General features: G+C 63.2%; 55 protein-coding genes, 1 tRNA gene and 1 pseudogene (2 of these 57 running past the window's edge). 33 read left to right on the top strand and 24 right to left on the bottom strand.

All coding sequences use genetic code 11. The features are described 5' to 3' along the window. The 4 genes from HGI46_RS01665 to HGI46_RS01650 form a co-directional block, all read right to left on the bottom strand. A protein-coding gene (locus HGI46_RS01665; protein ID WP_168902838.1) for a TonB-dependent receptor crosses the window boundary here: on the bottom strand, positions 1–998 show its 5' portion. Its footprint begins 985 nt before the window's first position; 998 of the gene's 1,983 nt are visible here — the first part of the coding sequence; it begins with the start codon at positions 996–998; the stop codon falls past the left edge of the window. A 58-nt stretch (positions 999–1,056) separates the two neighbouring features. Next, the gene (locus HGI46_RS01660; protein ID WP_168902837.1) at positions 1,057–1,467 is read right to left on the bottom strand and encodes a hypothetical protein; all 411 of its coding nucleotides are present in this window, start codon (positions 1,465–1,467) and stop codon (positions 1,057–1,059) included. Between the two features lie 68 nt (positions 1,468–1,535). Beyond that, positions 1,536–4,088, bottom strand: a complete 2,553-nt coding sequence (locus HGI46_RS01655; RefSeq protein ID WP_168902836.1) for a DUF2309 domain-containing protein — start codon at positions 4,086–4,088, stop codon at positions 1,536–1,538. A 4-nt stretch (positions 4,089–4,092) separates the two neighbouring features. Continuing rightward, the gene (locus HGI46_RS01650; RefSeq protein ID WP_168902835.1) at positions 4,093–5,499 is read right to left on the bottom strand and encodes a proton-conducting transporter membrane subunit; all 1,407 of its coding nucleotides are present in this window, start codon (positions 5,497–5,499) and stop codon (positions 4,093–4,095) included. 100 nt (positions 5,500–5,599) lie between these two features. Here HGI46_RS01650 and HGI46_RS01645 point away from each other — a divergent pair, with 100 nt between their 5' ends. Continuing rightward, on the top strand, positions 5,600–6,466 hold the full coding sequence (locus HGI46_RS01645) for a LysR substrate-binding domain-containing protein (protein WP_168902834.1): 867 nt from the start codon (positions 5,600–5,602) through the stop codon (positions 6,464–6,466). A gap of 8 nt (positions 6,467–6,474) precedes the next feature. Here HGI46_RS01645 and HGI46_RS01640 read toward each other — a convergent pair whose 3' ends face one another. After that, positions 6,475–6,846, bottom strand: a complete 372-nt coding sequence (locus HGI46_RS01640) for a hypothetical protein (RefSeq protein WP_168902833.1) — start codon at positions 6,844–6,846, stop codon at positions 6,475–6,477. Between the two features lie 342 nt (positions 6,847–7,188). Here HGI46_RS01640 and HGI46_RS22005 point away from each other — a divergent pair. Both HGI46_RS22005 and HGI46_RS01635 read left to right on the top strand, forming a co-directional pair. Continuing rightward, positions 7,189–7,365 (top strand): annotated as a pseudogene (locus HGI46_RS22005) (LysR family transcriptional regulator); the annotation flags it as partial. 36 nt (positions 7,366–7,401) lie between these two features. Next, a complete protein-coding gene (locus tag HGI46_RS01635; RefSeq protein ID WP_346766665.1) occupies positions 7,402–8,091 on the top strand; it encodes a LysR substrate-binding domain-containing protein in 690 nt (229 codons plus the stop codon). Between the two features lie 2 nt (positions 8,092–8,093). Here HGI46_RS01635 and HGI46_RS01630 read toward each other — a convergent pair whose 3' ends face one another. Further along, positions 8,094–9,848, bottom strand: coding sequence for a cation:proton antiporter (locus tag HGI46_RS01630; RefSeq protein ID WP_118072294.1), 1,755 nt, complete (start codon positions 9,846–9,848; stop codon positions 8,094–8,096). Between the two features lie 102 nt (positions 9,849–9,950). Here HGI46_RS01630 and HGI46_RS01625 point away from each other — a divergent pair, with 102 nt between their 5' ends. The 3 genes from HGI46_RS01625 to HGI46_RS01615 are packed head-to-tail and all read left to right on the top strand — an operon-like array spanning position 9,951 to position 13,670. Continuing rightward, the gene (locus HGI46_RS01625; protein ID WP_168902831.1) at positions 9,951–11,414 is read left to right on the top strand and encodes a DUF4139 domain-containing protein; all 1,464 of its coding nucleotides are present in this window, start codon (positions 9,951–9,953) and stop codon (positions 11,412–11,414) included. 7 nt (positions 11,415–11,421) lie between these two features. Then, a complete protein-coding gene (locus HGI46_RS01620; protein ID WP_346766656.1) occupies positions 11,422–12,951 on the top strand; it encodes a hypothetical protein in 1,530 nt (509 codons plus the stop codon). Positions 12,952–13,001: 50 nt separating this feature from the next. Continuing rightward, positions 13,002–13,670 carry an SCO family protein gene (locus tag HGI46_RS01615; RefSeq protein WP_206065471.1) on the top strand — a complete coding sequence of 223 codons (669 nt, stop codon included), beginning with the start codon at positions 13,002–13,004 and terminating at the stop codon, positions 13,668–13,670. A gap of 75 nt (positions 13,671–13,745) precedes the next feature. Here HGI46_RS01615 and HGI46_RS01610 read toward each other — a convergent pair whose 3' ends face one another. Next, positions 13,746–14,777 (bottom strand): winged helix DNA-binding protein, encoded by a 1,032-nt coding sequence (locus HGI46_RS01610; RefSeq protein WP_240946522.1) that lies wholly within the window; start codon positions 14,775–14,777, stop codon positions 13,746–13,748. 334 nt (positions 14,778–15,111) lie between these two features. Between HGI46_RS01610 and HGI46_RS01605 the strand changes: the two genes are divergently transcribed. Together HGI46_RS01605 and HGI46_RS01595 are read left to right on the top strand one after the other, a co-directional pair. Beyond that, a complete protein-coding gene (locus HGI46_RS01605) occupies positions 15,112–16,323 on the top strand; it encodes a surface lipoprotein assembly modifier (protein WP_240946521.1) in 1,212 nt (403 codons plus the stop codon). A 393-nt stretch (positions 16,324–16,716) separates the two neighbouring features. Then, positions 16,717–19,011 (top strand): transferrin-binding protein-like solute binding protein, encoded by a 2,295-nt coding sequence (locus HGI46_RS01595; protein ID WP_168902631.1) that lies wholly within the window; start codon positions 16,717–16,719, stop codon positions 19,009–19,011. Between the two features lie 46 nt (positions 19,012–19,057). Here HGI46_RS01595 and HGI46_RS01590 read toward each other — a convergent pair whose 3' ends face one another. From HGI46_RS01590 to yghU, 3 genes are all read right to left on the bottom strand, one after another. Beyond that, positions 19,058–20,347 carry an adenylosuccinate synthase gene (locus HGI46_RS01590; protein ID WP_168902828.1) on the bottom strand — a complete coding sequence of 430 codons (1,290 nt, stop codon included), beginning with the start codon at positions 20,345–20,347 and terminating at the stop codon, positions 19,058–19,060. Positions 20,348–20,523: 176 nt separating this feature from the next. After that, positions 20,524–20,598 (bottom strand) — tRNA-Gln (locus HGI46_RS01585). Positions 20,599–20,688: 90 nt separating this feature from the next. Next, positions 20,689–21,555 (bottom strand): glutathione-dependent disulfide-bond oxidoreductase, encoded by an 867-nt coding sequence (yghU, locus tag HGI46_RS01580; RefSeq protein WP_168902827.1) that lies wholly within the window; start codon positions 21,553–21,555, stop codon positions 20,689–20,691. Between the two features lie 89 nt (positions 21,556–21,644). On the opposite strand from yghU, the gene HGI46_RS01575 reads away from it, so the two are divergent. Next, entirely contained in the window at positions 21,645–22,664 is a 1,020-nt protein-coding gene (locus tag HGI46_RS01575; protein ID WP_168902826.1) for a DNA topoisomerase IB, read from the top strand. A 3-nt stretch (positions 22,665–22,667) separates the two neighbouring features. On the opposite strand, the gene HGI46_RS01570 is transcribed toward HGI46_RS01575, so the two are convergent. Together HGI46_RS01570 and lptD are read right to left on the bottom strand one after the other, a co-directional pair. Continuing rightward, a complete protein-coding gene (locus tag HGI46_RS01570; RefSeq protein WP_168902825.1) occupies positions 22,668–24,026 on the bottom strand; it encodes a peptidylprolyl isomerase in 1,359 nt (452 codons plus the stop codon). Positions 24,027–24,152: 126 nt separating this feature from the next. Next, complete coding sequence (lptD, locus tag HGI46_RS01565) at positions 24,153–26,435, bottom strand: LPS assembly protein LptD (RefSeq protein WP_168902824.1); 2,283 nt, start codon at positions 26,433–26,435, stop codon at positions 24,153–24,155. 104 nt (positions 26,436–26,539) lie between these two features. Here lptD and HGI46_RS01560 point away from each other — a divergent pair, with 104 nt between their 5' ends. From HGI46_RS01560 to HGI46_RS01530, 7 genes are all read left to right on the top strand, one after another. Next, positions 26,540–27,997: a leucyl aminopeptidase gene (locus HGI46_RS01560; protein ID WP_168902823.1), complete on the top strand. Its 1,458-nt coding sequence runs from the start codon at positions 26,540–26,542 to the stop codon at positions 27,995–27,997. Positions 27,998–28,006: 9 nt separating this feature from the next. Further along, positions 28,007–28,162, top strand: coding sequence for a DUF2256 domain-containing protein (locus HGI46_RS01555; protein WP_168902822.1), 156 nt, complete (start codon positions 28,007–28,009; stop codon positions 28,160–28,162). After that, a complete protein-coding gene (locus tag HGI46_RS01550; protein WP_168902821.1) occupies positions 28,162–28,593 on the top strand; it encodes a DNA polymerase III subunit chi in 432 nt (143 codons plus the stop codon). The genes HGI46_RS01555 and HGI46_RS01550 overlap by 1 nt, the downstream gene beginning before the upstream one ends. Then, complete coding sequence (locus HGI46_RS01545; RefSeq protein WP_118072267.1) at positions 28,590–28,853, top strand: hypothetical protein; 264 nt, start codon at positions 28,590–28,592, stop codon at positions 28,851–28,853. Before HGI46_RS01550 ends, HGI46_RS01545 begins: the two co-directional genes overlap by 4 nt. A gap of 80 nt (positions 28,854–28,933) precedes the next feature. Further along, the gene (ndk, locus tag HGI46_RS01540; RefSeq protein WP_118072266.1) at positions 28,934–29,356 is read left to right on the top strand and encodes a nucleoside-diphosphate kinase; all 423 of its coding nucleotides are present in this window, start codon (positions 28,934–28,936) and stop codon (positions 29,354–29,356) included. Between the two features lie 226 nt (positions 29,357–29,582). Further along, on the top strand, positions 29,583–31,892 hold the full coding sequence (locus HGI46_RS01535; RefSeq protein WP_168902820.1) for a TonB-dependent receptor: 2,310 nt from the start codon (positions 29,583–29,585) through the stop codon (positions 31,890–31,892). Positions 31,893–31,979: 87 nt separating this feature from the next. Next, positions 31,980–32,225: a hypothetical protein gene (locus tag HGI46_RS01530; protein WP_168902819.1), complete on the top strand. Its 246-nt coding sequence runs from the start codon at positions 31,980–31,982 to the stop codon at positions 32,223–32,225. On the opposite strand, the gene HGI46_RS01525 is transcribed toward HGI46_RS01530, so the two are convergent. Genes HGI46_RS01525 through purM form a run of 3 tightly spaced genes read right to left on the bottom strand, consistent with a single transcriptional unit; the run spans position 32,222 to position 35,410 of the window. Next, on the bottom strand, positions 32,222–33,361 hold the full coding sequence (locus HGI46_RS01525) for an MFS transporter (RefSeq protein ID WP_168902818.1): 1,140 nt from the start codon (positions 33,359–33,361) through the stop codon (positions 32,222–32,224). The genes HGI46_RS01530 and HGI46_RS01525 overlap by 4 nt on opposite strands. A gap of 8 nt (positions 33,362–33,369) precedes the next feature. Beyond that, positions 33,370–34,311, bottom strand: coding sequence for a phosphoribosylglycinamide formyltransferase (gene purN, locus HGI46_RS01520; protein ID WP_168902817.1), 942 nt, complete (start codon positions 34,309–34,311; stop codon positions 33,370–33,372). Next, complete coding sequence (gene purM, locus HGI46_RS01515; protein WP_168902816.1) at positions 34,304–35,410, bottom strand: phosphoribosylformylglycinamidine cyclo-ligase; 1,107 nt, start codon at positions 35,408–35,410, stop codon at positions 34,304–34,306. Before purM ends, purN begins: the two co-directional genes overlap by 8 nt. A gap of 185 nt (positions 35,411–35,595) precedes the next feature. Here purM and HGI46_RS01510 point away from each other — a divergent pair, with 185 nt between their 5' ends. The 4 genes from HGI46_RS01510 to HGI46_RS01495 are packed head-to-tail and all read left to right on the top strand — an operon-like array spanning position 35,596 to position 38,580. Continuing rightward, positions 35,596–36,813 carry a heavy-metal-associated domain-containing protein gene (locus tag HGI46_RS01510; protein ID WP_240946520.1) on the top strand — a complete coding sequence of 406 codons (1,218 nt, stop codon included), beginning with the start codon at positions 35,596–35,598 and terminating at the stop codon, positions 36,811–36,813. 32 nt (positions 36,814–36,845) lie between these two features. Next, positions 36,846–37,460: an ATPase gene (locus HGI46_RS01505; RefSeq protein ID WP_168902814.1), complete on the top strand. Its 615-nt coding sequence runs from the start codon at positions 36,846–36,848 to the stop codon at positions 37,458–37,460. Between the two features lie 26 nt (positions 37,461–37,486). After that, positions 37,487–38,212, top strand: coding sequence for a serine O-acetyltransferase EpsC (gene epsC, locus HGI46_RS01500; protein WP_168902813.1), 726 nt, complete (start codon positions 37,487–37,489; stop codon positions 38,210–38,212). Positions 38,213–38,214: 2 nt separating this feature from the next. Beyond that, on the top strand, positions 38,215–38,580 hold the full coding sequence (locus HGI46_RS01495; RefSeq protein WP_240344757.1) for a DUF2794 domain-containing protein: 366 nt from the start codon (positions 38,215–38,217) through the stop codon (positions 38,578–38,580). Here the strand turns inward: HGI46_RS01495 and HGI46_RS01490 are convergent. From HGI46_RS01490 to pyrE, 9 genes are all read right to left on the bottom strand, one after another. Continuing rightward, positions 38,577–38,939, bottom strand: coding sequence for a PaaI family thioesterase (locus HGI46_RS01490; protein WP_168903102.1), 363 nt, complete (start codon positions 38,937–38,939; stop codon positions 38,577–38,579). The genes HGI46_RS01495 and HGI46_RS01490 overlap by 4 nt on opposite strands. Before the next feature lie 50 nt (positions 38,940–38,989). Next, positions 38,990–39,493 (bottom strand): PaaI family thioesterase, encoded by a 504-nt coding sequence (locus HGI46_RS01485; protein WP_206065470.1) that lies wholly within the window; start codon positions 39,491–39,493, stop codon positions 38,990–38,992. A 53-nt stretch (positions 39,494–39,546) separates the two neighbouring features. Beyond that, positions 39,547–40,044, bottom strand: a complete 498-nt coding sequence (ruvX, locus tag HGI46_RS01480; RefSeq protein WP_168902812.1) for a Holliday junction resolvase RuvX — start codon at positions 40,042–40,044, stop codon at positions 39,547–39,549. Beyond that, positions 40,011–41,117 (bottom strand): DUF3089 domain-containing protein, encoded by a 1,107-nt coding sequence (locus HGI46_RS01475; protein WP_346766655.1) that lies wholly within the window; start codon positions 41,115–41,117, stop codon positions 40,011–40,013. Before HGI46_RS01475 ends, ruvX begins: the two co-directional genes overlap by 34 nt. A gap of 53 nt (positions 41,118–41,170) precedes the next feature. Beyond that, positions 41,171–42,232: an AI-2E family transporter gene (locus HGI46_RS01470; RefSeq protein WP_118072254.1), complete on the bottom strand. Its 1,062-nt coding sequence runs from the start codon at positions 42,230–42,232 to the stop codon at positions 41,171–41,173. A gap of 5 nt (positions 42,233–42,237) precedes the next feature. Next, a complete protein-coding gene (gene lepB / locus HGI46_RS01465; RefSeq protein WP_240344756.1) occupies positions 42,238–43,083 on the bottom strand; it encodes a signal peptidase I in 846 nt (281 codons plus the stop codon). A 62-nt stretch (positions 43,084–43,145) separates the two neighbouring features. Further along, positions 43,146–43,565, bottom strand: coding sequence for a holo-ACP synthase (gene acpS / locus HGI46_RS01460; protein WP_168902810.1), 420 nt, complete (start codon positions 43,563–43,565; stop codon positions 43,146–43,148). Positions 43,566–43,575: 10 nt separating this feature from the next. Further along, positions 43,576–44,319: a pyridoxine 5'-phosphate synthase gene (locus HGI46_RS01455; protein ID WP_118072251.1), complete on the bottom strand. Its 744-nt coding sequence runs from the start codon at positions 44,317–44,319 to the stop codon at positions 43,576–43,578. Then, complete coding sequence (gene pyrE / locus HGI46_RS01450) at positions 44,316–44,900, bottom strand: orotate phosphoribosyltransferase (RefSeq protein WP_118072250.1); 585 nt, start codon at positions 44,898–44,900, stop codon at positions 44,316–44,318. The genes HGI46_RS01455 and pyrE overlap by 4 nt, the downstream gene beginning before the upstream one ends. Positions 44,901–45,196: 296 nt before the next feature. On the opposite strand from pyrE, the gene coxB reads away from it, so the two are divergent. The 13 genes from coxB to moaA all read left to right on the top strand — a co-directional run. Further along, the gene (gene coxB, locus HGI46_RS01445; RefSeq protein ID WP_240946518.1) at positions 45,197–46,168 is read left to right on the top strand and encodes a cytochrome c oxidase subunit II; all 972 of its coding nucleotides are present in this window, start codon (positions 45,197–45,199) and stop codon (positions 46,166–46,168) included. A gap of 30 nt (positions 46,169–46,198) precedes the next feature. Next, a complete protein-coding gene (gene ctaD / locus HGI46_RS01440; protein WP_118072249.1) occupies positions 46,199–47,890 on the top strand; it encodes a cytochrome c oxidase subunit I in 1,692 nt (563 codons plus the stop codon). Between the two features lie 154 nt (positions 47,891–48,044). Then, positions 48,045–48,971 (top strand): heme o synthase, encoded by a 927-nt coding sequence (locus HGI46_RS01435; RefSeq protein WP_168902808.1) that lies wholly within the window; start codon positions 48,045–48,047, stop codon positions 48,969–48,971. After that, positions 48,971–49,135, top strand: coding sequence for a hypothetical protein (locus HGI46_RS01430; protein ID WP_162895853.1), 165 nt, complete (start codon positions 48,971–48,973; stop codon positions 49,133–49,135). The genes HGI46_RS01435 and HGI46_RS01430 overlap by 1 nt, the downstream gene beginning before the upstream one ends. A 1-nt stretch (position 49,136) precedes the next feature. Continuing rightward, a complete protein-coding gene (locus tag HGI46_RS01425) occupies positions 49,137–49,778 on the top strand; it encodes a cytochrome c oxidase assembly protein (protein ID WP_118072247.1) in 642 nt (213 codons plus the stop codon). A gap of 81 nt (positions 49,779–49,859) precedes the next feature. Continuing rightward, positions 49,860–50,681: a cytochrome c oxidase subunit 3 gene (locus tag HGI46_RS01420; RefSeq protein WP_168902807.1), complete on the top strand. Its 822-nt coding sequence runs from the start codon at positions 49,860–49,862 to the stop codon at positions 50,679–50,681. Further along, entirely contained in the window at positions 50,681–51,064 is a 384-nt protein-coding gene (locus HGI46_RS01415; protein ID WP_168902806.1) for a DUF983 domain-containing protein, read from the top strand. The genes HGI46_RS01420 and HGI46_RS01415 overlap by 1 nt, the downstream gene beginning before the upstream one ends. Beyond that, a complete protein-coding gene (locus tag HGI46_RS01410; protein ID WP_168902805.1) occupies positions 51,064–51,648 on the top strand; it encodes an SURF1 family protein in 585 nt (194 codons plus the stop codon). Before HGI46_RS01415 ends, HGI46_RS01410 begins: the two co-directional genes overlap by 1 nt. A gap of 49 nt (positions 51,649–51,697) precedes the next feature. Continuing rightward, positions 51,698–53,104, top strand: coding sequence for a threonine synthase (gene thrC / locus HGI46_RS01405; RefSeq protein WP_168902804.1), 1,407 nt, complete (start codon positions 51,698–51,700; stop codon positions 53,102–53,104). Continuing rightward, positions 53,097–53,981: a class I SAM-dependent methyltransferase gene (locus HGI46_RS01400; RefSeq protein WP_168902803.1), complete on the top strand. Its 885-nt coding sequence runs from the start codon at positions 53,097–53,099 to the stop codon at positions 53,979–53,981. The genes thrC and HGI46_RS01400 overlap by 8 nt, the downstream gene beginning before the upstream one ends. A 53-nt stretch (positions 53,982–54,034) precedes the next feature. Then, positions 54,035–54,409 (top strand): dihydroneopterin aldolase, encoded by a 375-nt coding sequence (locus HGI46_RS01395; RefSeq protein ID WP_039332665.1) that lies wholly within the window; start codon positions 54,035–54,037, stop codon positions 54,407–54,409. After that, a complete protein-coding gene (locus HGI46_RS01390; protein WP_118072240.1) occupies positions 54,406–55,167 on the top strand; it encodes an SDR family oxidoreductase in 762 nt (253 codons plus the stop codon). Before HGI46_RS01395 ends, HGI46_RS01390 begins: the two co-directional genes overlap by 4 nt. Further along, a protein-coding gene (moaA, locus tag HGI46_RS01385) for a GTP 3',8-cyclase MoaA (RefSeq protein WP_118072239.1) crosses the window boundary here: on the top strand, positions 55,164–55,860 show its 5' portion. Its footprint extends 308 nt past the window's final position; only the first 697 of its 1,005 coding nucleotides appear in the window; it begins with the start codon at positions 55,164–55,166; its stop codon lies beyond the right edge, outside the window. The genes HGI46_RS01390 and moaA overlap by 4 nt, the downstream gene beginning before the upstream one ends.

Genomic DNA, 55,860 nt, shown 5'->3' with positions numbered 1-55,860 from the left:
AGCGAAACGATTCCCGCCTCCCATTCGGCACGGGCGAAGAGGCCCCGATCGTCCGACTTCTGGTCGATCACCATGAAGATCGGGTGATCGAGCTGCTTGATGTTGTAGAAGCCGCCAAAGGTGAGCTGCAGGGTTCCGAGGCTGATGGCGGTGCGGTTCTGCAGGCGCAGGGAATCGATGTTGCGTTCCTGATCGCCAGTGAAGTTGCCCTTCTGCGGCGTGGCCAGGGCATCGACGAAGGAGAGTGCGCCGGGCAGTTCTTGCCGGATATGGTTGGCGGTGACGTAAAAGCGGGTGCTGAGGTTTTCGGCCAGAGCCAGACCGACGTTGCCATTGAAGCGCAACGAGCGGCGATTGGCGTGCTGACGGTCACCATCGTGGCGTTCGGCGCTAATTCCGGCCCAGGCGTTTGCCGCGCTATCGCCGAAGCCTGCGGAAACGAGGCCGCGCGCAAGGCCGAACGAGCCTCCATCGACGCGGGCGTACAGCCCATGCGCCTTGTCGCCGCGCGGCGTGACACCATTGATTGCGCCGCCCAGGGTTCCCGAACCGAAGCGGAGAGCATTGGCGCCGCGATAGACCTCGAGATGATCGAGGAAGATCGGCTCAAGCTCCTGGAAATCGCCGTTGTCGTCGGCGAGATTTATCGGCACACCGTCCTGAAGCAGCGTCAGTCCGCGCATGTGGAAGCTGCGTGAAAGGCCCGATCCGCGGATGGAAATGCGGACCTCCTGCCCGAAGCGCGGCTGGGCGTAGACGCCGGGCGAAAAGGCCAGCGCATCGCGCAGGGAGACCACGGTGCGGTCGGCGAAGTCTTCGTAAGTGACGACATCGGTTCCGCCTGGGGTCTGCGTGGCCTGTTGTTCGGCGAGGGAGGCATCGTTCTGGCCGATGACGACGATCGCCGCGCCTTCGGCGGCGGCGTCTTCGGCGTGGGCAGGAGTGGCGAGCGAGAAGGCCATGGCCAGCGGGGCCACGGCAAGTATGCGGGTAGTCATGCGGAGAACGCTTTCGATCGCGTCTGGGTTCAGACGGCGGGCAGAGTGACCGGTTCGGTCAGGCTATCGAGGTGGCGATTTCCGAGGGCGGGCCGCACGGGGGCGGCAGGATGCGGCGCGATGGCGCAAGGCGCGGCATCGCGATGGCGAGGAAGCCCAGCCCCAGCACGAATGCCAGCGCAAGGGCGAGCTGGATCGGATCGGCTCCGCCTAGAAGAGCGGCACCGTGGCCAGCGAAAGTGCAGGGCTTGTGATCCTTGGCGGCGGTTTCCTTCGCGCCTTGCGGGACGGTGACCTGAACGGACGAGCGCGCACCGGTGCTGTCGGCACAGACCAGAATGGTAATCGCGCGCGAGGTGCCGCTGACCATGTAGCCTTGCGGGATCACGGCCTTCATGGCGAGCGCCAGCGCGACCAGCAGCACTGCCAGATGGCGATTATGCAGCAGGAATGTGCGCAGGCCCCTCATGGCGCCCGCCCCTAGGAGCAGAGGCGGGCGGTGTCATGGGTTTTCATCAAGTTTTCAGCAGCAGCCGATCAGCAGGGCCGAGGCGTCCATTCGCCGCGGACCCAGTGGTGGGCCTTGTGCTTCCACGGATCGATGACGACAAGATTGATCCAGCCGTTCTCGACCAGTCGGCCAACCACATCGTGCGCCAGGACGATATCCTGGACCCGCTGGAGCGGCGCTTCGATGACGACTGCGAGGCGGCGCGGGGTGTGGTAGGGCGTGCCATCGTCATGGAACAGCGACTGCCGGGGCAGGCCGACACAGAGATCGCCGCCGCTGCCCTGCACGACGCCAAAGCCCCCGACCACATTCTGCGTCGTCTTGTCGCCCGCGCCGAATACCTCGTTGTCGATGGTCGAGAACAGGTACTGGCAATTGATCCACTGGGCGACGATCATCGGCGCGGTCATGATGCCGGCCAGAGCGCTGCCGTCCTTGTCCCTCGTCCAGTCATAGCTGTGAAGAAAGGCGTTGCCGCCAAGGTCGATTTCCGCCGTCAGCGCGCGCGGGCCGACGATGAAGGCGGCGTTACCGGACAGGCCCCATTCCGGGCGCACTTCGCCCCAATGCATGGCGCCGGTCAGCAGATCGTCGGCAGAGCGGCCGAGGCGGGCGGCGCGCTCTTTGAGGCACTGCGCACCGGCGCTCTGCAGGGCCTGCTCGAACCTGGCGAGATCCGCCGCGTGGCTTGCCGGCACGAGCTGGCGATCGAAGATCTCGACCACGTCGCGGGTGGTGTCATGCTGCGCGGCGATGAACCAGCTGTCGTCCGGAATGGCAATGCCTTGATCGGCAAGGCCTGCGCGGACCTGACCATCGTTGAGAATGGCAGCCATGAGCCGTGCGTTCGGGCCGCCGGGATGGCCGCCGCAAGCGCCGCAATCGAGACTTGCCGCGAAGGCATTGTTGGTGGTGCAACCGCCGTGGCCAACAAGCGCAACGAGGCGCGCGGTATCGGGCGAAAGCCCGGTCAACGAGAACATGGTGCGGGCGTAGGCGATGCGCTGTTCCAGCGGGATCGCGTTGGTGCCGTGGCCTTGGCCATGATCGTTGCAGGCGGCGGGCGTGAGGACGTGTCCCCGCTCGCCCACCAGCCGTCTGCGGAAGGCATCAGTCAGGCGGGGGGCAAGCGTGCGCGCGAGCAGGGCCACCGCTGCCAGCGGACCAGCGGCTTCCGCCGTCGCAAAGCCTGTGGCGCCGCTCTTGTTCGTGTCTAGCATGGCTCGGGCATCAGCGAGGGCGGCATGACGCGCCAGCAGGGCGTTCGCCTCGGCCTCCTGCCCTTGCGCAGCGCGTTCGGCTACGACGTGGGAGGGCGAAAGCAGGACCGGCAACTGATTGCGTTCCGGTGCATCGCAGGCCGGAGAGATGGCGATCGGCAATCCGAAGAAGCCGGCGTAGCCCACCGTTTCGTAGCGACCCTGCGCTTCCAGCGCCCGGCGCATGGGTTCGGAGCGGACATCGATGCAGAACACGGCCTGGGCTTCCGCCGCCGGAGCCTTGACCTTTGCCGTCAGCCTGGCCGATGCGCCTTCGAGCTGGGGGGCGATCGTGCCGAGGAAGCTGGCCTCTGCCGCCTGCTGGAAGATCAGGCCCAGTTCGGCCAGCGACATCGCGGCGATCCGGTTGAGGCTGTCCCGCGCGGCGGGCGACCAGATCGCGGACGCTTCCATATCAAGGCCGAAATGGGCAAGCAGCGTCCGGCAGACATGGGCGTGCTGGCGGGAAGGTTCCGCGAGCGCCCTGGGACCGCTGCGGACGCTGCCTTCAACGAGCGCGACGAGAGCCATCAGTTCGATCATCGAGGCCGGGGCGGATGCACTCGCTGCGGGGCCGCCATGCTCGCTACGCCAGCGCAAGTGCGCGGCCCAACCCGGCAAGGCGGCGACGAGGCCGCGCAGCCAACCTAGACGCCGGTCGCGCGAGACGCCATCGCGGCGGGCGGCAAAGAGCAGCATCTCGAGAGGGTCGGCAGGTGCACTCGCAAGCCAGTGCGCGGCAGTTTCGTCGCCGGCCCGGGCAAGGCCCGGATCGTGCCGAAGCGCGGCGCTTACGCTGCTGTACAGGCCGTGCTGGCGACCGGGCAGGGTGAGCGTGGCGTTGCGGTCGAAGAAGGCCGCGAGGTACCGCGCAAGAACGGCGATCGGCGTGGTGAGTTCGCGCCTGGCAACCGGGGTGTCGTCCGCTGGCAGCTCGACAAGGCGCGCCACCAGAAGGTTATAGGCGTTGAGATCGGGGCCGAGCGGCGCGAATGCCGGCTCGAGACCGCCAAGCGCCGCGACCACGGCCTTGCGGAAGGCGATGTCTTCGATGCGGCCTTCTGCCTTGAGCGCGCGCCACTGCATCAGGGAGAGGGAGGGGCGGGCACCGAACAGCTCGGCAGCTTGCGGCAGGGCGTCTTCGAACGGGAGGTCTTCGAAACCCGACAGCGGATTGACGGCGATGGCGCTGTCCAGCGGCCAGAGCGGGGCAACAGTCTGACTGGCGATATCCACCAGGGCCTGGAGTTCGCGCCGTTCTTCCTGAAGGCTGGCTGGAACGCCGGTGTCGGGTGCGAGTGACGCGGTAGCAATGTTCATGGCTTCAGTCCTTCGCGATGGCGGGGGTGGCGGCGGGTGTGGAAGTGGTGAGGGCGTTGCCGGCGTGAAGCAGGCGCGCGAAGAGGGAGGGAGGCAGGGCCTGTTCGCCGCTCACGATGCGTTGCTGCCAGACCCATCCGGCCAGAAACAGCGAGAGAATGCCAAGCTGCCCGAAAGGCGAAAGCAAAGGCTGGGCGGCGTCGGGCTGGAGTGCGGTCATGAGGACAAGCACCGCAGCGTTGAGGGCAATCAGGGCAATCGGCATCAGGGCTACGACCGCGCCCATTGGACCACGCGGCAGGGACCGCACGGCAACTGCCATGGCGCTGAGCAGCGCGGTCAGGGCAAGGCAGACCGGCAGGAGTGCATCAGCCCGGCGCGCTTCGATCAGGAAGATCGCACCGATGATCGTCGCGAGCGCGATGAGCGCAGGCCACGGCTGGGCAAGACCCTTGGAACGTGTCGTCCTGGTGGAGATGGTACCGGCCGAACCCAGGAACAGCCAGGCCTTGAACAGTCCGTGAGCGACCATGTGCCAAAGGGCCGCAGCGTAGGCGCCGAGCGCGACGGTGAGCAGCATGAAGCCCATCTGCGCGATGGTCGATGCTGCGAGCGATCCCTTCACGTCGGCGCGCACGAGCATGATGGCACTGCCGACCAATGCCGCGACGACGCCGGAGGCAAAGAGCGCGTAACGCGCTTGCAGCGATGTTTCGAGGATCGGCGCAAACTGGATGAGCAGGAACCCACCGGCATTGACGAAGCCGGCATGCATCAACGCGGACACCGGGGTTGGCGCTGCCAGCGAGCGCATCAGCCAGTTCGAGAAGGGCGGAATGGCGCAGCGGGCCAGAGCGGCGACGACCAGGAGAAAGGCAGCGGCGGTTGTCGGGAGCGAGGAGGACCCTGCGGCTGATGACTTTATCGCGAGGATATTGCTCGATCCCGCGGCGATCGAAAGCAAGGCCACTGCGCCGATCAGCGCCACGTCGCCAATGGTGAAGGCAATGGTGGCGCGGCGCGCGGCATCGCGGGCTTCGCTCCATTCGCCGACATGGCCGATCAATCCTGCCATGAGACGGCCCGAGACGATCCAGGCGGCAGCGAGCAGCATGGCGTCGGTGGCAAGGCCCAGCAACACGGTCGCGATGGCGAGGCTCGTCGCGAGGCGTGCGAAGGAATCACTGCGCCGGTCAGCGCGCAGTTGTCGGCGGGAGAAGGCAAGAACGACGACGGCGATCAGGATGCCGAGCCCCGAGAGGGCAACGCCCGGCGTGGTGAGCGAGGCATGGCCGGTGACGATGGTTGCGGCCAACAGGGCGCCCAGTCCGAAGACAGGCCAATCGGAAGGCTTGAGGCGATACGCCGGGCCGCTCTTGATGGCAGGTGCAGTCATGGTTGTCGGGTTCATCGTGTGCCTCCTTCGCTTCGCAGGTGCAGCACGTTCGATGATTTTAGAAACGAATTTATGAAATATTGAAGATTTCAAACGTCAATGATAAAGGCAGGTGATGGCCCTGCGAAATCTCGACATCGACCTATTGCGCTGCTTCGTGACGATTGCCGATACGGGAAGCTTTACTCGCGCCGGGGAGAGGCTCGGCCGGACGCAGTCGGCGATATCCCTCCAGCTGAAGCGCCTTGAGGAACAAGTGGGGCGTGCGCTGTTCCTGCGCAGCCCCAGGCACCTTTCAATCACGCCTGAGGGCGAGCGGTTGATTGGTCCGGCCCGGCAGATCCTGCGGCTCAACGATGCAACCTTGGCCCAGATGTTCGAGCCGGACATCGCCGGGTCGGTTCGCATCGGTGTGCCCGAGGATTTTGCGACGGCTCATCTGCCTACGGTTCTTGCCGCATTCACCGAGGCGCACCCGCTGGTCGAGCTTGAAGTTACCTGCGACCTGACCCTCAACCTGCTCGAGCGCTTTCACGCAGGAAACTTTGACCTGGTCCTGGTGAAGCGCCAGCCGACGCAAGCCGTGCAGGACGGCGTCCGGGTCTGGCGCGAGCCACTGGTCTGGGTCGCGCGGGATCGGCAATCCGCGGCAGACTTCGCAAGGGTGCCGCTGGTGGTTTCGCCCGAACCCTGCGTCTATCGCAAGCGCGCGACCGAGGCGCTGGATGCGATGGGGCGCGAGTGGCGCGTGGCTTATACATCGACCAGCCTGGCAGGTAGCCTCTCGGCGGTGCGCGCGGGCCTCGGGATTACCGTACTGCCGTTGGAGATGGTGCCTGCCGGCCTTGCGACAGCGGGAGATGACGCTGGCTTGCCGCCGCTTTACGACACCGAGATCGCCTTGCTCGAGGCGCCCGGCCTTTCGGACACGGCGCACTTGCTGGCCCAGCACATCATCGCAGCGCTCGAACGCGGAGCGTGACCTTGGTATTAGTCGTCGAGGTTCAGGCGCGCGAACACTTCGGGACGGATGCAGCGCAATCCGTTTTCGACCGGGTTGGCACAACGCGATGGTGCGATTCGCAGCTGCGCCTGGTGAAGCGGCGGCACGACCTCTGCGCCAGTTCCGACCAGACGTATGCCATCGCCCCGCTTCGCGCAGACCGTGACCTCGCGCGTGCTTGAGCAGCGCCGATCCGGCGTGACTGACCGAGGGGCCGAGGTTTCAGGCAAGCGGTAGGCGTGATGGGCGTCCAGTGGTTGGGGCGTTCCGGTCGTCACTGCAATCGCGGCCAATATCATCAGCATGGCAAATGACCTCTCGGTCTGGGCGGAATAGCCCGGAATTGTCTGGCGGCGCATCCTGCCAGGGTCGTCACAATGCGCCGCCAGTGCTCCGCTGCCGACGGCTTGCCGCTTCCGGGGGCGGGCCAGGTCGGCAGTGGCGCGCCTTGCGCCGGGTTGATCGCGCAAGGCCCGTTGCGAAACTCGTGGGGGCGACGCGGACTGGCGGTGCGTCGCCCCGGCAAGGCATCAAGGGACAGTCGGGCAGTTCAGCGAGGGGGGACGAGCGTGAACTGTGGGAAATCGACCGTCGGCGGGGCATCCTCTTCTGCCTTGCCCCAGCACATTGCCGAGGCCAGCCCGTTGCGTCCAATCGAAAGATCGGCGACTAATCGATAGAATGCTTCTATCGGAGGTCGCATGCCTACGGTCCGACAGCTTGAGTATTTCCTGGCAGTTGCCGAACTGCGTCACTTCGGACGCGCGGCACAATCCTGCAATATTTCGCAACCTACGCTCAGTCATCAGTTACGTGCTCTTGAAGATCGCCTCGGCACAACCTTGATCGATCGCGCATCACAAAACGTGGAATTGACGCCGGTCGGTCGGGAGATTGCCGAAAGAGCGCGCCGGGTGCTGCGTGAGATCCGGGACATCCGCGCGGTTGCGGCGCGCGCCCGCAAGCAGCTGTCCGGGGTCGTCCGGCTGGGGATCACGCCGACGCTGGGGCCCTACCTTTTGCCCGCCCTGATCGGTGCGCTCAATGCCGAGCAGAGTGACATGCGTTTCTATATCCGTGAAGGAATCCCGGCCGAGCAGAGCCGTGAGCTCGTTTCCGGCAGGATTGATCTGATGGTCGGGCCGGGGCCGGTGATCGGCGAGGATTTGGAGGTCGTCCCCCTGTTCGACGAACCGATGAGCGTGGTGGCATCGCGCAGCCATCACCTCGCCGGGCTTGCGCACATTGACCGGTCGGACCTCAAGGGAGAGCGCTTCCTGACGCTCGACCCCCGTCACCACTATCATCAGCAGGTCCAGCGGGTGTGCGCCGAACTTGGGGCCGAAATGCTGCTGGATTACGAGGGCACCAGTCTCGACAGCATTCACCAGATGGTGGGCAGCGGTGTTGGCCTGGCAATTCTGCCCGAACTTTACCTGCGGTCGGAAGTGGGGGGCGATGCTCTGGTCGTGCGGCTGCCGGTTGCGAACTGGCGCTGCGAGCGCGCCATCGTTGCTGCCTGGCGGGCCAAGTCGGCAAGCGCGGATGATTACCGCACGCTGGCGCAGCGCATCTGCAGCGAGGCCGCCGGGCTGCTTGCCTGACCCTAGGTCGGGCGGGCCTGCGGCTCTGTGATGATGCGGTCTCGCGCGGCGCGCACGTCGCCCGCTTCGATCTGCAGCTTCAGTCGTTCACGGTCACGGGCGCGGAACATGTCTTCGGCGCGCGCAATATCTTCAGCCGAAAGACCTGCGTCAGCAAGGGCGACGCGCGCCATCTTGACCGCAGACTCCATGACTTCGCGCACGACCGCGCTGACAGGCGTGCCACGCAGCCGGATGAGCGCACGCCGGTCGTAGGCGCGAACGTATACCGATGCGCGCGGGAAAGCCTCGTGAACGGCCTCGACCAGATCGGCCGTGACCTGATCGCCGTCCATGCAAAAGAAGATCATCTCCGCTTCCGCTGCCCCGGCTTGCCGCAGCAGATCGAGCCTTGTCCCATCCCCGAAATAGACCTTGGCCCCGAAGGTGGCTGCGACGTCGATCATCTCGATGTCGGTATCGACCATCGTCACCGGGATGTTGCTCGCCAGCAGCATCTGCGTGACACCTTGTCCGAAACGGCCAAAACCCACGACCACGGCATTGGAACCATCGGGCTGGGGGCCTTCGCGCTCACCGGACGAAGCGCTCTCCGCTTCGCGGCGGATCCCGGCGGTCGCCATCATCAGGAACGGCGTCGTGGCCATCGACAGGGTGACAACGGCCCCGAACAGGCTGGCAGCTTCGGGCGCGATGAGCAGCGCCTTTTGCGCCTGAGCGAACATCACGAAGCCGAACTCGCCACCTTGGCTGAGCAGCAGGCCGAGGGCGAGTGCGCCGCGCCAGGGCATGCCGAACAGGCGGCCAATGCCGAAGATGATCGCCGCCTTCACCGCGATCAGGCCAAGGGCCATGCCGGCGACGAACAGCGGGCGCTCGGCGATGGCGGCAAGGTTGAGCATCATCCCCACGGCCAGGAAGAAGAGCCCGAGCAGGATCGACCGGAATGGCTCGACATCGGCTTCGAGTTCATGACGATAGGGGCTGTCTGCGAGCATGACGCCCGCGACGAATGCGCCCAGCGCCGTCGACAGGCCGAGCAGCTCCATGATGGCCGCCGAAGCCATCACGGTGAACAAGGCGGCGACCACGAACATTTCGCGCTCGCCAAGATTGCCGATCAGTCGAAAGAGTGGCCGGATCAGATAGCGGCCAGCAGCGATCAGGCCACCTATCGCACCGAGCGAGTACAGGACCATCAGCCAACCGGGAGGGCCACCGGCATCCTCCGGATTGCGGCTCATTGCCGTGATGATCGTGATCATCGGGATGATCGAGAGATCCTGGAAGAGCAGGATTGCAAAAGCGCGTTCGCCAAACGGCGTGCGCAACCGGCCGGAGGATTGCAGCATCGGCAACACCTGCGCCGTCGACGAGAGCGCCAGCGGCAGTCCGAGGGCCAGCGCTGCTTCCCAGCTGAAGTCCGTGGTCAACAGGATCATGCCGGCAACAGCAAGCCCGCAGGCGGTTACCTGAAGCAGGCCAAGGCCAAGGATGTCGCGCTTCATCTTCCACAGGCGCGACGGATTCAGTTCCAGCCCAACCAGGAACAACAGCAGGGTTATGCCCAGTTCGGCGATGCCGAGCTTTTCTTCCGCGTCTCCGACCAGACCCAGCAATTGCGGGCCGACGACAGCTCCGGCCACGAGGTAGCCCAAGGTTGCGCCCAGCCCCAATCGCCGGAAAATCAATACGAAAGCCAGGGCGAATCCAAGCAGGATGAAGCCATCGCGGAGCATTGATGTGTGTTCGGCCATCCCTTCTCTTTAGGCTGCTCATGTTTCATCGCAACCGTCGTTCAGCCTGCGTTGATCTGGCGCCAGCGACAGGTTAGCGATTGGAGAACGGTGGAGGGGCAGATGCGCAAGGTTTTTGGTCTTCTGGGATCGGCTGTTCCCGCAGTGGCTCTGGCCCAGACCGTTCCGACAAGTGCGCAGGGCGACGTGTCTCTGACGATCTACAACAACGATCTCGCGCTGGTGCAGGACGTGCGGCAGATGGCGCTGCCGACGGGCCGGCATCGTCAGGAATTTCCTGATGTTTCAGCAGCCATCCGACCGGAGACGGTGACGTTGAATGCCGGGGGGACAAGCATTGTCGAACAGAACTTCGACTACGACCTGCTGACTCCCGAGAAGCTGATGGACAAGGCCGTTGGACAGACCGTGACGCTTGTGCGCGGGGCTGACGACAAGCGCGAGACGGCGACGATTCTCGCCAATAACGGCGGCACGATCGTCCGCGTCGGAAACCACATCGAAGTCCTGCAGAACTACGGTGCGCGGGTGCTGTTTCCCAGCTTGCCGCCCGGCTTGCGTGCTCGGCCGACACTATCGGTAACCCTGGACACGACCGCGCCGGGCACGCGCCCGGTTTCGCTGAGCTATCTCTCGCGCGGGTTCGGCTGGAAGGCGGATTACGTGGCATTGTTCGATGAGGCAGCGGGCAAGATAGATGTGCAGGGCTGGATCACGCTCACCAACAACAGCGGCACGACCTTCGACAAGGCCAAGGTGCTGCTGGTGGCGGGCGCGGTGGGCGATGGCAGCGGCGGCTATAATGGCGGGTATCGTCCCCAGCGACCGATGATGCCGGGTAACCGACCTGGAACACAAAGCGCAAATCGCGAGAGCCTGGGTGACTTCTACGTCTATCCGATTGCCGGACGAACCACTGTGGCCAATGCCCAGCAGAAGCAGGTCAGCTTCCTCGACGTCGGCGGCGCGCCCGCGACCAAGGCCTATCACTTCCGCAACGGCTGGCTTTCCAGCCAGACCGAGCCGCAGAGCGCAGACACCGTCCTGCGCTTTTCAACAGCGCGAGAGGCAGGGCTGGGCGATGCGCTGCCTGCGGGTACGGTGCGGGTGTACATGCGCGATATGCGCGGGCAACCGCAGTTCATCGGCGAGAATGCGATCGGACACACGCCGATGGGATCGAACCTTGCGCTCAAGACCGGAGAGGCCTTCGACGTGAAGGTCCAGCCGGTGATGGAGAAGCGGGAGCGTATCGACAGCGGGGAATGGGAGAAGACAGCCCGCTATCGTGTGACCACGCCGGGCAAGGCGCCAAGCGAGGTGACGGTCGAGACCGAAACGGTCTTCTGGCGCACGACGATGAGCTACAAGGTGACCAATGCCAAGTCCGTGCCGGTCACGGTGGAAGTGGTACAAGGCGGCCTCGACAACTGGTGGCACGACACGCGGGTAACTTCCGAAAGCGTGAAAGGTGAACAGCGCTCAGCCGACGAGCGGATGTGGCAAGTGGCAGTGCCTGCCAACGGCGAGGCCACGCTGACCGTGCAATTCGACACCCGGTATTAGGCCCGACGTGCGATTTCCTGCAGCCCTTGCACTGCTGCTTTCCGCCGCGCCGGCGGCGAGCGAGGAGATCATCACTTCGCCTGCGCCCGCAAGCGTTTCGGTGAGCGTCTATCGTGCGCCCGATCGCGCCAGCGACGAAGCCATGAACCTCGACTGGCTGCAGGGATATGCGCTCGTAACCGAACAGCGGACCGTGGAGATACCTGCGGGCAGGGCGACCGTACGGTTCGAAGGCGTGGCGGCGGGGCTGTTCCCCGAAAGCGCGATCGTGACGGGACTGCCGTCAGGTGTGCGAGAAAAGAACCTCGACGCCGATCTGCTTTCGCCCCGAAGCCTCTATGCGCGCATGTTTGGTCGGCCGGTCATCTTGCGGAGAACCGACCTTGCGACCCAAAAGGTCCGTGAAGAGCGCGCGGTGATCCGCTCTGGCCCTGATGGGGCTGCCATCGTGCAGACGGCAGCGGGCTTCGAAGTTGCCAACTGCGGCGGCCTGGAGGACGAAATACTCTATCCCGATGCGCCAAAGGACTTGTCAGCGAAGCCCACGCTTTCAATCGAAACGGATAGTCCGGTGGCGCACAAGGCAACGCTGTCCCTGTCCTACCTCGCTTGGGGTTTCGATTGGCAATCCAACTACGTCGTGCAGATGAACGCGGATGGCCGGACGGCCGATGTCTCGGCGTGGGTAACCCTTGCCAGCAGCGATTCCACGAGTTTTGCCGAAGCGGAGACCGCGGTGATCGCCGGGAAGGTCAACCGCGAGGACAGTACGCACGGCGAAAAGCCCTCGGGCGGAGAGCTGGAACTGACCTGTTTGCTGTCGCAACTGGCACCGCCGCCGCCTGCACCGCCGCCCCCGCCCATGGTCATGCCCGCCCCGGCGATGGAAATGGCTGATATCGTCGTCACTGCTCGGCGTGCGGGCGCGATGAATGCGCCCGTGACCGTGCAGCAGGAGGGCCTTGGCGATCTCAAGCTTTACCGGGTGCCAGTGCGGGTTACCGTAGCAGCCAATGCGCAGAAGCAAGTGGCCTTGGCGCAAAGGCATGGCGTCAAGATGGAGGCGCTCTATCGTGCGGATGTCCATGAAGACCGTGTCGGAGTCGTGCGCCAGATGTTGCGCACCCGCAACCGCAAGGAAGACGGTTTGGGCCTGCCGCTGCCGGGTGGACCGGTCACCGTGTTCGAACCTGTTGGTTCTGGCCCGGATCAGGGATCAATGCTTCTGGCAGGCGAGGGAGGACTTCCGGACCGCGCGGTGGGCGAAGACGTCGAGATCCTGCTTGGAGAGGCGACGCAGATCGTGGCTAGCGCCGAGGAGATCGGCTCAAGCAAGGTTTCCCGTACGGTGGCGTTGAACGTCAGCAATGCGCGGCCGGTTCCGGTGCGCTTCGAGGCGCGCATTTCTTCGGGGGGGACTGTAGAAGGCATCTCCCCGCGACGTCTGGCGCGCAAGGATGGGCGAACGATCTGGTCAGTCATGGTGCCAGCGCGGGGCAAGGCCAGCCTGACTTACAGGATAGTTAATTCTGACTAAAAACCGACACTTATCCTTCCGAAGACATTTTCACCTGCTATCTCGGCGGCATGATCATGCAGAGCGACATCCGGCGATCGTTCATGGCGCGTAAGCCGCTGTTTTTTGTCGTGCTACTGCTTTTGCTTGGCGCGGCAGGCTATCTCCTGTGGGCGAGACAGTCGGAGAAGCAATACGAACAGTCAGGGGTTGCTGAGGACGGCAACTATCGGCTTGTCGCGCAAGACGGATCACTGTTCCAGCGGTCCAGCCTTAAAGGGCATCCCTACATTACATACTTTGGCTATGCTTCATGCCCGGATCGGTGCCCGGCGATGCTCGTACGCCTTTCGCGCATCCGTGCCCGGATGGGTTGGGCACATGAAGACCTTCCGATCGTGTTCATCACCATCGACCCTGCCCGGGACACGCCGCAGCGCCTCAATGCCTTCGTCAAAAGTCTTGGGGTTGAGATCATCGCGCTGACGGGGGATCCGGAGGTCATAAACCGCATTACCGACAATGCCGGCGTGTTCGTTAAGGTCATTCCGCAATCGGGCGCCAGCTACCGCATCGAACATACGACCAAGGCGTTCGTCTACAACGCTGATGGCGATTTCTGGGATACGCTCAGTCCGATGGAGGATGATGCCCGCATCGAGGCCAAGTTGCGCGATGCCGCTCTCAGCAGATCACCCACGACCGAAACATCTCAAGCCGCATCGAACAAGATGCGATAAATTGGCTTGGGTGGCGGGCTGCTGAGCCCATGGCCTTACGACTTCCAGCGTAGCCGAAAGTTTTGACGATGGCGGTCAGAGCGATGGCACGGCAGCCTCGATTTCCGCGAAGTAGTGCGCCATTGCATCTGCCGCCTTGTCGGAAAGGGCGATGAATGCACGGCGACGATCCGTGGCGTCTTCGGCCCGGCAAAGAAGCTCGGCCTCGGTCAACTGGCCGATCCACCGCAGCGCCGTTGTCGGCGGAACGCCCGATGCAATGCACAGAGACGTGACAGACACTCTTTTATGCTCTGCCCGCGCCGCTGTGAGATCGAGTAGCATGTCCCAGGCCGGGTCAGCGAAGAGATCGCCCTCGAAGAAGCGGGCGCGCAGCTGGCGCTGGCGTATGATCTTGCGGACAAGGCGAGGGTCAGGCAGCGAGGGGCGAGCGCCTCGCCCGAGCCGCATGCCGCCGCAGTCCCGCTCTCCGGTCGCATCGAATGCGAAGGCCGAGGCGTGAACGTGATCGGTTCCTGCCGACGAACCCGACAGCGTTTCCAGGCGATTGGCGATTTCGCTTACTTGCTGGGTCAAGCGAAGCAAGGACATCCGATCGGTGTCCGACAATTCGCGAACACGCCCTCCCTTGGCTGCGAGCGCAGGAGAGGCGAGGATGTGGCCGAGCGCGATGACCCGGTCCGACCGAGAGGGATTGACCAGTATCTGCGCGCCGGACTGATCGAGGCAGCCGAAGACATCATCCAGTGCCCCTACGCTTGTCGAAACTATCAGTTGGCTGCCGGTGCGGGCCGCCCGTTCATCCAGCGAGACAAGTGCTGCAATGTCGGCACCTTCGAGGAGGGGGCAATCGACCAGTATGAGATCAGCCAAGGTCTGCTCTGCACGCGAATTGACAAGTTGCGCGAGCTCACCCGTGCCGCAGACCCGCAACCCGGCCGCCGATGCATCTTCGGCCATTTCCATGCGAAGATAACTGCGATCGGCAAAGATCGACACGGCAAGCGGCGTGGATGGGCTAAGCCACGCAACGTCCCCGTCGGCGAAAGGAGGGGCGTCAAGATCAGTGGCGGCACGGTTTGGTGCAGATGCTTGGACCAGCGTCATTGCAATGTTCCCTCAGTACTTGCCCTAAGTGTGAACATGAGTGGAACATACGTGGATCAGGTCAAGATCATTTATCTCGATTTTGGATGGAGCTTGACGGACATCGAGGTCAGGCGTCCCCGGAGTCTGAGGAATCCCCGCGTTTTCGAGGCTTGATATGAGCGGATTTGTTCGCGATACCGGGCCGGTGTTCCTACCACCAATTGCCTCCATTTCGGATGTTCCAGCGCAACTAGTGCAGGCCCAGCCGTTTCTCGTTGAAACAGCTGGTGAAAATACCAAGCAGGACGAATCGACGCAGAGCTTGCAGTTGACAGCGGCCCAACTTTTCCAGTTGGCTGATTCGGCTCGCGATGCCGGCGATTATGTCACGGCCGAAACGGCCTATCGCGCCCTGGCAGGCAATCCCGATATCGAACTGCGGAGCGAAGCCAGGTTTCGTCTGGCGATGATGCTTGCCGACCAGATGAAGCGAACGCGCGATGCGGCAGTAGAACTGCGTCGCATCCTCGATGAAAAGCCGGACGCAGCGCGGGTGCGACTGGAACTTGCCCGCATGGACGCGATGATGGGGCGACTGGGCGCTGCCGAGCGTGAAATGCGAGCTGCACAGGCGAGTGGCCAGCTTCCGGCCGATGTCGAGCGGGCCGTGCGTTTCTATGCTGCAGCGCTTGCTGCTGCAAAACCCCTTGGCGGCAGTCTGGAGCTTGCGCTTGCGCCAGACAGCAACATCAATCGCGCAACCAGAGCAGACACCCTCGGCACTGTCATCGGCGACTTCACCCTGAGCGATGATGCCAAGGCCAAATCCGGCTTGGGGCTTGCGGCGCGCGCGCAGGGGTATCTGCGCTTGCCGCTCGGCGCCAGATCGCGTCTGCTGGCGCGACTATCGGGCAGTGGTGACTTTTATCGCTCCGGACAGTTCGACGATTATGCGCTGGCCGTACAGTTCGGGCCAGAGTTCCAGTCTGGTGCGGACCGGATTACTTTCTCAGGAGGCCCGTCCTGGCGCTGGTACGGCCAAGCGGCGTTCAGTCAGGGCTGGGGCGGCACAGCGGTGTTCCAGCATCCTTTGGGCAAACGATCGCAATTGCGTGCCGAGGCGGCAGTCTCGCGTCTAGATAATCTGCGCAACGATCTGCAGGATTCGACGATCTACGCTGGCACTTTCGGGATCGATCGGGCCTTCAGTGCGCGTTTTGGGGGCGGGATGCAGTTGCGGGCAAGCCGCACGTCGGCCCGCGATGCTGGTTGGTCTGACTGGACCGGCGGCACATCAGCGTATTTGTTCAGGGAGCTTGGTAGGACGACAGTCGTGGTTGACGGGGGCTACTCGCACCTGGAGGCCGACGAGCGCCTGTTTCTCTACCCGAAGAAGCGCGTGGATGACCGTTTCAGCCTCGGGCTCTCGGCAACATTCCGCGCCCTGCAGTGGAAGGGCATTGCACCGTTTTTGCGCCTCAGGGTTGAGCGCAACACTTCGACGGTGGGCATATTCGATTTCGACCGGCGCGCGGCTGAACTTGGCCTCACGTCAGCATTCTAACGTAAGCAACAAGGGGAGAGGGCAATGACCAGACATAACCGCAGGGCTGCGACAGCTTCTGCCTTGACCATTGCACTGATGCTGGCTGCGTGCGGCGGTGGCGGCAATGGCGTCAGCAGCACACCTACGCCGGTTCCCACGCCCACGCCCACGCCCACGCCTACGCCCACGCCTACGCCTACGCCTACGCCCACGCCCACGCCTACGCCTACGCCTACGCCCACTCCGACGCCAACACCAACCCCCACACCGACGCCCACACCGACACCGACACCGACGGCAAATACGAGCCTGGTAGCGCCGCTTGTGAGCGAGAGCTTCAAGAATGTCGCGTCCGTCGGAACTGTAAGTGTCCCGACAAATGGCGCGGCGGTCAGCACGTCGGCTTCAGCCTTGGCACTCACCGTTTCCTACAATGCCACCAATCGTTCGTGGACTGTCTCGGATGGCACCCGCAGCCGCACTTTTGGTCCGGGCGACATCGACGCAACGCAATCGAACAGCGCGATCACGACCTACAAGTTCGTATCGGGCAACACGACCGAGTTCCTTTCGTTGACCACGACGGGGACCGCCGCCGGCCAGACACGCTATGTGGGCGCAGGGATATGGCAGCGCCAGGTCAATGGGAGCACCACGATCGATGGGCGCATTTCTTCCTTCGCCTATGGGGTGCAGACGCCGAATGGGTCGCTGCCGAGGACAGGCGCGGCCAGCTTCGATGTAAAGCTGCTGGGCGCGCGGACGTTCAGCACGAACATTTATGCGCTCGGGGGGACAGGCAAGCTTTCGGTCGATTTCCTGTCGGGTGGCATTGCCGGAAGCGGTTTCTATGACGAGACCGACGTCCAGACCAACATTACCGCGCGGGGCTATAACTGGAACGCCTTTGCGCTGCTTTCCAAGAGCGCAAACAGTTTTCTTGGGCAGTTGACCCTGGGCAGCGCCGGAACCGGTGAGTTGCACGGGGCTTTCTTCGGCCCCAATGCCGACGAGGTTGGGGCGGCTTTCTCGCAGAACCCCAACTCGGACGTCGCAGCGACCGGCGTGATCTACGGCGCTCGGGGCACGACACCGGTCAATACCTCGACCAGCCTCGACAGTCCGGCGACAGACCAGTTCTACCAGCCCTTGAGCGCGTCTGCAAAAGGCACTCTGGACGGGGCGGGCAATCTTTCGTCAGTGGCGGCAGGGAACGGGATTGCCTCTGTCCATCAAGGCGCAAACGGGTCGCCATTGGTGTTCTACGGCAGCGATGGCCGGATCATGTGGCAGCCGACGAAGGCGTCGAACACCAGCCTGGCTTATGATTTCTACACCAGCAGCGACTATTTGCGCGCTGGCATCCTGACCGATCGCCGGTCGAGCCTCGGTCAGATCGACGCCTTCGTCTATGGCTTTGCCACGACGAACGCCGCAACGCCGCGCACGGGATCGGCGGCTTTCAACGTGGCCCTCAACGGGGGGCTGATGGCCAATGGCGCGAAGATTCAGGGTGTGAACGGGACCGGTAGCGTCAACGTCAATTTCCAGACCGGCGCGATCTCGACAATCGGGGCCTACACGATCGGCAATGGCATTCCGGCAACCGGCGGAGCCTGGCCCGGCACGCAAGCGGATGCAGGCAACTGGAGCGGCAATGCGACGCTCTCTTCCAGCGCAAATGCCTTCAACGGCAGCATCGCGTTTGATGGCGCGACCGATTACAACGGGACGTTGTCAGGCAAATTCTTCGGACCTGCCGCGGAGCAGGTCGGAGCGGTTGTTCAGGCGAGCAGCACCGGCGGTGCGGTGATGGCAGCGACGCTTGCAGGCGGGCGCGGATCGGACGGCACTGCTTCCCAAAGCGGACTTGCCGGCCTCACGACGACGACGGTTCTGACAGGCAACGATTCGCAGTACTATGTCGTCAATGGTCTCAGCCCGGCAGAGCAGGCGCTGCTCGATACCAATGTCGAGGTTACCTACAATCCGACGAACAAGTCCTATGTCCTCACGTCCAAGACGACCGGCACGAACTTCGGAAATGCCGTGCAGTTGTCGCAGACGCTGGCAGCGGCGGATTACAAGGCGGCGGAAAGCACCAGCACCTTCGATGTCTATCGCGGCGCCGATTACACCGCGCGGGTGTTCAAGGTCGGTAGTGGTAATCCCTCCATCGCTCTGACTTACACCAGTTTTGCCGAAGTGGTGCGCACCGACACGGTAGACGGACGCCAGGTGGCGACGCACTACTATGTGCCGTTCGGCGGGCTGACGCCAAGCTTCCAGATCCCGCGGACAGGCTCGGCAAGCTATTCCGGGGTGGTCTATGGCTATGGCCGGAACGGTGCCACGCAGCGCGAGGCTTCGCTTTCGGGGACCAGCACCTTCACGGCGGACTTCGCCGCAGGCACCGGTAGTGCCGTCCTTGCGCTGACGGCGACCGATGTCGGCAACAACGCTACGTCGAGCCTCGGCAACTTCACTTACAGTGGATCGCTTGCAGGCAATTGCCCAGGTTGCGGCGTTGGCAACACGTTCACCCTGAGGGGAACCGGCACCGATGTGCTCAGCACCAGCTTCCTCAATGGAATGTTCTTTGGCGCCAATGCTGCCGAATGGGGCGGGTCGTTCCTCCTGCAGCTGAATCCGCTGGGCGGACAGCAATCGATCTATTCGGGTGTGACCGTCGGCAAGAAGAACTGACTGATTGCAGCCTCACCATCCCCCCGGACGGTGAGGCTGCAGCTGTTTAATCGACGAAAGGATCGCGCACGAGGATCGTGTCCTCGCGCTCCGGGCTGGTGCTGACGAGGGCCACCGGCGTTTCGATCAGTTCCTGCACCCGCTGGATGTACTTGATCGCCTGCGCAGGCAGGTCTGCCCACGAACGCGCACCAGCGGTGGTGCCGCTCCAGCCGTCCATTTCCTCGTAGATCGGCTCGACTTCGGCCTGGTCGGCGGCGTGGGCCGGGAAGTAGTCGAGCACCTTTCCGCGCAAGCGGTAGCCGGTGCAGATCTTCACCTTATCGAAACCGTCGAGCACATCGAGCTTGGTCAGCGCGATCCCGGTCACGCCCGAGATGGCGCAGGACTGGCGGACCAGCACGGCGTCAAACCAGCCGCAGCGGCGCTTGCGCCCCGTGACAGTGCCGAATTCGTGGCCGCGCTCGCCAAGGCGCTGGCCGACTTCGTCTTCCAGTTCGGTGGGGAAGGGGCCGGAGCCGACGCGGGTGGTATAGGCCTTGACGATGCCGAGCACGAAACCGGTCTGCGATGGACCAAGACCCGAGCCAGATGCTGCGGTGCCGGACACCGTGTTGGACGAGGTGACGAACGGATAAGTGCCGTGGTCAACGTCGAGCAGAACGCCCTGCGCGCCTTCGAACAGGATGCGAGCGCCAGCCTTGCGGACGGTGTTGAGGCGCTTCCACACCGGTTGTGCGAACTGCAGGACGTAGGGTGCGATCTCGCGCAGCTCGGCGATCAGCGCGGCGCGATCGACCGGCGGCTGGCCAAAGCCTGCACGCAGCGCGTCGTGGTGTGCGCAGAGGCGATCGAGCTGGGCATCGAGCGCATCGAGATGGGCAAGGTCGCACACGCGGATGGCGCGGCGGCCGACCTTGTCTTCATAGGCAGGGCCGATGCCGCGGCCCGTGGTGCCGATCCTGCCCGAGCCGGCAGCCTGTTCGCGCAGGCCATCAAGGTCGCGGTGCAGCGGGAGGATCAGCGGGCAATTGTCGGCAATGGCGAAGTTCTCGGCGTTGATTTCCACGCCCTGCCCGGTCAGCTTCTCGATCTCGGCCTTCAAGGCCCAGGGATCGAGAACCACGCCATTGCCGATGATCGAGAGCGTCCCGGTAACAATGCCCGACGGCAGAAGTGAGAGCTTGTAGACCTGTTCGCCGACGACGAGGGTATGGCCGGCGTTGTGCCCGCCCTGAAAGCGGACCACGGCATCGGCGCGGCTGGCCAGCCAGTCAACGATCTTGCCTTTGCCTTCGTCGCCCCACTGGGCGCCGATAACGGTTACATTGGCCATGGATACACTCCTCCACCCTGCCCGGGTGGATCCTCAAGACGCCCTTCGACAGGACTCGGCGAAACGGGATGGATGAGCGGGGCAAGACCCCGGATTTCGGTGCGCGCCCTAGTGGCATAGGCCACCCAAAGTCAAGCGCGCTGCAAGCGTCTTTGCCGAGATGGGAGGTATTGTCCTGGCTGGGGCGGCAGGATTCGAACCTGCGAATGCCGGTACCAAAAACCGGTGCCTTACCACTTGGCGACGCCCCAACAGGAGGCGCGCTTATAGCGCGGTCAGGCCATATGCCAAGAGGGCTTGAAGCGGGTGAGCGGAAGGTCCGCCCACCCGCTTCTGTTTCGTCAGAAGCCCTTGACGATGCTCTGCAGTTTTTCAGGGGGCAGGGCGTCGAAGTCGCCGGCGTCGTGGCGTTCCGCAATGCCCTTTTGCGAGTTTACCAGCCGCCCACGCAGAACGCCGGGGCGTGCGTCGATTTCTGCGACCCAACGTCCCACGTGCTCATATTCGTGCATGGACAGGAAGGTTGCAGCTTCGCCATAGGCCTCGCCCCGGTAGATGTTGCCGAACCAGGTGTAGGTGGCGAGATCGGCGATGGTGTAATCGTCACCGGCGAGATAGCGGGTCTTGGCAAGCTGGCGATTGGCGACGTCGAACAGGCGTTTGGTCTCCATCGCATAGCGATCGATGGCGTATTCTATCTTGATTGGCGCATAGTTGTAAAAGTGGCCGAAGCCTCCCCCGATGAAGGGCGCCGAGCCGACCTGCCAGAAGAGCCAGGACAGGCATTCGGCACGCGCCTGACCGGATGTCGGCAAGAGGACGCCAAACTTCTCAGCCAGGTGCATGAGGATCGCACCCGATTCGAAAACCCGGAAAGGTTCCGGTCCGGACCGGTCGACCATCGCAGGAATCTTGGAGTTCGGGTTGATGTCGACAAAGCCCGTCGTGAACTGGTCACCATCGAAGATCTTGATCAGCCAAGCGTCGTATTCCGCTCCGGAGAAGCCCATATGGAGGAGTTCTTCCAGCATGATGGTGGCTTTCTGCCCGTTGGGTGTGCCGAGCGAGTAGACCTGAAAGGGGTGCTTGCCGATCGGCAGGTCACGCTCGCTGGTGGGGCCTGCAATCGGGCGATTGACGCTGGCGAAGGCGCCTCCATTCGCCTTGTCCCACGTCCAGACCTTTGGCGGAACGTAATCTTCTGACATCAGGAGCTCCTTCGAACTTTGTTAGCATTGCATACTATATCGCGGCGTGACGCGGGAACTGCAAGCGCGCTGCAGCCGTTCGCCGACCTATGGAGAGCAAAGCCGCAAAACTCGTGCATGTCGATGATAACCTTCCCGGCGTGACACGGCGACGATGCGGCAGAGGCTGGGCCTATTTCGATGCGAAAGGCAAGCGTATCGCGGACCGCGCCGAGATCGCGCGCCTCAATGCGATCGCCCTGCCTCCGGCTTATGTCGACACCTGGTACTGTCCTGCTCCGAATGGTCACATTCTCGCGACCGGGACCGACGCCAAGGGACGTAAGCAATACCGTTATCATCCTGACTTCCGGGCTGAACGGGAAAGCGAGAAGTTCGATCGCTGTGCCGTCTTTGGTCGTCTGCTGCCCTTGGTCAGAGCGCGCGTGGCGGACGAGCTGGAGCGTAGCAAGCTTTCGCGCGACCGCTGCATTGCCAGCGTCGTGCGGCTACTGGACAGCGGCGGGATACGCGTCGGCAACGAAGCCTATGTGCGTGCCAACAGCAGTTTCGGGGCGACGACGCTGAGGATGCGCCATGCCGAGGTGAAGGGGCAGGTGCTGCGTCTGCGCTTCCGGGCCAAATCGGGCAAGGATCGGGAAATGCAGGTAACCGATCGGGGGCTCGTTCGCTTCGTGAGAAAGATGCAGGATCTGCCGGGACAGAACCTCTTTCAGTACCTTGACGAGGATGGTCACCCGTGTCCGGTGGGCTCATCAGACGTCAACGACTGGCTGCGCGAGGTGATGGGCGAAGACTTCACTGCCAAGCACTTCAGAACGTGGCGGGCCAGTGTCGTTGGTTTTGCAGCGCTGGCGCAGGCCACTGATCAGGTTTCGCTCAAGGCGCTGCTGGCGGAAGTCTCCGAGCACCTCGGAAACACGCCGGCAATCGCCCGGAAGAGCTACATTCACCCCGCCGTGCTGGGCCTGCTCGACCAACAGGAGCAGTGGCGGCAGCAGCTTCGCCTGCCGCGCGCGACGCGATGGCTGTCGCGACACGAGCGAGGGCTTTTGGAGCTGCTAGAAAATGGACCGACGGCCGCCGAACTGATCAGTGCCGCCGGTTGAAGATCAATTGTATTCGATGACAGCGTCGCGCCGCAGGTCGCGTAGATAGGTCTGCGCACGCTTGTTCACGCGATCGTCTTCCATCTGCGCCATCATCTCGTCGAAATTGGGGCCGCTGGCGACCTGCGGATCATCGCGACCGCAGAGCATCAGCACACGAACACCCTCGTCGATCGAGCCAAACGGCGGTGTTGTCTGCCCGACCTGAAGGTTCAGCAAGGTATCCTGTAGCTGCGCCGGCAGATCGCGTGCCTTGATCTGATCGTTGGCGACAACAGTGGCGCCGATCTTGGTGGCTTGCACTTCGGCATCGCCGCAGCCCTTGATCGCTTTCACGGTTGCAGCAAACTCTGCGGCGCGCTTGGTCGCCTGATCGTTTGAGGTGCCCTTGGCAAATTCGATCGAAATCTGCTTGAGGCTCAGCAGGGCGTCACGCGGGTCGGCAGTAAGGACCTGGCGCTTGTCGATCAGGTAGAGGATGGAGAACCCACCACGGATTTCAACAGGGCCGGCAAGTTGCCCGGGAGCCATTGACCCCGCAGCCGTCGCAAGTTCGGTCGGCAACTGGCCAAGGCGGATCCAGCCGAGATCGCCGCCCACCGAAGCGGTCGAAGCTTCCGAGTACTGCCGGGCGTAGGCGACGAAACTGCCTCCCTGCTTCAGTTGCTCGACGATTTTCTCTGCGTTTGCAAAGACCTGAGCCTTGTTCTCATCGGTTGCGGCGAGGAAGATTTCGCCGATCCGGTATTCGTCGGTGCCCTTCGAGGCCTGGAGGCGCTGGATGGCTTCCTGCACTTCGCCTTCCGAGATGTTGACGAACGGCTGCACGTTGCGTCGCAGCAGGTTCTGCCATGCGATTTCACCGCGGATCTGGCGCTTGAGCGAAGCTGCAGACGAGCCGATACGTGCGAGATACTTTTCCATCGCTTCGGGAGACTGGCCGAAGTTCTGCGTGGCCACGCGCTCATAAGTCGATTCCACCTGCGCGTCGTCGGCCGGTACGTCGGCAGCCTTGGCTTCCTGAATCTGAAGCGTTTCGTCGATCAGGTTGCGCAACACCTGCATGCGCAGGCGTTCGGTTTCTTCTGCGCTGATCTTGCCGCCATTGGCCGACACGATCAGGGCCAGACGCTGTTCCACGTCGGTGCCGGTCACGATCTCGCCATTGATGATGGCAGTCGCGCGACGGACGTTAGGATCGTTCGTTCCGAACATGGTCGGATTGGCCGGAATGTTGAGAGGCGCATTTGCTCCCTGCGCCAGAACCGGCGAGGCGGCGATCGAAAGCGCACCGAGCGCCATGGCGGTGGAACCCAGCGTGCGCGAAACCGCCTTGCGGGTGATCTTCAGCTTGGACGTCATGGTCTTGGAATTTGTCCTGTCGAACTGGCGCTCGTACGGCGGCCTTCTGCTATGATCTCTCTCTGGCCGCGGGCGGCTTAACCCAAGCTGAGTGGCGCATCAGACGCAAAAGGGCAATAGAAGAGGCTATTTCACCCCGAGGTTCTTGAGCGAAAGGGAAATCTGGAAGGAGTTGCCGCGCACCGCGTCACCAATGTTCACATAGTCACGCCGCCATGTGAAGGAGAGGTCGAGGCAATCGTCGGTGTAGGCCACGCCAAGACGATGCCGCAGCATCTGGAAACCATCTGACGTGCGGGTCGGGTCTTCGTTGCGGTCCGTCAGGTTGACGATTGCCGAGCCGAATACGGAAAACGCATTGGTAATGGGCGTGCGGGCAGCGATGCGCAGTTCCTCGCGGTCCTGCAGATCCTCGAATGCGGTGGCAATGTTGCGGTTCAGCTTGAGATAACCCGCCTCGATATAGCGGCGATGGTTCCCTATCGTCGCGTCAAACTCGTTCCGGCGAAGCGCGAAGCTGTCCTTGTCGAGCCGGAAGCGGTGCGTGAACTTGATGACGTCGCCGAACCGGACGGTTGTGCGGCCGACATAGTCCGAGGCGCGATTGGTCAACCCGGTGCCGTCGGGCAGGATGGTCGCTTGGCTCGACAGACGATAACTTTGGCCGATCGTTGTCATTACGCGAAGGCCTGGACGCTGAAACGTCCAATCGAAGCCGTAAGTGAAACGCACTCCGTCTTCGATACGGTCGTGACCCGGGAAGCGGTTCAGGGCGAAAAGGTTGGTGTCTTCCAGATCGACCGAGCGCGAATCCTCGTTCGGGATTTCGAAGTTGCGAACGCCCGGAGTCGCCACGACTTGCAGGCGCGGCGTCAGCACTTGCGTGCCGCCGAATGCGTCGCCCACGAAAGGCCACTTCACGTCCACGGCTGCCGTGGCGATGGCGCGAGTCTGCCAGCCCGGCAAGCCGCGGTAGATGGCTGTCGTGGTAAGGTCATTGTCTGAACTGTGATAGGCATCCCCGCGCACGAGGCCGGTGAGTGTCACTTCCTGACCCATGCCGGTTATCGTGCGGAGATCCCACTGCGCGCGGGCAAAAGCGCGCTGGCTGTCCTGTCCCGCAGTGCGGACGATGGCCAGGCTGTTGGCCTCCAGTTCGAACCGGCCCGGCACGCCATCGAATGCCATGCGCTTGCGATAGTCGATCGCCGGCAGGGCGAGGGGCACCATGCCTTGGGGATCGTTGACGCGGACGGTCTGCGTGACCCAGCCGGCGATCGAGAGATAGCTGTTGTCGTCAATGCGCTCGAGATTCAGCGAGGAACGCAGACGGTCGTCACGGCTGATGTCGTAGCGGCGCAGGAAGGTGCGGTCTGAGGCGAAACGAGCGTTGCCGGTCAGGCTCCAGTGCGGTGAGAACTGGAGCTTGCCGTTGGCGTCGAGATAGCCGCGCCATGACTGCTGGCTGGCGTTGGCTGCGCCCGTCGACGTGCTGCCGAGCGGAATGCGCGAGCTTCGCGTCGCATAGCCGGTTACCTGAAACGCGCCGAGGTTGGTGAGGTGCCGGTACTTGGCCGTCAACATCGGTAGCGACCCGGTGTAGAACGTGCCGGTCAGCGAAAGGTCACGGTTGTCGGCGATGCGCCAGTACCAGGTCTCGCTGATTTCCGCGCCGTTTGCCGCGCCTAGGCGGAAGTCGGGAATCAGCAGGCCGGTTTCGGCACGGAAGTCCGACGTGTGGCCGAGGCCGGGCAGCGGCAGGATCGGCATGCCGAACATGCGCAGTGTGGCGCCCTTGTATTTCACGCGCTTCTGCTTGGCATCGAAGTACACGCGAGCGGCGGTGACTTCCCAGCTCGGCTTTTTCGGGCAGCCCTTGCTGTCTTCGACCGCGCATCCCGAATAGGCAGCGTTTTCGAGCGTCATGTTGCCGTATTCGTCGCGCGTCCCGCGCTCTGCGGCAAGGCGCCCGCCGGTGCGAAGGACGACCAGCAGGTCCTCGATTGCGCCGGCCTTGAACTCGTCGGTCAGCTCCACCTTGTCGGTATAGACGGTATTTCCGTCCTCATCGACGAAGCGGATGTTGCCTGTGGCGAGGATCTGCCCCGTTGTGCGATCCCAGGTGACATTATCAGCGCGGACGGTCTGCACATCGTGGCGGAGCACGACATTGCCGTCGGCAAAGACCTTTTCGGCGTTGCTGTCGTAGCGGACCTTGTCCGCCTCGAAGCGAACGACATCGTCGACCGAGGATTCGTCGCCCGCCGGCGAGGAAAGCGGCGCTTCCTGCGCGCTCGCCTGCGCACTGAGTGTAGAGAATAGCGCCAGTGCCGAGGAGGCAGCGGCCAAGCGCGCAAGGCGCAAGCGTCGATCAAGGGCTTGCGGCTGCGGCCGCCGGGCGGGTTGCATGCGCTTGCCTATCGCACCAGTGCACCCTAACTGCAATTCCACAATTTCCGCTTCCCGCCCAGCTTGCGTCGAAGTGTGACGTCCATTCCGTTCAGGAGTTCCCGATGAAGGTCGTTTTCCGCACCAGCGATGCCCCGCTTCCCCGTCTGGTCGCCCGTCTCGTGGCGCAGGATGCGCTGCCTTCCGATCTTGATGCAGTGGTGCGCGAAGGCGCTTCGGCCGCCCGGTTTGCCGGAAAGGCAGGGCAGGTATTCGAGGCCTTTGTCGCAGGCGATTCCGGCGTGAAGCGGCTGGCTCTGGCCGGGATGGGCAAGGCAGACGCCGCCGATCGCAGCGCCAGCCTCGAGAAGGCCGGCGCAGCACTGACCGCCAAGTACCTCACCTCTGGCGAGACTTCGCTTGCCATCGATTTCAGCGGTTCCGGCCTGTCCGGCGCCGAGGCGGCGTCGGTGCTGTTCGGCGCAAGGCTGCGCGGCTGGCGCCATGATGTCTATCGCACGAAACTGAGCGATGAGCAGAAGCCGTCACTGACCGAGATCGTCGCGGTCAATGCCCCGGAAGGCGCTGCAGCAACCTGGGAAATCGAATCGGCGCTTGCCGAGGGCATCGAGTTCACGCGTGAGCTCGTCGCCGAGCCCGCCAACATCATCTACCCCGAAAGCTTTGTCGAACGCGCCAAGGCGCGCCTCGAGGGCACCGGCGTCGAGATCCTCGTGCTTGGTCTCAAGGAAATGAGCGAGCTTGGCATGGGTGCGCTGCTCGGCGTGGCGCAAGGTTCGGTGCGTGAGCCGAAGTTACTGGCAATGCGCTGGAAGGGCGCAGACGTTGACAAGCCTACCGCCTTTGTCGGCAAGGGCGTGACCTTCGATACCGGCGGCATTTCGATCAAACCCGCTGGCGGCATGGAAGACATGAAGTGGGACATGGGCGGCGCTGGCGCTGTCGCTGGCACCATGCTCGCACTGGCCAAGCGCAAGGCCAAGGCCGACGTGATCGGCGTCTGCGGCCTTGTCGAGAACATGCCCGATGGCAACGCCCAACGGCCCGGCGACGTCGTCACATCGATGTCCGGCCAGACGGTCGAAGTGATCAACACCGACGCCGAGGGCCGCCTCGTGCTTTGCGACGCGCTGACCTGGGTGCAGAAGGAATACTCGCCGAAGACGATCGTCGATCTCGCCACGCTGACGGGGGCCATGATCATTTCGCTCGGTCATGAATACGGCGGCATGTTTGCCAATGACGATGACCTTGCCGCCAAACTCGATGCAGCCGGCAAGGCCTCGGGCGACAAGCTGTGGCGCTTCCCGCTCGGCCCGTCCTACGACAAGCTGATCGACAGCCCGATTGCCGACATGAAGAACGTCGGGCCCCGCTATGGCGGGTCGATCACTGCAGCGCAGTTCCTCCAGCGCTACATCGACAAGGGCGTGGCGTGGGCGCACCTTGACATCGCGGGCATGGTCTGGGCCGACAAGCCTGGCCAGACCTGGGACAAGGGCGCGACCGGCTTCGGCGTGCGCGTGCTCGACCGCTACGTTCGCGACGTGCTGGAGGCCTGAGGCTGTCCCATGCCGAAGATGCGGCGCAAAGCTGATCTTCCGACGAAGGTTTGCGCCGCATGCGGTCTCCCGTTCACATGGCGAAAGAAGTGGGAGCGGGATTGGGACAATGTGAAGTTCTGTTCCGACCGCTGCCGTAGCGGCAAGAGCAAGGTGGCTGGCTGATGCGCGTCGATTTCTACCAGTTGACCAACGACCCCGCCGAGCAGGTCCTGCCGCTGATCGCGCGCAACACATTGGGGGCGGGCGAGCGGCTGCTGGTCGTGTCGGAGGACGAGGCCCAGCTGCGCCGGGTCAGCGAGGCGTTGTGGACGCGCTTGCCCGAGACTTTTCTGGCAAACGGGCGGGCAGGGACGGCGCACGACGACCGCCAGCCTATACTGCTTTCGGACGCACCCGAAGCCGCGAACGGCGCGAAGTATCTCGCGCTGGCCGACGGCATCTGGCGCGAGGGGGAGTTCGAGCGGGTGTTCCTGCTCTTTCCGCCTGCGCGGATTGACGATGCACGCGGCTGCTGGCGCATGCTGGGTGGCCGCAAAGGCGTCGAGCGCAGGTACTGGCGGCAGGAGGGCGGCAAGTGGAAGGAGGGACCGTGAGCGGAGAGCCTTCGCTTCCATTCTCACCTCCTCAAATTGATCGTGTCACCTTCTTCAAGCGCGACGAGATCACGACAGATCTGATCTGCTGCGAGGTTGTCGTTTCCGGCCAGATCCATTTTTTCCACGAGGAATGTGCCGAATGGCGAGCACTTCTGAATAGTTTCTGTGATTTGACCGGCTTTGACGACAACTGGTTCGCAAAAGTCCAATGTCCACCCTTCGAAGCCTGCGAGACAGTTGCGTTCGTTCGTCGTTGATTCCGCCATCCTTGCACCGCAGCACAAACCTCGCTAGGGGCGCGCGCAACCAGAATCCCTATATCGCAAGGAACGCTCCCATGGCGGTTACCCGCACCTTTTCGATCATCAAGCCCGACGCTACCCGTCGCAACCTGACCGGCGCGGTCACCAAGATGCTGGAAGAAGCAGGCCTGCGCGTCGTTGCTTCGAAGCGCATCCACATGAGCCGCGAGCAGGCCGAAGGCTTCTACGCCGTTCACAAGGAACGCCCCTTCTTCAACGACCTGGTCGAGTTCATGATCTCGGGTCCGGTCGTCGTGCAGGTGCTCGAAGGCGAGAACGCCATGCAGCGCAACCGCGACATCATGGGCGCAACCAACCCTGCCAACGCCGAACCCGGCACGATCCGCAAGGAACTGGCTGAATCGATCGAAGCCAACACCGTTCATGGTTCGGACTCGGACGAGAACGCGGCGATCGAAATCGCCTACTTCTTCAAGCCGGAAGAAATCGTCGGTTGATCGGCGAAAGCCGCAGTTGATTGAAGGGCCGGGGCAGCGATGCTCCGGCCTTTTTCGTGGGTGCGATACCGACCTTCGGTCAATGTTGCGCGGATGCAACGCTTCGTTGCAAATCACATGTTATCCGACATAACCATAATTGTAAGCGGGGCATACAAGGCGTAGGCATCCTTTTGTTCCAACACGAGAACGCTGAGGCCTTTGGTCTCTTCAGGGAGGATACCTGATGTTCACAACCCGCGCTTCCGCGCGCCTGCTGGCGCGCACCAGTCTGTTCGCCGCAGCGGCATTTGCCCTTTCGCAACCCGTTCTCGCGCAGGACGCCGCTCAGGATGCGGCCTCGTCCGAAGATGGCGGCGAAATCATCGTGACCGCGCAAAAGCGTGCGCAGTCGCTTTCCGACGTCTCGCTTTCGGTTGCCGCTGTCGGTACCGAGCAACTGGCCGCCAACAACACCGTCAACCTCGAAGGCCTGCAAGCGCTGGTGCCTTCGATCAGCTTCGGCAACGACTTCAACTTCGCCAAGCTGTTCATCCGCGGCATCGGCCTGTCGAGCTCGCTGCCGGGCGTTGACCCGTCGGTCGCGCTCCATGTGGACGGCGTTGTCGTCGGCCTCGCGCAAGCGCAGCTCGGCTCGATGTTCGATCTCGAACGCGTCGAAGTTTTGCGCGGGCCGCAGGGTACTCTTTATGGCCGCAATGCCACCGGCGGCGCGGTGAACCTGATCACCGCCAAGCCGACCGACAAGCTCGACGGCTACGTTCGTCAGACCCTCGGTGGCGATGCCTTCCTCGTCCAGACCGATGCCGCGATTGGCGGTCCGATCACCGAAGGCGTGCGTGCGCGCGTCGCCGTCCAGCGCATCAAGCGCGATGGCTTCGGCATCAACGAATTCACCGGCAACGAGATCGACAACGCCAACCAGTGGTCGGTGCGCGGTCACCTGCAGTTCCTGCCGACCGACAAGCTTTCGATCCTGCTGACCGGCGAACTGCACACCGAGAACGATCGCTCGCTGGCCGTGAAGTTCCGCGAAGTTTCGTTCCCCGGCACTCAGGTCGCCAGCCTTACGGCGCTCGGTCAGCGCACCAACGCTGATGGCAGCGCCGCGTCGTTTGCCAAGAACGTCCGCAACCTCAACACGAACTACGACCCGATCAACGATCGCAAGCAGTATGCCTTCACCGGCATCATGGACTACGCAGCGTCCGACACGGTCGCGCTCAAGTCGCTGACCAGCTATCGCAACTTCCGCGCGATCTTCTTCCACGACTTCGACATGTCGTCATACGCCGGCTACCCGCTGGCGCAGACCAACGCCGTGCGCACCAGCGCCAATCACTGGCAGCCGGTGTTCGAAAACCAGTTCAGCCAGGAACTGCAGCTCAACGTCGACACCGACAAACTGCATGCAGTCTTCGCCGGCTTCTACCTGAAGGAAGACATCCGCGTCGAGAACCACATCGGTTTTGACGTGCTGAGGAACACCGATCCGTTCCGCGTGCAGTTCGACGGCAAGCTCGATGTCGAGACATGGGCAGTGTTCGGCAACGTGACCTACGACCTGACCGAACAGCTCTCGCTCAAGGCTGGTGGCCGCTACTCGTGGGAAAAGCGCAAGATCAAGAACAACAGCGGGATCGGCACCGCAGCGACCGGCTTCGTGCTCGATCCGCTGCAGTGGGATACCTCGAAGACCTGGGATGACTTCTCGCCCTCGCTCGGTGTCGAGTTCCGCCCGAATGACGATGTGATGGCCTATTTCAACTGGTCGCGCGGCTTCAAGTCCGGCACTGCCGAAATCGGTTCGCGCCGTTCGGCAGCAGCGGTCACGCCGTTCGTGAACCCGGAGAAGGTCGAGGCTTTCGAAGGCGGCATCAAGTATAGCGCCGGCTCGCTGCAGACCAATCTTGCCGTGTTCTACCAGAAGCTAAAGAACGGTCAGTTCCAGCGGACCTTCCCGATCCCGAACCCGCCGTTCTTCGCCAGCGCGCTCGAAAACGCGGCGGAATCGCGGGCCTATGGTGCTGAGTTCGAACTTCGCTGGCGCCCGATCGACGGCCTCGCCATCGATGCTTCGGCAGCGTACCTCAACTCCAAGTTCACCAAGTTCTTCTCGAAGAACCCGCTGAACGCGGCGCTGTTCGGCCCTGGCGGCGCTTCGCTGCCTGACGAAGACCTGTCGGGCAACGCCACCCGCATGAGCCCGAAGTGGACGCTGAACTTCAACCCGACCTACACGGCTGACCTTTCGAGCGGTGCCAGCGTGGTGTTCGGTACGAACGTGTCTTACCGTTCGAAGCAGTACCACACCGAGTTCAACGACGATCGCATGGCCGCCGACGGATATGTGATGGTCGATGCCAACGTGAAGTACCGCCACTCGGACGACCGGACTTCGGTCAACCTGTGGGTGCGCAACCTGACCAACGAACTGGTCTGGGCGGGCAGCTACGCGGTGGCCACCAGCCGCACGATCGGTGGCACGCTGATGCCGCCGCGGACATATGGCATTACGCTCGGCTACGAATTCTGAGCCATCGCTCAGGCAAAATGACAAGAGGCCGCCGGTTCACTCCGGCGGCCTTTTTGTTAAGGTCATGCGCCAGAGGAGACCTGAAGAATGCAGGGCATGGGTGGGGGCGATTGTCCCTTCGAATTCAACTTCGATGCGGCGACATTCAAGGTTGGCGACACGGTCAGCTATCGCATCGTCTGTAGCCCGATGTTCGAGGACATGCCTTTTGCGGCAGAACTCGTCGAAGTGCACGAAGACCACGTGATCATCGCCGGAGACCCCAACGATTCAACGGTGCGCTATCGTGGCACGCGGGAAAGCAGGCCGCAGGTGCAGGCCAGCGAGATCTAGGCTGTTAAGGCCTGTTCCGCACGATACCACTGGGTCAGGCCCCACGCGATTCCGGCTATTGCAAGCAGGCCGAGCAGAATCGACATCGAGTAGCCGAAACCAGTCGCAAGCAGGGCTGCGGCAACCAGTGCGGCCGTTGAGCACCCGAGGTCCCACCCGCCCTCTGTCGCCATGTTGAAGCGCAAGGTGCATTGCGAGCGCTGTGCCATGGCATAGAGCGGCGAGAGCATGGCCGTTGCCAGCATCGGCGCGGCCAGCGCCCCGAGCGCCGTGGCAACAAGCGCGGGCAGGGGAGAGGTCCACGCCAGAGCCTTGAGCACCAGAACCGCAGCACCTAGGCCATAGGCGAGCGCAAGCGAATGCGTACCGCGCCCGCCGTCGATCAGCCGGCCGATGATCAGGCTGCCTGCCGCTGCGCCCAGCCCCGCCAGTGCCAGCGCGCCGCCAAAGTTTTCAAAGCTCTGTCCCAGAGTTACGAACAGCGCGAGGTTCCAGACCACGACCGAGCAGCCCGATTGCAGCCCCTCGGCAAAGTATATGCGACGCCCTGCGCTGACGATCGCGGGATTTGCACGGCTTTCGCGGGGGATCGCCGGATTGGGGGCGCCGGCCAGCGGCAGGCCCGCAAGAAGTTGCATCGTCGCGATAACGGCAAAGCCGATGACCGGCCCCGCGCCGGAAAGCAGAAAGCCTCCCGCAACTGGGGCAACGATTCCCACTGCGGCGGTGGTCGCCTGTTGGATCGACACCTGCCGACCCAACGCGGCGTTGTCGCCAGCGGCCGAGACATAGGCGTGATAACCGGTCCAGTAGAGCACGCTGCCGAGCCCCGAGACGAGGATATACGCCAGCAGCAGTCCCGTACCCTCGACGAACGGCAGCATCAGGAACGAGGCAGCGCGAACGCCGCAGCCTAGCAGCAGCACAGCGCGCAGTCCGTGCGCATGGGCGATGGGCAGCACTGCCGCTCGCAAGGCGAAGCGTGAGATCAGCACAAGAGCGAAGCTGGCCAGCGCAAGCGCCGGACTTAGCCCCTGCTTGACCAGAAAGCCGACCACGAACAGCCCGCCGCTTGCCTCAACAAACGATTGCAGGCCGGTGTGTGCGTAGATGCGGTGGATAGCCGTGAGCTGCATGGCGCTCTTTAGAACTCCAGCATTGCGGCGAGCCGCTTGGGCGCCACGGCAGCCCAGCTGCGGCGAAGCCAGTCGGCGGCGTGCTCCCAATCGACATCGGGCCGGTTGAGGATCAGCCCCGCCCAGCCGCTTGCACCGTAGTAGGCGGGCCGGAACCAGGTGCCCTCGTCCTGCTCGATCAGGGCGGCCAGTTCATCCTGTCCGCTGGTCTTCACCAGCAAAGCAATGTGCGGGGTGCCGTGGTGCTGATCGTTGAAATAGGCGAAGTATTTGCCGCCCACGCGCCAGCCGGGGGCACCGTGGCTTTCACGCTCTTCAACATCGGGAAGGGCAGCAGCGAGGCCGCGCACCTTCTCGAGTAACCATTCGGCGCTGTTCTCGCGCGCAACATAGCTGGACAGCGTGCGCGAATAGAGCTGGTGCTCGGCGAACAGGACGCGAGCGGCGAGACTGTCACCCGTATCGCCGGGGATGATCGCTACCGGCGTCTGGCCAAGGATCGGGCCATCGTCGAGTTCGGCTGTCACGAGATGCACGGTGCAGCCGCCGTGGCTGTCGCCAGCCTCTATCGCGCGATCGTGGGTGTGCAGACCCTTGTACTTGGGCAGCAGCGAAGGGTGGATGTTGAGCATCCGGCCTTCCCAGCGTCCGACGAACTCAGGGCTCAGGATGCGCATGTAGCCGGCCAGAGCGATATAGCGCGCCCCGGCCTTTACCACCTCGGCCTCCATCATCGCGTCGTGGTCTGGCCGGTGAATGCCCTTGTGCGGCAGGCAGAACGTCGCCACGCCTTCGGCTTCGGCAAGCTTCAGGCCCGAAGCATCCGGATTGTTCGATAGAACAAGGACGATCTCATAAGGACAGTCCGCCGCACGGCTTGCATAGAGCAGCGCGGCCATGTTGGTGCCGCTGCCCGAAATGAAGACGGCGACGGGGACCCGGTCAGCCAATGTGGGTGGCTTCCCATGCCTCGCGGGCGGACCACGTCTCGACGCTGCCGGTGACGGTGCAGCCTTTTTCGCCCGCGATGATCGTGCCCACGCGATAGACGGTCTCGCCCGCTGCAGCGAGATCGGCGGCGAGCGAATCGGCCTCGGCCGCTTCCACCGCCAGGATCATGCCGATGCCGCAATTGAAGGTGCGGGCCATTTCCTCAGGCTCGATGTTGCCTTGGGCCTGGAGGAACGCCATCAGGCGGCTCTGCTCCCAGCTGTCGGCATCGATGCGCGCATGCAGGCCTTGCGGTAGGACACGGGGCACGTTCTCTAGCAGGCCGCCGCCGGTGATGTGGGCGAGTGCGTTGATGCGGCCCGAGCGGATGAACGGCAGCAGGCTCTTCACATAGATGCGGGTCGGCTCGATCAGGTAGTCGATCAGCAGGCGTTCGTTGTCGAACAGGGCAGGGCGGTCCAGTTTCCAGCCCTTGTCCGCAGCAAGGCGGCGCACCAGCGAGTAACCGTTCGAATGCACGCCGGAAGAGGCGAGGCCGAGCAGCGCGTTGCCTTCGGCCACGCGGTCACCGGTCAGCTGTTCGCCACGCTCGACCGCGCCAACGCAGAAGCCGGCGAGATCGTAGTCACCATCGGCGTACATGCCGGGCATTTCCGCGGTTTCGCCACCGATCAGGGCGCATCCGGCCTGCTTGCAGCCCTCGGCAATGCCGGCGACCACGCGCTCGGCCACGCCATTGTCCAGACGGCCGGTCGCAAAGTAATCGAGGAAGAAGAGCGGTTCGGCGCCCTGCACGATCAGGTCGTTCACGCACATGGCGACAAGGTCGATGCCGATCTTGTCATGCCGGTCATGATCGATCGCCAGCTTGACCTTGGTGCCGACCCCGTCGTTGCCGGCGACAAGAAGGGGATCCTTGTAGCCTGCCGCCTTGAGGTCGAAGAAGCCGCCAAAGCCGCCGAGCTCCGCATCCGCGCCGGGACGGGCGGTTGACTTCGCCAAGGGGCCAATGGCCTTCACCAGCGCATTGCCAGCGGCGATGTTCACGCCAGCCTTGGCGTAGCTATAGCTCTCGGGCTTTTCCTGCTTGTCGCTCATGGTGCGCGCGCCTAGCGCTTTCCTGCTTGGATTTCCACTTTCGTTTCGGCAAAAGCGGGCATCCAGTTACGGAATTCGAATTCCGTGTGCGTTAGTGGCCGGTCCTTCCGTCCATGACTGGTTTCGGAGTTCCCTTGGTCGCACTGCATTTGCCATTTGAAAAAGCGAAAAACCGCAAGGCATTGATGCTGGGCATTGCCCTGATCGCTGGCCTCGGCGGGGCAGCGCTTGTCGCACAGATCGAGGGCGATCGCGGCGTTCCGCCAATTGCCAGCAACGGCGATTACGAAGTGCGCGGCATCGAGGTAAACGTCTCCGGAGACAATGCCGAGGACGCCCGCAACAATGGTTGGCGCGAAGCACAGCGCAAGGCCTGGGCCAAACTCTGGGAGAGCAATGGCAGTGGCGGTGCTGCGCCGGGGCTCGACGATTCGACAATCGAATCGATGGTTTCCGCCGTCGTGGTCGAAAGCGAACAGATTGGTCCGCGGCGTTACATCGCCCGTCTTGGCGTGATCTTTGACCGCGCCCGCACTGGCGAGCGACTGGGCATGACCGGGGTCAAGGCGCGTTCGGCGCCGTTGCTGGTCGTGCCCGTGCTCTATCAGGGCGGGGTTGCGACCGTATTCGAAACGCGCACACCGTGGCAGAAGGCCTGGGCGGAGTACCGGACGGGCAACAGCGCCATCGACTATGTCCGACCGGCAGGGGCCGGATCCGATTCGCTCCTGTTGACGGCCGGCCAGCTTGATCGCCGCAGCCGTAACTGGTGGCGACTGATCCTTGACGAGTTCGGGGCATCCGACGTCATCATCCCTATTGCCCGGCTTGATCGGCAGTTCCCGGGCGGCCCTGTCACCGGTACGTTCACGGCGCGCTTCGGCCCGGACAACCGCTTTCTCGGCAGTTTCTCGCTTACCGCGCGGAGCGAAGCCGAAGTGCCGAAGATGCTGGAAGATGCCATCGGCCGGCTCGACGGCATTTATACGCAGGCGCTTGTCGCCGGCATTCTCAAGCCCGATCCCACGCTCAACATGGCTGCCGAGATCGATCCGAAGCTGATTGAACAGACCTTGGCGACGGCAGGGCCTGTAGCTGTGTCAACGAGCGTAGACGGACCAGCGGCAACGCCGATCGCTGCACCCACGCCCACCACCGCAGCGGCGGTTTCGACCTTCACGATCCAGTTTGCCACGGCTGACGGCCCGGCTGTCGACGCCGGCATGTCGGCAGTGCGGAGCGTTCCGGGGGTAAAAAGCGCGGTTTCAAGCTCGATTGCCATTGGTGGCACCTCGGTCATGCGCGTCACCTATACCGGTGAAATCGAAGCCTTGGCTGCGGCACTGCGCGCACAAGGCTGGCGTGTCACCGTGGGCGCAGGCGCGCTTTCGATTCGCAAGTAACCACAATCGCGGTCCGGGCGTATAACTCGCAGATGTCGTCGCAGATTGCCCTTCCGCTGTTAACGGCTCGTAGTGCCGAGACTGTGGTCATGGGGCCAAGTCTGGAGCCCGTCATCGACGCGCTGCAGTCGGTCGATAGCTGGCCGTTCAGAACAGCGATTCTCGTCGGTCCACCGCGTTCGGGCAAGAGCCTGCTGGCCCGCTGGTTTGCGGAATCCGGTGCGGGGGAGGTCATTGACGGCGCCGATTCGCGGCCAGAACACGAAGTGTTCCATCAATGGAACCGCTCGCAAGCGTCAGGCCGTCCATTGCTGCTGGTCAGCGATCGCGCGCGCGGGGAGTGGAAGGTTTCTCTGCCCGACCTTGCCTCGCGTCTGGGCTCGGCCTTGCTGATCGAAATCGGCGCACCGGATGACGAGCTGGTGGCAGGCCTAATCGTGGAACATTCCGCGCGGCGAGGGCTTGTTCTGGGCGAACAGGCGATTGCCTACCTCTTGCCCAGAGTGGAACGCACGCACGCAGAAATCGAGTTGCTGATTGAAACTCTTGACCGTCTGTCTCTTGAGCGTAAATCACCCGTCACCATATCACTGGTCCGCGACGCGCTTGCCGAGCGGACAGGGGAATTCCAGCCGCGCTTGCTTTAAGCGCCTGAAAGAGAGAGAATCAGGGCATGTTCAACGGCCTGATCGCCTATCTGGACTCGATCCGCTCGCGCGATCCAGCGCCCCGTTCGCGCTGGGAGATTCTTCTCTACCCAGGCCTGTGGGCAGTCGGTTTCCACCGAATCGCGCATTGGCTGTTCGAGGCTGAGCTGTTTTTCCTCGCTCGTCTGGTGAACCATTTCTCACGCTTCGTGACCGCGATCGACATCCATCCGGGCGCCAAGATCGGCAAGCACCTTTTTATCGACCACGGTTTCACCGTTATCGGCGAGACGGCCGAGATTGGTGACAATGTCACCATCTACCAGTGCGTCACACTCGGCGGCACAAACCCTGCCAATGGCGTCCCCGGAAAGCGTCACCCGACGTTGAGCGACAATGCGATCATCGGTTCGGGCGCTCAGATCCTCGGGCCGATCACGGTCGGTCCCCGCGCGCGGGTAGGGGCAAACGCCGTTGTGACCGACGATGTGCCCGAAGGCGCCACGATGGTCGGGCTGAAAGCTCGCTCTACCCTGGTTCCTGCTGAAACCTGGCTCAAGGAATTCATTCCTTACGGCACCCCGTGCAAGGAGCCGTGCGAACCCAATGGCGGTACGCGGGTCGATGAACTTGAAGCCGAAGTGGCAGCCCTCAAGGCACAGGTCGCGGCGCTTGTCGCTGCTCAGACAGGTGGTGACGATACTTCGCCCGCGCCTACCCCGACGACGGTCGGCAGAAGGAACCGCAGCTGAGCGTGAACGGCCCTGATGCCGGGACGTCCGGCACCGTCGTCCCATTCCCGAACGCGCGTGCGATCCAGCAAGTCGGTTTCGAACGGCCGGAACTGCTGAAGATCCTCGATCTCTACGGCCGGATGGTCGCAGCCGGGCTCTGGCGCGATTATGCGATGGACTTTGGCAAGGAAGCAGCTGTCTTCGCAGCATTCAAGCGAACAGCGGAACGCCCGACAGCGCGGATCGAGAAACGCCCGTCGTTGCGCAGCAAACAGGGCATGTGGGCGCTGTTCGGAGAAGCCGGGCAAGTCCTCAAGCGCGGCCATGACCTGGCGGGCGTCCTGTCTCCGCTTGAACGCCGGTTGATGAAGATCGTCGAAGACTAGCTCTTCGGCTTGATCAGGAAGTTCATCCAGCAGCTTGCCAGAGGCTTGTTCCGGTCTGCCTGCCACGCTTCGGCGCGCACATTGGCAATGCGTCTTCCCGCGCGGATCACCTCACCGCGCGCGAAGGTTTCCACCGTCACCCCGCCCCGCAGGTATTCGACGGAAATGTTCACGGGCTTGATTCGCGTCTTCGCGTCCTCTTCGCCGAGATGGGCGTGAAGAGCCATGATCGCCGCGATTTCCATCATGCCTGCGATAGCGCCGCCGTGAAGGAACCCGGGACGACCCATGGCGCGATCGGAAAAATCCATTGCCAGAAGCGGGGCACCGTCCAGCATGCCCGCAATCCGCATGCCCATCGATCGCGCGTAGGGCGGCAGACGCTCGGACAGGAGCTCGCTGGACTCGCTCACTTCGCTTCTCCTGGTGAACGTGCCCACCCGTCCGCTTCAACCTGAATGAAGATGCCCGCGGCGTGCGCTACGGGGTCGGTGATGTCGCCGTCGTGGGCAATGCCTCGGACGAAGGCCATCGACTTCTTCAACTGGTAGCACTCTGCCCAGGCAACGATCATCTTGCCCGGCGCCGCGGCGCGGACATAGTCGACGCGCAGGTCCAGCGTCACTTGCGGGCGAAAGCCACCGCGCAGCGCCCAGACCGACATCGACGTGGCATTGTCGAGCAGGCTGATTATCGGTCCGGACGCCAGGACGCCCGTCTCGGGATCGCCGACCAGGTCTTCGCGCCAGGGCAGGCCCAGCTCGACCCAATTGTCCCCATGGGCGCGATATTGCATGCCGATAAAGCCGGTGTGCCCGTGCCGCATCATGAACTTGCCGAACTGCGACGGGTTGAAATCCATGCCCGGCGGGATCGCGGGCCTTCCTCCGGTGCTTTCTGGCGTTGTATCCATGGCGAATTCCCTGCCGCAGCTATGGAGGGATTACAAGCGTATTAAGTGGGCGATTAAAATGCACTTCCGGCGAGCGCGTCGATGGCACCCTGCAGAATAAGCGCTGCGGCGTGCGAATCGATGCGCTCCGCCCGTTTGGCCCGGCTGAAGTCCTGCTCGATCATCGCCCGCTCGGCGGCTTGCGTCGTCCACCGCTCGTCCCACAGAAGGATCGGCAGCCCCAGGTCTTCGAGGTTGCGAGCGATAGCCCTTGCTCCCTGTGACCTCGGGCTTTCGGATCCATCCATGTTGAGCGGCAGGCCGATAACGAGCCCTACGACACCGCGTTCTTCGATCAGCGCTTGCAGCTTCGCCTTGTCAGCGGTGAATTTGCCGCGCTGAAGCGTCTTGCCAGCCGTGGCGAAGCGCCAGTCGCGGTCGCACAGGGCGATTCCGATGGTCTTGGTGCCGGTGTCCAGCCCCATCAGCACGCCGCCTTCAGGCAGCTCGTCTCGCATGATCAGGGCCGACTGGGTGATCACCTGGCTGCGCCCCCGTGCAGTTTTTCCCATGCCGCCGCACGCCGCGCGACATCGGCGCGCAGGTTCGCCCAGAACAACGGTATGTCGTAAACGTGATAATTGTTGCCCGGAAGAACGAAGGGCCCGAGATCGGGCGCATCCCCGATCATCAACAAGCCGGTCTTGGCATCGCAGCGGGCCGGCACGGCCTTCGGGATCAGTTCTCCGGAATCGAGATGCTCACTCGGCTTCAACGTGCCCAGATTGGCGGCCGCCGGGGCGGAGCCGCCAACGCTTCCGGTCAGCGGGTTCGTGCACAGCACGGGGCGCGCGTCCTTCTGCCTGCCGTCCAGGGCAGGCCGCGTGCGGTAGGCTTCCAGCACCAGCTCAGGATCGGCAGGCTCGGCAAAGCTGGCCCACGTCATCACGCATCCTGCTGCGTCGGCCGAAGCGCAGGCCGGAAGGCCCATCTTTGGCAGATCATGCTCGACCGATATCGGCCAGCCGATCGGATAGGCCGCGACTATGCGCGAGGCGAGGGGAGTGCCAGCAACGCGATCCTTGAGCAGGTGCATGAGGTGAAGGGCGCCCTGACTGTGCCCGGCAAGGACTATAGGCTTGTCGGCGGGCGCGTTCGCCAGGAACGCGTCGAAAGCCTGGCGCACGTCGACATATGCTGATTCGAGCGCCATCTCCCCTTCGGCCTTGTCGGTGAGGAAAGCGCCAAAAGCGGCCTGGCGGTAGCGCGGAGCCCAGACTTGCGACTGCTGGTTGAAGGCCGAAGCCATGCCCTGGACAAAGAAGGTTGCGCGCCGATTGGTGTCCGTATCGTCCAGCGGGCCGTTCCAATGCTCCCGCGCGAGATAGCTCGTCGGGTGAATGAAGAATACCGCAGCAGGTCCCTTTGCCCCGCTTGCGTTGACGCCCGTCGGGACCCACTGCGCCGGATCTTTCTGCAGCCCCGGCCGTGCGAACCACATGCTGTTTCCGGAATAGGCATCGGCCGGAAGAGGCTCGAGCCTGCCGTACGACACGCGCGGGACAAAGGCGAAGCGGGTCAGCTCATTCTGCCAGATGCTCAGCGCAAAGACCGCAGCAATCACCATCACGATCAGGAGAGCCATCAGATACAGGAACTTGCGGACCATTCTTCGTCTCAAATCTCGAGTGGGCGGATTCAGCTATCGACCCGGTTTGCAGAATTGCGTTCGGCTTGGCGTTCAAGCACGATCTTGAGCATGGCCACGATCGGATCTGCCAGCATGAGGCCGAGAATCCCGAACAGCAGCCCGAACATCAACTGTGCGCCAAGCACGAGGGCGGGGGCAAGATCGACTGTCCTCCTGGCCACCATCGGCACGATCACATTCCCGTCGACCGTCTGCACGACGATATAGACGGCGATGCAGAACAGTCCCATCTCGGTCCCGCCGGAAAAGCCGACCATGATCATCAGGGCGCCGGAAATAGGCGCGCCGATGTTGGGCAGGAATGCCAGAAGTCCGGTCAGCAAACCCAGTAGAGCGGCCATCGGAACGCCCCACCACGCGAGCAGGGCCCAGGTGGCCACCCCTTCCACTGTCATCCCAAGCAGGCGGCCAAACAGCAGCATCCGCAGCGATTTGCCCATGCGCAGAGCCGTGGTTTCCCAATGCTCGCGGCTATCCTCCGGCAGCATCCAGGCAAAGCCCCGGCGGTAGAGGTCCGGTTCTAGTACGAAGTAGATCGACAGAATGAGGATCAGGAAGGCCGTGGTGAAGCCGTTCAGGACGCCTCCCAAGGCCCTTGTGACCTGCCCGACGCTGCCGAGAACCTGCCCCGCGATGTTCTGGAGATCGAGGTTCTGCAGGTTGACGCCATGCCCTTCCGCCCAGGCGCTCAACCTGGTGAGCTGCGTCTGGATGACCTGAGGCAATTCAGCGGCCTGCGCTGCGATCTGACCGCCGGCGAAGATCACCACCCACACCAGGAATGCCAGCGTGCCGACCAGAACAATGACGATCCTGAAGCTGCGGGGAAGCTGCGGCACCACCCGCGCGATCAGCCGCTGGCCGCCATCGATCATCGCAGCGAAGACAATGCCGCCTATGATGACCATGATCGGCTGCGCCAGCAGCACCGCCAGCGCGAACAACCCGGCGATTCCCAGCCAGACAGCGGCTTTCTTTGCCTCTCGGCGCACCAGATTGTCGGTGATGTCGGTCGGGCCGGCCGTCGCGGTGGCTTCGCATTCATCCATTTGCTTCACCGCTTGTCTGGGCCGTCCGTCACCAAGGGTTGTCGACGGATTTCCGGCCGCAGTCTGGTCCAGGCGCGATCTTTGCGCAAGGCGGACCACCAGGTCCACGGGTTCCAGCCTTCGCTGCCGTCGAGCGAAAAGGTAACGAACTCGGCGCGACCGCCGACATTGGCCAGCGGCACCGGTCCACCAAGACCACGTTCTTCGATCGGGGCGCGGCTGTCGGCCGAATGATCGCGGTTGTCGCCCATCAGGAAGACATGTCCCGGCGGAACCAGCGTTTCCTGATAGTTGTCGAGCACCTGGTCCATGTGGTCGATGATCACATAGCTGGCCCCGTTGGGCAGGGTCTCGCGGAAGGCCGGCAGCTCGAACACTTCGCGGCCGTCATCCAGACGGGTCCGGTAGCGCTCGAACATGTCGTAGCAAGGGGCGCCGTCGCATGACAGCTGCGGGTCGGCAGGGATCTGCACTGGCGGCTCTGCTTGCTGCGGCACGAGTTTGCCGTTCAGGATGATCTGTCCGTGGATCACTGCGATCCGGTCCCCGGGAAGAGCGACCACCCGCTTGATGTAGTCTTCGTCCCTGTCGGGTGGCACGGCAATCACGATGTCGCCGTATTCCGGGGTCCTGGGCAGCAAGCGCTCCGACCCCCGAGGCAAGATGTGGAAGGATGCCGAAACCCAGGACCAGCCATAGGGGTATTTGGCAACGATCAGCCGGTCGCCCACCAGAAGGTTGGGCATCATCGAGATCGAGGGAATGTAGAACGGCTTGGCAATCAGGCTGTGAAACGTCACGACCGCCAGCAGCATCAGTAAAAGACCGCGGATCTCTGCCCACCAATCCACGCCACCGGGGGGCGGCGGTGGTGGCGAAAGGTCTTGCTGCGGCTGGTCGGAAGTTTCGGCGGTCAAACTGTGGACTTTTCTGCCAAGGGGCGGGCCTCGATGACCACGAAGGCCTGAGCCCACGGGTGGTCGTCGGTCAAGGTGAGGTGAACTATCGCCTCGTAACCATTGGGCGTTATTGCGGCAAGGCGAGCTGCAGCCCCGCCTGTCAACGCAAGCGTCGGCGCACCCGACTTCGCGTTGACGACTCCGATGTCCTTCATGAACACACCGGCCTTGAAACCGGTCCCGACGGCTTTGGAAAACGCTTCCTTCGCGGCAAAGCGCTTGGCCAGCGTGCCAGCAACCGTGAGCGGGCGCCGTGCGGCCTTGGCTTTCTCGACTTCGGTGAACACGCGGTCGATGAAGCGGTCGCCAAACCGATCGATCGAGTTCCGGATCCGCTCGATATTACAGAGATCCGAGCCCATGCCGATGATCATGGTGCGGCCGTTACCGCGCTTCGTCCATCAGGTCGCGCATGCGGCGCACCGCTGCCTCGAGTCCGACGAAGATGGCTTCCCCTATCAGGTAGTGCCCGATGTTCAGCTCGGCCAGTTGCGGGATTGCGGCGATCGGCTGCACATTGTCATAGGTCAGCCCATGCCCCGCGTGGGGCTCGATGCCATTGCGTGCAGCAAGTGCCGCCATGTCCGAGATCCGCTTGAGCTCGACCGCGCGTGCCTCACCTTCGGCGTGCGCATATTCACCGGTGTGGAGCTCCACCACTGGCGCTCCAAGCTTCATGGCGGCTTCAATCTGCCGAGCCTCGGGGGCGATGAACAGGCTCACACGAATACCCGCATCGGCAAGGCGGGAGACGATCGGCGCCAGTCGATTGTGCTGGCCTGCTGCATCGAGCCCGCCTTCAGTCGTGCGCTCTTCGCGCCGTTCGGGCACGATGCATGCCGCATGCGGCCTGTGACGCAATGCAATCTCCAGCATCTCGTCCGTCGCGGCCATTTCAAGGTTCAGCGGCAGGTTGGTTGCCGACTGGATGCGCGCGATGTCCTCGTCGCGGATGTGGCGGCGGTCCTCCCGCAGGTGCGCAGTGATACCGTCACCCCCCACACTGGCCACGACCTCTGCCGCGCGCACCGGGTCTGGATGATGGCCGCCGCGCGCATTTCGGATTGTGGCGACGTGATCGATATTCACGCCAAGGCGAAGGCGGGCAGGGGCGAGGATGCTGTTCACGGCTTGGCACGGCTCCCGGGCTTCACGGCTTCCGTCGCGGCAAGTTCCGGTGGCAGTTCGTCGGGCGCATAAGTCGGGAAGTTCAACGCGACGAGCGGAAAGAAAGGTACGCCAAGATCGGCGCTGCCCGCGGATCGATCGACGAGAGCTGCAGCGGCAATGACCTGTCCGCCGGCTTCCTCAATCGCCTTGATGGCCTCGCGACTTGATAGGCCGGTGGTCACCACGTCTTCGACCATCAGCACCTTTTCGCCTGGGTTGAGCGAGAACCCGCGGCGCAGTTCGAAGGTGCCGGTCGGCCGCTCGACAAACATCGCTTCCACGCCGAGTGCACGCCCCATCTCATGGCCGATGATAACGCCGCCCATTGCCGGCGACACCACCTTCTGGATTTGCTGGCGCAATTCGCGCGGAATCTTCTGGGCAGTGGCCATTGCAAGACGCGAGGCCCGCATCGGGTCCATGAGGACGCGCGCGCATTGAAGATAATGTGCGCTGTGCCGCCCCGAAGACAGCAGGAAGTGTCCTTCGAGCAAGGCCTGGCTGGCGCGGAATTCGGAAAGGATCTCGTCTTCGAGCATCGTTCTGCCTGGAATACTGCTGCAACGCCTCGCAAATGGCCCTTGCCCGCGCCGGGAGCAACCCTTTTCGAACACCCCTGTAACAGACTGTTTCGCCATTGCCCGAATGGCCATGACAGCCTCATGAAAAATATGCGCGCTGGCGCTTGAGGCTTGGGACAACCGCGCGTATAGGCCGGTCCGATCGAGGGACTTAGAGGAGGTGCGCAAGCGCCTCCTTGATGCAGCGCAACAAGCGCGCAAACAGGGAAAAAGCGGAAACTTTGACGATGAGTCTTGCCGATACCGCCCGTTCCATGGGCAAAGCTTTCCGGACCTTTGGCGTCGCTGCCGCGCTGACTTTCGGGACCCAGGCCATGGCTGCAGCGCCTGCTGCGCCAGTTGCAGCTGAAGCTGCAGCTCCGGTCGCCGCTGCACCGGCTGCTGCCGCCAGCGACTCGGCTGCGCCTGCAGTTGCCGCCGAAGCCGCTCCGGTCGACAAGGGCTACTACACCCCCATGAAGCCGACGGCCGGAAAGGGCCAGCCGGTCGACAAGGGATGGACCTTCCAGGACCAGTATTCGCCGATCGGCGAGGAAGGCCTCTGGATGCACGACGTGATCCTCATGCCGATCATCGTTGCCATTTCGATCCTCGTGCTGGTGCTGCTGCTGGTCGTCATGGCCAAGTTCAACAAGCGCGCCAACCCGGTTGCTTCCAAGACCAGCCACAACACGCTGATCGAAGTGATCTGGACGCTGGTTCCGGTTCTCATCCTGGTCGTGATCGCGGTTCCTTCGATCCGCCTTCTTGCTCACCAGTACGATCCTGCGCCCAAGGGTGCGCTGACCGTAAAGGTGACCGGCTATCAGTGGTACTGGGGTTACACCTATCCCGACAACGGCGGCTTCGAAGTCATTTCGAACATGCTGTCGGAAGAAGACGCTCTCAAGGCAGGTGAGCCTGGTCACCTCGCGGTCGATAACCGCATGGTCGTTCCGGCGGGTGAGCCGATCCGCATCCAGACCATCGGTTCGGACGTGATCCACGCCTTTGCCGTGCCGTCGCTGTGGTTCAAGCTCGACGCTGTGCCGGGCCGCATCAATGAGAAGGTTCTCTTCATCAAGGAGCCGGGCGTTTACTACGGCCAGTGCTCCGAGCTGTGCGGCGCCCGCCACGGCTACATGCCGATCGCGGTGGAAGCCCTGCCGCGCGACAAGTTCGAGGCCTGGGTGAAGACCCAGCCCGGCGGCACCGTGGGAGCAGCTCCAGCTGCTCCTGCCGCCTGACGCGATGTTCATGCACAAGGTTTGACCGAGATGGCCACCATTCCAGCAAACGAAGGTTTCGATGCGCATCACGATGCGCACGACCACGATCATGACCACAAGCCGGGCTTCTTTGCTCGCTGGTTCATGTCCACCAACCACAAGGACATCGGTACGCTCTACCTGATCTTTGCAATCTTTGCGGGGATCATCGGTGGTGCGGTGTCGGGCATCATGCGCGCCGAACTGGCCGAGCCGGGCATCCAGTACCTTGGCTGGTGGACCAACTTCCTCGGTGGCAACGCTGCCGATTTCAACGCCACGCTGCACATGTGGAACGTGCTGATCACGGCTCACGGCCTGATCATGGTGTTCTTCATGGTCATGCCGGCAATCATCGGCGGCTTCGGCAACTGGTTCGTTCCGATCATGATCGGCGCGCCGGACATGGCCTTCCCGCGCATGAACAACGTGTCGTTCTGGTTGACCTTCGTGGGCTTCTGCTCGCTCATGTTCTCGGCTTTCGTGCCGGGTGGTACCGGCATGGGCGCCGGCACCGGCTGGACGGTCTATGCACCGCTTTCTACCTCGGGTTCGGTCGGTCCTGCGGTCGACTTCGCGATCTTCTCGCTGCACCTCTCGGGTGCCGGCTCGATCCTGGGTGCGGTCAACTTCATCACCACCATCTTCAACATGCGTGCGCCGGGCATGACCCTACACAAGATGCCGCTGTTCGTGTGGTCGGTGCTGGTCACCGCGTTCCTGCTGCTGCTGGCGCTTCCGGTTCTGGCCGCCGCCATCACCATGCTGCTGACCGACCGCAACTTCGGCACGACCTTCTTCGATCCTGCCGGCGGTGGTGATCCGGTTCTCTACCAGCACCTGTTCTGGTTCTTCGGTCACCCCGAAGTGTACATCATGATCCTGCCGGGCTTCGGCATCATCAGCCAGATCATCTCGACCTTCTCGAAGAAGCCGGTGTTCGGCTACCTCGGCATGGCCTACGCCATGGTTGCGATCGGCGTCGTCGGTTTCATTGTGTGGGCGCACCACATGTACACCACCGGCCTCGACGTGAACACGAAGATGTACTTTACCGCAGCGACCATGGTCATCGCGGTTCCGACCGGCATCAAGATCTTCTCGTGGATTGCCACGATGTGGGGTGGCAGCCTCGAGTTCAAGTCGCCGATGGTCTGGGCGCTGGGCTTCATCTTCCTGTTCACCGTGGGCGGCGTTACCGGCGTCGTGCTGGCGAACGGTGGCGTGGACGACAACCTGCACGACACTTACTACGTCGTCGCGCACTTCCACTACGTGCTGTCGCTGGGTGCCGTTACCTCGCTCTTCGCCGGGTTCTACTACTGGTTCCCGAAGATGAGCGGTCGCATGCACTCCGAGTTCCTGAGCCACCTGCAGTTCTGGGTGTTCTTCGTCGGCGTGAACCTGATCTTCTTCCCGATGCACTTCCTCGGGGTCCAGGGCATGCCGCGTCGTTATCCTGACTACGCACTGGCCTACTCGTACTGGAACAAGATCGCTTCGATCGGCTACGTCATCATGGCCGTCTCGATCGTGATCTTCTTCATCAACATCCTCTACGCATTCCTTGCCGGCAAGAAGGCTGAAGCCAACTACTGGGGTGAAGGTGCGACGACGCTGGAGTGGACCCTGTCCTCACCCCCGCCGTTCCACCAGTTCGAAACCCTGCCGGTGATCGACGACGCCGCTCACGCACACTGAGCACGTCGTCGGCCCAAGGGCTGAAACAGAAGGGGCCTCCGGAGCAATCCGGGGGCCCTTTTTCTTTCAGTATCAAGCACACCAAACCTGCCCCAACGCCTCGTCCCGTTTCGCTTTCCATGAACGTCAGGTGCGCGTATAGGCGCGGCCAATCATGGATTCTGCAACACCCCTCGGCTCGACCGTAGCCCTGCCCGCGGAGTGGCGCGATTTCTTCGCGCTGACCAAGCCGCGCGTGATGACGCTGGTCATCTTCAGCGGCCTGTGCGGCCTCCTCGCAGCGCCCGGCGAGATCCATCCGATCCTCGCCTTCACTGCAATCCTGTGCATTGCGGTCGGTGCTGGCGGCGCCGCGGCGCTCAACATGTGGTGGGAAGCCGATATCGACGCAGGCATGAAGCGCACGTCGAAGCGCCCGCTGCCGTCGGGCCGCATGGACCCGACCTCGGCGCGTGATTTCGGCTTTGCGCTGTCGGGCGGGTCCGTCGTGATCATGGGGCTGGGCGTGAACTGGCTTGCGGCCGCGATCCTTGCCTTCTCGATCTTCTACTACGCCTGGATCTACACCGTCTGGCTCAAGCCGCGCACGCCGCAGAACATTGTGATCGGTGGCGGGGCAGGGGCGTTCCCGCCGCTGATCGGCTGGGTGGCGGTGACCGGCAACATCACGCTGATGCCGGTGCTGCTGTTCTTGATCATCTTCATGTGGACTCCGCCGCACTTCTGGGCACTCGCCCTGTTTGTTCAGATCGATTACGCGAAGGTTGGCATCCCGATGATGCCGGTCGTCGCAGGCGAGAAGTCGACCCGTCGTCAGATACTGATCTATGCCCTGCTGCTCCTGCCGGTCACGCTCGCGCCGTGGTGGATCGGTGGTACCGGCTGGGTTTATGGAGTTTCGGCGCTCGTCCTTGGCCTTATCTTCGTTGCGCTTTCGATCAAGGTCGGGCTGCGCGAGTCGGGGCCTGATGACAAGATGAAGCCCGAGAAGCGGCTGTTCGCCTATTCGGTCCTCTACCTTTTCGTCCTTTTCGGCATGCTGGCGGGGGACCGGCTTGCCACAGTGCAAGGCTGGCAATGATGAACGACCCCAAGCAGAATACGCACCTCGGCAAGGAAGAGACCGCGCTCTATCGCGCGCGCCAGCGCAGCCGAAACAAGGTGCTCGGCATCGTGCTCGGATCGCTCGCCGTGCTGTTCTTCGCGATTTCGATCGTGAAGATCGCTGCACAAGTGAACCACTGACATGGCTGGCGCAGTCGTTCCCGACCCGCGCAAGAACCGTAATGTCGGCCTGATGGCTGCTGGTGCTGCCTTGGCAATGCTCGGGCTCGGCTATGCGTCGGTTCCGCTTTACCGGCTGTTCTGTCAGGTCACCGGTTACGGTGGCACCACGCAGCGGGCGGATTCGGAGAAACTGGCCGGCGTGAAGGTCGCTGCTAAGATGATCCGCGTCCGCTTCGATGCCAACACCGCGCCGGGCATGCCGTGGATGTTCAAGCCCCAGCAGGTGACGCAGGATCTGCGCATCGGCGAGCGCAAGATCGCGACGTTCGAGGCCCGGAATCTCTCGGATCGCCCGATTACCGGGACCGCAATCTTCAACGTCTCGCCCGAGCAGGCCGGCAAGTATTTCAACAAGATCCAGTGCTTCTGCTTCACCGAGCAGAAGCTCATGCCGGGTCAGGACGTACGCATGCCGGTCATCTACTATGTGGATCCTGCGATTCTCGACGATCCCGGCGCCAGCAACATCGAGGAGATCACGTTGAGCTATACGTTCAACGAGACTCCCGAAAGTGCGGCGCAGGCCGGCAATTCTGCTGGGACAAAGCCTCTTGCCTCATTGGCAGAAAAGCCTCTGGACCGCGCGCAAGCACGGCGATAAAGGCGCAACTGAACTGCGCCCGGAGTGTTCTGCTTCGGGCCTGCCATTACGACCAGATTTGACTGGGGGATTTCGACGATCATGGCCGGCGCAAAGAACCACGATTATCACATTCTGCCGCCCGACGTGTGGCCCTTCATCGCTGCTATCTCGGCGCTGACCATGACGACCGGCGGCGTGTTCTACATGCACAAGATGGCTGGCGGCCACGCCATCTTTTTCGCAGGGCTCTTGGGCGTGATCGTCACGTTCTTCTCGTGGTTCGGCAAGATCATCAAGGAAGCACACGCCGGTGACCATACCCCGGTCGTGCAGCTCCACCAGCGCTACGGCATGATCCTGTTCATCGCTTCGGAAGTGATGTTCTTCGTCGGCTGGTTCTGGGCCTTCTTCGACTTCTCGCTGTTCCCTTCGACGCTTGCTGAAGTCGTCGGTGGGCAGTGGCCTCCCAAGGCGATCGAAGCGGTCATGGACCCGTTCGACCTGCCGCTGCTCAACACTCTGATCCTGCTCTGCTCGGGCACCACGCTGACCTGGGCGCACCATGCCTTGATCCACGGTGACCGTGACGGCCTCAAGAAGGGGCTGTGGGCAACGATCATCCTCGGCGTCGTGTTCTCGATGATCCAGGCATACGAGTATGCCCACGCGCCATTCGCCTTCGGCACCAACACCTACGGTTCGGCCTTCTACATGGCCACCGGCTTCCACGGCTTCCACGTGATCGTCGGCACGATCTTCCTGATCGTCTGCCTGGTCCGCGCCTACAAGGGCCACTTCACCCCGCGTCAGCACTTCGGTTTCGAAGCTGCCGCATGGTACTGGCACTTCGTTGACGTGGTGTGGCTGTTCCTGTTCGTCGCCATCTACGTGTGGGGCGGCTGGGGCTACAAGATCCACTGATGCCGTCTGGCGACAGCCCCAAGGGCGATCGCAGCACGAAGGGGCAGCCGGGGATCACCCAGGCTGCCCTTTTCGGTTTGTGCCCGCGTTGCGGCGCGAAGGGGCTGTGGGCAGGGCTGGGGGCCTTGGCCGAGCGATGCGCTTCGTGCGGGCTGGAATTCGAACGCCACGAGCCGCGCGGGCGGGGAATGTACCTCGTCGTTCTTCCGGTGACGATCCTGCTGGTGCTGGCGGCCTTGAAGCTGGATGACGTGGTGCGGCTGCCGGTCTGGGCGCTGATCGGACTGTGGGGAGCGCTGGTGCCAACGGTCGTGACCGTCACCCTGCGCTACGCCAAGGCGACCGTGCTGATGGCGCGACTCGAAAAGGAAGGTTCCCTCTGATGCGGCGCGTGCCGATCGTCCCTACCGTGATCGTGATTGCTGCTGTCCTGACGATGGTCGGGCTCGGGGTCTGGCAGCTTGAGCGCCTGCAATGGAAGCAGAGCCTTTTGGCGCACTACGTGGCGGCCATGGCAAATCCGGCGGCAGTGCCCTTCCCATCAGCCAATCCGCAGGAGACCGAGGCTGTTCTGTTCCGGCGGTCGAGTGTGAATTGCCGCTTCACTTCGAATTGGAACTCCATCTCCGGACGAAACGGCAATGATCAGGCGGGCTATGTCCATGTCGTGCTCTGCGGGATCGGCGGGAACAAGACCGCTTACGTTCAGGCGGGCTGGACCCAAGGTCCCCAACATCCCGAATGGAAAGGCGGCGAGGTAAGTGGCCTGATCGCGCCCTACATGGATGGAAGCGCTCGCCTCATTGCCGATCCGGCGGCTCCCGGCTTCGAGGCCAGTGCAAAGCCCAATCCCAGCGACATCCCCAACAACCACCTCGCCTACGCCGTCCAGTGGTTCTTCTTCGCCCTCGTCGCCTTGGTGATCTATGGCCTGGCTCTGCGCAAGCGATGGCGCGAGCGGAGCTGACTCCTCAATCCTTGCCCTTTGCGCCCTTGGCCGCTAACCGCGCAAACCCATGAAGTACGTCAGCACCCGGGGGCAGGCACCCTCGCTCGATTTTCAGGGCGTCACGCTCGCAGGCCTCGCTTCGGATGGCGGGCTCTACGTGCCCGAAACCTGGCCGCAGTTCAGCGCGGACGAGATCGCCGCCATGGCCGGGCTGCCCTATGCCAAGCTGGCGCAGACCATCATGCAGCCCTTTGTCGGCGATTGCCTGACGCCGGAGCGCCTGCTCCAACTGTGCGAGCAGGCCTATGGTCGCTTCGCCCACGCTGCCGTCGTGCCATTGAAGCAGCTGGACGAGACGCAGTGGGTGCTCGAACTGTTCCACGGCCCCACGCTGGCGTTCAAGGACGTCGCGCTGCAGCTCCTCGGCCTGCTGTTCGAGGAATTCCTCGCCCGCGGTGACGAGCACATCACCATTGTCGGCGCCACCTCGGGCGATACCGGCTCTGCCGCCATTGACGCGGTGGCAGGTCGCGCCAAGGTCGACATCTTCATGCTCCACCCGCATGGCCGCGTGTCCGATGTACAGCGTCGCCAGATGACCACGGTCATTGCCCCTAACGTCCACAACATCGCCATCGACGGCAGCTTCGACGACGCGCAAGCGATGGTGAAGCGCATGTTCAACGATGCCGCGATGACCAGCCGCTTTGGCATCGCTGCGGTGAACTCGATCAACTGGGCGCGGCTGATGGCGCAGGTGGTCTACTACTTCTACGCAGCGCTCCAGCTTGGCGCGCCGCAGCGCAAGGTCGCGTTCTCGGTTCCGACCGGCAACTTCGGCGACGTGTTCGCTGGCTATGTTGCGGCGAAGATGGGCCTGCCGATCGAGCGCCTGATCGTGGCCACCAACGTCAACGACATCCTCCACCGTGCGCTGTCGAACGGCGACTATTCTGCCAGCACCGTTACCCCCACCGCTGCCCCGTCGATGGACATCCAGGTCTCGTCGAACTTCGAACGCCTGCTGTTCGACGGCTGCGGTCGCGACGGCGCCGCGCTCGCCGGTCAAATGAAGCATTTTGAAGCGACCAAGGCGATGCAGCTGACCAACGCGCAGCGCGAATCGGCGGCCGAGCTTTTCACCTCCGAGCGCGCCGACGCCGGGCAGATGGCCAACGCCATGCGCTGGGCCTATGAGGCTTGCGGCGAGGTGCTGGACCCGCACACCGCGATCGGCCTCCACGCCGCCCGCGTTGCGGGAGGCATCCCAGCCGGCGTGCCGATCGTCACGCTCGCCACAGCGCACCCGGCCAAGTTCGTCGACGCGGTAGAGCGTGCCACCGGCGTTCGTCCCGGCCTGCCTTCTCGCGTGGGTGACCTGTTCGAGCGTGAGGAGCGCTATGATCGCCTGCCCGGCGAGTATGACGCTGTCGCTGCCTACGTCGCCGAGCGCGCGACGCTCAAGCATGGCTGATCTCGATCTCCGGCCGAAGCTGATGGTCGGCGAGGGCTGGGCGGACTTCGCCCTGCTCGATTCCGGCCACGGTCGGAAGCTGGAGCAATATGGCCCGCACCGCTTCATCCGTCCCGAACCGCAGGCGATGTGGACGCCGCGCACTTCGGACTGGCGCGCCGACGCCGAGTTCGTCCCCGGCTCCGACGAGGACGGCGGCGGCCGCTGGCAGTTCGACCGTCCGGTCGCGCGCGAGGGCTGGGAGCTCGGCTGGAACGACGTCCGCTTCACCGCCTCCTGCACGCCGTTCCGCCACCTCGGCTTCTTCCCGGACATGGCCCCGGTGTGGGACTGGATGGGCGAGCGTCTTGCCGGCAAGCCTGACGCGCAGACTTTGAACCTTTTCGGCTACACCGGCGTCGGCACGCTGGCGCTGTCCAATTACGGCCCGGTCACCCACGTCGACGCCTCGAAGAAGTCTGTCGCCCAGGCCCGCGCCAATGCACAATTGTCAGGCATGGCCGAACGCCCGGTCCGCTGGATCATTGACGACGCCGCCAAGTTCACTGCCCGCGAAGTCCGCCGCGGTCGCCGTTACGATGGCATCATCCTCGATCCACCCAAGTTCGGTCGCGGTCCCGATGGTGAAGTCTGGCGGCTCGAGGAAAGCCTCCCCGGCCTAGTCCGCGACTGCGCGCAACTGCTCGACGCCGACAGCCGCTTCTTGTTTCTGACCGTCTACGCCGTGCGCATGTCTTCCCTCGCCATCGCCGGTCTGCTGGCCGAAGCGCTCAAGGACCTGCCCGGCACGATCGAGCACGGCGACCTGTGCATCCGCGAACAGGGCGAAGGCGGGCGGCACTTGCCCACGGCTATATTCGCCCGCTGGAAAACCTGAATCCCACCCGGCGCAATGGACTCACATCCACGCCGGTGCCAAAGAGCCCGCCCATGTCCGATAGCCTGATCCTCGAAGTCGCCAATCTCGAAACCGATGTCCTCACCGGGATCTATTCGGAAGAGACGGGTCGCCCGCAGCCGCTGCGCATCACCATGCGCGTCGGGCTCAGGCATCAGGATCGCTACACTGCCGATTGCCCGCTTGCCGCCAGCAAGAACTACATGGACCTCAAGTTCGCGGCCACCGATGGCTTGCCCAAGGGGGTGCATTTCAAGCTGATCGAAGCCGTGGCAGACCACATCATTGAAACGCTGATGTTGCAGGATGACCGGGTTCAGTGGGTGGAAGTGAAGATCGTGAAGCTGGCGATCAGCGAGAACGGCGAGGAAATCGGGATCACGCTGAAGCGCGAGCGCAAGGCTTGAGCCAGCGCCCCCTCGCGCTTGTCACCGGCGGATGGCGCCGGATCGGCGGCGCGATTGCCCGCAAGCTCGCGGGCGAGGGCTGGGATCTGGCGCTCCACGCCCACCGGCCTTCCACGTTTGACAATGAGTTCAAAGCCCAGCTTGAATGGCTTGGTGCTGCGGTCCACCCCATTTCGGGGGACCTCGAAGATCCGGCCTATCCGCCCAGCCTCTTGGCCGATGTCACCGCGCTTGCCGGTCGCTCACCAGACCTTCTGGTCAACTGCGCTTCGCTGTTCCACGATGATCGCGCGGAGACGATCACCTCCGAAGCGCTTGAACAGCATTTCCGGGTGAACCTGTTCGCCCCTCTTCTGCTGACCCGCGCCTTTGCCGAGGCCTTGGGTGAGCGGGATGGTTCGGTGGTCAACATTCTTGACCAGCGCGTGCTCAATCCCGTGCCGGACCAGATCAGCTACACACTGTCAAAGCAGGCGCTCCACGCCTCGGTCCGGACCATGGCCCGCGCCATGGCGCCCAAGGTGCGAGTCAACGGCGTTGCGCCGGGCCTGATTCTGCCGACCGCGGATTACGATGCCGAACAATGGCGGCGGCTCGAGGACATCATGCCCTTGAAGCGGCTGCCCGGCGCTGATGAAATCGCCGATGCCGTGCACTACCTGGCCAGTGCCAAATCGGTCACCGGACAGACTTTGTTCGTCGATGCCGGCGCGGCCCTTGAATCTTACGCGCGCGACTTCGTATATCTCGAGAAGTGAGCAGCCAAGCGCCTTTGATTGATCGGTTCGCCCGCCGGATCACCTACCTTCGCCTTTCGGTGACTGACCGCTGTGATCTGCGCTGCGCCTACTGCATGCCCGAGCGCATGGAGTTCCTGCCCAAGGCCCAAGTCCTCAGCCTCGAAGAGCTGCACCGTCTCTCGCTCCACTTCATCGCCCGCGGCGTCCGCAAGATTCGGCTGACCGGGGGCGAGCCGCTGGTCCGCCGCGACATGATGGAACTGGTTCGCGCGCTGGGCCGCAAGCTCGGTGACGGACTTGACGAACTCACCCTTACCACAAACGGCACCCGGCTGACGGAATACGCCGACGAGCTCGCCGCTGCCGGCGTAAAGCGCATCAACGTCTCGCTCGACACGCTGGATCGTGAGGCATTTGCCAGGCTCTCCCGCCGCGACATGCTGCCGCAGGTGCTCGAAGGCATCGCCGCCGCAAAGGAGGCCGGGCTCAAGGTCAAGATCAACGCCGTCGCGCTCAAGGACATCAACGAGGCCGAGATTTCCTCGTTGATCGAATGGGCGCACAGTGCCGGGCACGACATGACCCTGATCGAAGTCATGCCGCTGGGTGAGGTCGAGGGCGATCGCTTCGATCACTATCTTCCGCTCGATGCCGTTCGCCGCGATCTGGAGAAGCGCTGGACCCTGACTGACAGCGATGCGCGTTCAGGCG

The sequence above is a fragment of the Novosphingobium sp. ERW19 genome (genome assembly GCF_012641315.1).
Lineage (GTDB): Bacteria > Pseudomonadota > Alphaproteobacteria > Sphingomonadales > Sphingomonadaceae > Novosphingobium.
This window is presented reverse-complemented; position numbering and strand designations above follow the sequence as displayed.

What these genes read in the sequence shown, in the direction of transcription:
- HGI46_RS01485 (WP_206065470.1), bottom strand. Translation starts at nt 39,493, where the DNA reads ATGGATACAACGCCAGAAAGCACCGGAGGAAGGCCCGCGATCCCGCCG.
- pyrE (WP_118072250.1), bottom strand. Translation starts at nt 44,900, where the DNA reads ATGCTCGAAGACGAGATCCTTTCCGAATTCCGCGCCAGCCAGGCCTTG.
- HGI46_RS01550 (WP_168902821.1), top strand. Translation starts at nt 28,162, where the DNA reads ATGCGCGTCGATTTCTACCAGTTGACCAACGACCCCGCCGAGCAGGTC.
- HGI46_RS01555 (WP_168902822.1), top strand. Translation starts at nt 28,007, where the DNA reads ATGCCGAAGATGCGGCGCAAAGCTGATCTTCCGACGAAGGTTTGCGCC.
- HGI46_RS01645 (WP_168902834.1), top strand. Translation starts at nt 5,600, where the DNA reads ATGGCCCTGCGAAATCTCGACATCGACCTATTGCGCTGCTTCGTGACG.
- ndk (WP_118072266.1), top strand. Translation starts at nt 28,934, where the DNA reads ATGGCGGTTACCCGCACCTTTTCGATCATCAAGCCCGACGCTACCCGT.
- HGI46_RS01415 (WP_168902806.1), top strand. Translation starts at nt 50,681, where the DNA reads ATGCCGTCTGGCGACAGCCCCAAGGGCGATCGCAGCACGAAGGGGCAG.
- HGI46_RS01400 (WP_168902803.1), top strand. Translation starts at nt 53,097, where the DNA reads ATGGCTGATCTCGATCTCCGGCCGAAGCTGATGGTCGGCGAGGGCTGG.
- HGI46_RS01615 (WP_206065471.1), top strand. Translation starts at nt 13,002, where the DNA reads ATGATCATGCAGAGCGACATCCGGCGATCGTTCATGGCGCGTAAGCCG.
- thrC (WP_168902804.1), top strand. Translation starts at nt 51,698, where the DNA reads ATGAAGTACGTCAGCACCCGGGGGCAGGCACCCTCGCTCGATTTTCAG.
- HGI46_RS01490 (WP_168903102.1), bottom strand. Translation starts at nt 38,939, where the DNA reads ATGGGCATGCGGATTGCGGGCATGCTGGACGGTGCCCCGCTTCTGGCA.
- epsC (WP_168902813.1), top strand. Translation starts at nt 37,487, where the DNA reads ATGTTCAACGGCCTGATCGCCTATCTGGACTCGATCCGCTCGCGCGAT.
- HGI46_RS01655 (WP_168902836.1), bottom strand. Translation starts at nt 4,088, where the DNA reads ATGAACATTGCTACCGCGTCACTCGCACCCGACACCGGCGTTCCAGCC.
- HGI46_RS01625 (WP_168902831.1), top strand. Translation starts at nt 9,951, where the DNA reads ATGCGCAAGGTTTTTGGTCTTCTGGGATCGGCTGTTCCCGCAGTGGCT.
- HGI46_RS01630 (WP_118072294.1), bottom strand. Translation starts at nt 9,848, where the DNA reads ATGGCCGAACACACATCAATGCTCCGCGATGGCTTCATCCTGCTTGGA.
- HGI46_RS01420 (WP_168902807.1), top strand. Translation starts at nt 49,860, where the DNA reads ATGGCCGGCGCAAAGAACCACGATTATCACATTCTGCCGCCCGACGTG.
- HGI46_RS01525 (WP_168902818.1), bottom strand. Translation starts at nt 33,361, where the DNA reads ATGCAGCTCACGGCTATCCACCGCATCTACGCACACACCGGCCTGCAA.
- HGI46_RS01395 (WP_039332665.1), top strand. Translation starts at nt 54,035, where the DNA reads ATGTCCGATAGCCTGATCCTCGAAGTCGCCAATCTCGAAACCGATGTC.
- HGI46_RS01575 (WP_168902826.1), top strand. Translation starts at nt 21,645, where the DNA reads ATGGAGAGCAAAGCCGCAAAACTCGTGCATGTCGATGATAACCTTCCC.
- HGI46_RS01475 (WP_346766655.1), bottom strand. Translation starts at nt 41,117, where the DNA reads ATGGCTCTCCTGATCGTGATGGTGATTGCTGCGGTCTTTGCGCTGAGC.
- HGI46_RS01510 (WP_240946520.1), top strand. Translation starts at nt 35,596, where the DNA reads ATGCTGGGCATTGCCCTGATCGCTGGCCTCGGCGGGGCAGCGCTTGTC.
- HGI46_RS01570 (WP_168902825.1), bottom strand. Translation starts at nt 24,026, where the DNA reads ATGACGTCCAAGCTGAAGATCACCCGCAAGGCGGTTTCGCGCACGCTG.
- HGI46_RS01660 (WP_168902837.1), bottom strand. Translation starts at nt 1,467, where the DNA reads ATGAGGGGCCTGCGCACATTCCTGCTGCATAATCGCCATCTGGCAGTG.
- ruvX (WP_168902812.1), bottom strand. Translation starts at nt 40,044, where the DNA reads ATGGGAAAAACTGCACGGGGGCGCAGCCAGGTGATCACCCAGTCGGCC.
- HGI46_RS01590 (WP_168902828.1), bottom strand. Translation starts at nt 20,347, where the DNA reads ATGGCCAATGTAACCGTTATCGGCGCCCAGTGGGGCGACGAAGGCAAA.
- acpS (WP_168902810.1), bottom strand. Translation starts at nt 43,565, where the DNA reads ATGATCATCGGCATGGGCTCGGATCTCTGTAATATCGAGCGGATCCGG.
- HGI46_RS01470 (WP_118072254.1), bottom strand. Translation starts at nt 42,232, where the DNA reads ATGGATGAATGCGAAGCCACCGCGACGGCCGGCCCGACCGACATCACC.
- HGI46_RS01640 (WP_168902833.1), bottom strand. Translation starts at nt 6,846, where the DNA reads ATGCGCCGCCAGACAATTCCGGGCTATTCCGCCCAGACCGAGAGGTCA.
- HGI46_RS01410 (WP_168902805.1), top strand. Translation starts at nt 51,064, where the DNA reads ATGCGGCGCGTGCCGATCGTCCCTACCGTGATCGTGATTGCTGCTGTC.
- HGI46_RS01435 (WP_168902808.1), top strand. Translation starts at nt 48,045, where the DNA reads ATGGATTCTGCAACACCCCTCGGCTCGACCGTAGCCCTGCCCGCGGAG.
- HGI46_RS01560 (WP_168902823.1), top strand. Translation starts at nt 26,540, where the DNA reads ATGAAGGTCGTTTTCCGCACCAGCGATGCCCCGCTTCCCCGTCTGGTC.
- HGI46_RS01425 (WP_118072247.1), top strand. Translation starts at nt 49,137, where the DNA reads ATGGCTGGCGCAGTCGTTCCCGACCCGCGCAAGAACCGTAATGTCGGC.
- HGI46_RS01535 (WP_168902820.1), top strand. Translation starts at nt 29,583, where the DNA reads ATGTTCACAACCCGCGCTTCCGCGCGCCTGCTGGCGCGCACCAGTCTG.
- coxB (WP_240946518.1), top strand. Translation starts at nt 45,197, where the DNA reads ATGGGCAAAGCTTTCCGGACCTTTGGCGTCGCTGCCGCGCTGACTTTC.
- lptD (WP_168902824.1), bottom strand. Translation starts at nt 26,435, where the DNA reads ATGCAACCCGCCCGGCGGCCGCAGCCGCAAGCCCTTGATCGACGCTTG.
- ctaD (WP_118072249.1), top strand. Translation starts at nt 46,199, where the DNA reads ATGGCCACCATTCCAGCAAACGAAGGTTTCGATGCGCATCACGATGCG.
- HGI46_RS01530 (WP_168902819.1), top strand. Translation starts at nt 31,980, where the DNA reads ATGCAGGGCATGGGTGGGGGCGATTGTCCCTTCGAATTCAACTTCGAT.
- HGI46_RS01505 (WP_168902814.1), top strand. Translation starts at nt 36,846, where the DNA reads ATGTCGTCGCAGATTGCCCTTCCGCTGTTAACGGCTCGTAGTGCCGAG.
- purM (WP_168902816.1), bottom strand. Translation starts at nt 35,410, where the DNA reads ATGAGCGACAAGCAGGAAAAGCCCGAGAGCTATAGCTACGCCAAGGCT.
- HGI46_RS01610 (WP_240946522.1), bottom strand. Translation starts at nt 14,777, where the DNA reads ATGACGCTGGTCCAAGCATCTGCACCAAACCGTGCCGCCACTGATCTT.
- yghU (WP_168902827.1), bottom strand. Translation starts at nt 21,555, where the DNA reads ATGTCAGAAGATTACGTTCCGCCAAAGGTCTGGACGTGGGACAAGGCG.
- HGI46_RS01430 (WP_162895853.1), top strand. Translation starts at nt 48,971, where the DNA reads ATGAACGACCCCAAGCAGAATACGCACCTCGGCAAGGAAGAGACCGCG.
- HGI46_RS01650 (WP_168902835.1), bottom strand. Translation starts at nt 5,499, where the DNA reads ATGAACCCGACAACCATGACTGCACCTGCCATCAAGAGCGGCCCGGCG.